This window comes from Streptococcus suis (genome assembly GCF_002960445.1).
Lineage (GTDB): Bacteria > Bacillota > Bacilli > Lactobacillales > Streptococcaceae > Streptococcus > Streptococcus hyiners.
In genome coordinates this window covers 1-48,569 of record NZ_POJD01000133.1, presented here as the reverse complement: position 1 = coordinate 48,569, position 48,569 = coordinate 1, and the positions used below count along the sequence as shown (strand labels likewise).

57 protein-coding genes are annotated in these 48,569 nt (G+C 42.9%); 15 read left to right on the top strand and 42 right to left on the bottom strand.

Annotation, left to right across the window (positions count from 1 at the left end; all coding sequences use genetic code 11):
• The 5 genes from C1G53_RS03740 to C1G53_RS13520 form a co-directional block, all read right to left on the bottom strand.
• The coding region (locus C1G53_RS03740; RefSeq protein WP_153046655.1) for a capsid assembly scaffolding protein Gp46 family protein at positions 1–284 on the bottom strand (284 nt) is incomplete at its 3' end.
• 358 nt (positions 285–642) lie between these two features.
• Positions 643–888, bottom strand: coding sequence for a hypothetical protein (locus tag C1G53_RS03730; protein ID WP_105117735.1), 246 nt, complete (start codon positions 886–888; stop codon positions 643–645).
• A 55-nt stretch (positions 889–943) separates the two neighbouring features.
• Positions 944–1,129: a hypothetical protein gene (locus C1G53_RS03725; RefSeq protein ID WP_105117734.1), complete on the bottom strand. Its 186-nt coding sequence runs from the start codon at positions 1,127–1,129 to the stop codon at positions 944–946.
• Positions 1,122–1,712: a hypothetical protein gene (locus C1G53_RS03720; protein ID WP_153046654.1), complete on the bottom strand. Its 591-nt coding sequence runs from the start codon at positions 1,710–1,712 to the stop codon at positions 1,122–1,124. Before C1G53_RS03720 ends, C1G53_RS03725 begins: the two co-directional genes overlap by 8 nt.
• Positions 1,713–2,111: 399 nt before the next feature.
• Positions 2,112–2,246, bottom strand: coding sequence for a hypothetical protein (locus tag C1G53_RS13520; protein ID WP_261309194.1), 135 nt, complete (start codon positions 2,244–2,246; stop codon positions 2,112–2,114).
• A gap of 254 nt (positions 2,247–2,500) precedes the next feature.
• On the opposite strand from C1G53_RS13520, the gene C1G53_RS03710 reads away from it, so the two are divergent.
• Positions 2,501–2,743: a site-specific integrase gene (locus tag C1G53_RS03710; protein WP_269087985.1), complete on the top strand. Its 243-nt coding sequence runs from the start codon at positions 2,501–2,503 to the stop codon at positions 2,741–2,743.
• Between the two features lie 228 nt (positions 2,744–2,971).
• Positions 2,972–3,898 carry a cysteine synthase A gene (gene cysK / locus C1G53_RS03705; protein WP_105117731.1) on the top strand — a complete coding sequence of 309 codons (927 nt, stop codon included), beginning with the start codon at positions 2,972–2,974 and terminating at the stop codon, positions 3,896–3,898.
• 31 nt (positions 3,899–3,929) lie between these two features.
• Here cysK and C1G53_RS03700 read toward each other — a convergent pair whose 3' ends face one another.
• The 28 genes from C1G53_RS03700 to rsmH form a co-directional block, all read right to left on the bottom strand.
• Positions 3,930–4,301, bottom strand: a complete 372-nt coding sequence (locus C1G53_RS03700) for a S1 RNA-binding domain-containing protein (RefSeq protein WP_105117730.1) — start codon at positions 4,299–4,301, stop codon at positions 3,930–3,932.
• 1 nt (position 4,302) lies between these two features.
• Positions 4,303–5,703 (bottom strand): bifunctional Cof-type HAD-IIB family hydrolase/peptidylprolyl isomerase, encoded by a 1,401-nt coding sequence (locus C1G53_RS03695; protein WP_105117729.1) that lies wholly within the window; start codon positions 5,701–5,703, stop codon positions 4,303–4,305.
• Between the two features lie 45 nt (positions 5,704–5,748).
• Positions 5,749–6,390 (bottom strand): response regulator transcription factor, encoded by a 642-nt coding sequence (locus C1G53_RS03690; RefSeq protein ID WP_105108451.1) that lies wholly within the window; start codon positions 6,388–6,390, stop codon positions 5,749–5,751.
• Positions 6,362–7,378: a sensor histidine kinase gene (locus C1G53_RS03685; protein WP_105117728.1), complete on the bottom strand. Its 1,017-nt coding sequence runs from the start codon at positions 7,376–7,378 to the stop codon at positions 6,362–6,364. The genes C1G53_RS03690 and C1G53_RS03685 overlap by 29 nt, the downstream gene beginning before the upstream one ends.
• On the bottom strand, positions 7,375–8,070 hold the full coding sequence (gene liaF, locus C1G53_RS03680; protein ID WP_105117727.1) for a cell wall-active antibiotics response protein LiaF: 696 nt from the start codon (positions 8,068–8,070) through the stop codon (positions 7,375–7,377). The genes C1G53_RS03685 and liaF overlap by 4 nt, the downstream gene beginning before the upstream one ends.
• Positions 8,071–8,166: 96 nt before the next feature.
• Positions 8,167–10,155: a Stk1 family PASTA domain-containing Ser/Thr kinase gene (gene pknB / locus C1G53_RS03675; protein WP_105117726.1), complete on the bottom strand. Its 1,989-nt coding sequence runs from the start codon at positions 10,153–10,155 to the stop codon at positions 8,167–8,169.
• Complete coding sequence (locus C1G53_RS03670) at positions 10,155–10,892, bottom strand: Stp1/IreP family PP2C-type Ser/Thr phosphatase (protein ID WP_105117725.1); 738 nt, start codon at positions 10,890–10,892, stop codon at positions 10,155–10,157. The genes pknB and C1G53_RS03670 overlap by 1 nt, the downstream gene beginning before the upstream one ends.
• Positions 10,893–10,930: 38 nt before the next feature.
• Positions 10,931–12,244, bottom strand: a complete 1,314-nt coding sequence (gene rsmB / locus C1G53_RS03665) for a 16S rRNA (cytosine(967)-C(5))-methyltransferase RsmB (RefSeq protein WP_105117724.1) — start codon at positions 12,242–12,244, stop codon at positions 10,931–10,933.
• Entirely contained in the window at positions 12,234–13,169 is a 936-nt protein-coding gene (gene fmt, locus C1G53_RS03660) for a methionyl-tRNA formyltransferase (RefSeq protein WP_105117723.1), read from the bottom strand. Before fmt ends, rsmB begins: the two co-directional genes overlap by 11 nt.
• Positions 13,170–13,361: 192 nt before the next feature.
• Positions 13,362–16,454, bottom strand: coding sequence for an SNF2-related protein (locus C1G53_RS03655; protein ID WP_105117722.1), 3,093 nt, complete (start codon positions 16,452–16,454; stop codon positions 13,362–13,364).
• Between the two features lie 102 nt (positions 16,455–16,556).
• On the bottom strand, positions 16,557–16,880 hold the full coding sequence (locus C1G53_RS03650) for a hypothetical protein (protein WP_105117721.1): 324 nt from the start codon (positions 16,878–16,880) through the stop codon (positions 16,557–16,559).
• A gap of 1 nt (position 16,881) precedes the next feature.
• A complete protein-coding gene (locus C1G53_RS03645; protein WP_105117720.1) occupies positions 16,882–17,220 on the bottom strand; it encodes an MFS transporter in 339 nt (112 codons plus the stop codon).
• A gap of 75 nt (positions 17,221–17,295) precedes the next feature.
• Positions 17,296–18,606: a ribosome biogenesis GTPase Der gene (gene der, locus C1G53_RS03640; RefSeq protein ID WP_105114050.1), complete on the bottom strand. Its 1,311-nt coding sequence runs from the start codon at positions 18,604–18,606 to the stop codon at positions 17,296–17,298.
• Between the two features lie 126 nt (positions 18,607–18,732).
• Positions 18,733–19,446: a nitroreductase family protein gene (locus C1G53_RS03635; protein ID WP_105117719.1), complete on the bottom strand. Its 714-nt coding sequence runs from the start codon at positions 19,444–19,446 to the stop codon at positions 18,733–18,735.
• Positions 19,443–20,342, bottom strand: a complete 900-nt coding sequence (gene dnaI / locus C1G53_RS03630; RefSeq protein ID WP_105117718.1) for a primosomal protein DnaI — start codon at positions 20,340–20,342, stop codon at positions 19,443–19,445. Before dnaI ends, C1G53_RS03635 begins: the two co-directional genes overlap by 4 nt.
• Complete coding sequence (locus C1G53_RS03625; RefSeq protein WP_105117717.1) at positions 20,342–21,493, bottom strand: replication initiation/membrane attachment protein; 1,152 nt, start codon at positions 21,491–21,493, stop codon at positions 20,342–20,344. The genes dnaI and C1G53_RS03625 overlap by 1 nt, the downstream gene beginning before the upstream one ends.
• Positions 21,480–21,971, bottom strand: a complete 492-nt coding sequence (nrdR, locus tag C1G53_RS03620; RefSeq protein ID WP_105117716.1) for a transcriptional regulator NrdR — start codon at positions 21,969–21,971, stop codon at positions 21,480–21,482. Before nrdR ends, C1G53_RS03625 begins: the two co-directional genes overlap by 14 nt.
• Before the next feature lie 96 nt (positions 21,972–22,067).
• Positions 22,068–23,192 carry an AI-2E family transporter gene (locus C1G53_RS03615; RefSeq protein WP_105117715.1) on the bottom strand — a complete coding sequence of 375 codons (1,125 nt, stop codon included), beginning with the start codon at positions 23,190–23,192 and terminating at the stop codon, positions 22,068–22,070.
• Positions 23,193–23,265: 73 nt separating this feature from the next.
• Entirely contained in the window at positions 23,266–23,955 is a 690-nt protein-coding gene (locus C1G53_RS03610) for a response regulator transcription factor (protein ID WP_105117737.1), read from the bottom strand.
• A 234-nt stretch (positions 23,956–24,189) separates the two neighbouring features.
• Entirely contained in the window at positions 24,190–25,617 is a 1,428-nt protein-coding gene (gene gndA / locus C1G53_RS03600; protein WP_044682074.1) for an NADP-dependent phosphogluconate dehydrogenase, read from the bottom strand.
• A gap of 87 nt (positions 25,618–25,704) precedes the next feature.
• Positions 25,705–26,244 (bottom strand): YceD family protein, encoded by a 540-nt coding sequence (locus C1G53_RS03595; RefSeq protein ID WP_105117714.1) that lies wholly within the window; start codon positions 26,242–26,244, stop codon positions 25,705–25,707.
• Positions 26,245–26,253: 9 nt separating this feature from the next.
• On the bottom strand, positions 26,254–27,171 hold the full coding sequence (gene trxB, locus C1G53_RS03590; protein WP_105117713.1) for a thioredoxin-disulfide reductase: 918 nt from the start codon (positions 27,169–27,171) through the stop codon (positions 26,254–26,256).
• 11 nt (positions 27,172–27,182) lie between these two features.
• Positions 27,183–27,407: a DUF4059 family protein gene (locus C1G53_RS03585; RefSeq protein WP_105117712.1), complete on the bottom strand. Its 225-nt coding sequence runs from the start codon at positions 27,405–27,407 to the stop codon at positions 27,183–27,185.
• An 18-nt stretch (positions 27,408–27,425) separates the two neighbouring features.
• Positions 27,426–28,769, bottom strand: a complete 1,344-nt coding sequence (locus C1G53_RS03580; RefSeq protein WP_105117711.1) for a DEAD/DEAH box helicase — start codon at positions 28,767–28,769, stop codon at positions 27,426–27,428.
• Between the two features lie 199 nt (positions 28,770–28,968).
• A complete protein-coding gene (gene mraY / locus C1G53_RS03575) occupies positions 28,969–29,967 on the bottom strand; it encodes a phospho-N-acetylmuramoyl-pentapeptide-transferase (RefSeq protein WP_105117710.1) in 999 nt (332 codons plus the stop codon).
• Position 29,968: 1 nt separating this feature from the next.
• On the bottom strand, positions 29,969–32,218 hold the full coding sequence (pbp2X, locus tag C1G53_RS03570) for a penicillin-binding protein PBP2X (protein ID WP_105117709.1): 2,250 nt from the start codon (positions 32,216–32,218) through the stop codon (positions 29,969–29,971).
• Positions 32,218–32,541 carry a cell division protein FtsL gene (ftsL, locus tag C1G53_RS03565; protein WP_105117708.1) on the bottom strand — a complete coding sequence of 108 codons (324 nt, stop codon included), beginning with the start codon at positions 32,539–32,541 and terminating at the stop codon, positions 32,218–32,220. The genes pbp2X and ftsL overlap by 1 nt, the downstream gene beginning before the upstream one ends.
• An 11-nt stretch (positions 32,542–32,552) precedes the next feature.
• A complete protein-coding gene (rsmH, locus tag C1G53_RS03560) occupies positions 32,553–33,503 on the bottom strand; it encodes a 16S rRNA (cytosine(1402)-N(4))-methyltransferase RsmH (protein WP_105117707.1) in 951 nt (316 codons plus the stop codon).
• 271 nt (positions 33,504–33,774) lie between these two features.
• Here rsmH and C1G53_RS03555 point away from each other — a divergent pair, with 271 nt between their 5' ends.
• The 10 genes from C1G53_RS03555 to C1G53_RS03510 all read left to right on the top strand — a co-directional run bounded on the left by C1G53_RS03555 (position 33,775) and on the right by C1G53_RS03510 (position 40,075).
• A complete protein-coding gene (locus C1G53_RS03555; RefSeq protein WP_024412196.1) occupies positions 33,775–33,963 on the top strand; it encodes a helix-turn-helix transcriptional regulator in 189 nt (62 codons plus the stop codon).
• A 15-nt stretch (positions 33,964–33,978) separates the two neighbouring features.
• Entirely contained in the window at positions 33,979–34,179 is a 201-nt protein-coding gene (locus tag C1G53_RS03550; protein WP_105117706.1) for a hypothetical protein, read from the top strand.
• A 49-nt stretch (positions 34,180–34,228) separates the two neighbouring features.
• Positions 34,229–34,429 carry a hypothetical protein gene (locus C1G53_RS03545; RefSeq protein WP_105114035.1) on the top strand — a complete coding sequence of 67 codons (201 nt, stop codon included), beginning with the start codon at positions 34,229–34,231 and terminating at the stop codon, positions 34,427–34,429.
• A gap of 49 nt (positions 34,430–34,478) precedes the next feature.
• Positions 34,479–34,679, top strand: a complete 201-nt coding sequence (locus C1G53_RS03540) for a hypothetical protein (protein WP_105117705.1) — start codon at positions 34,479–34,481, stop codon at positions 34,677–34,679.
• A gap of 13 nt (positions 34,680–34,692) precedes the next feature.
• Positions 34,693–35,781, top strand: coding sequence for a DUF3278 domain-containing protein (locus C1G53_RS03535; RefSeq protein WP_238139098.1), 1,089 nt, complete (start codon positions 34,693–34,695; stop codon positions 35,779–35,781).
• Between the two features lie 3 nt (positions 35,782–35,784).
• A complete protein-coding gene (locus C1G53_RS03530) occupies positions 35,785–36,129 on the top strand; it encodes an MFS transporter (RefSeq protein WP_105117704.1) in 345 nt (114 codons plus the stop codon).
• Positions 36,119–36,340, top strand: a complete 222-nt coding sequence (locus C1G53_RS13300) for a hypothetical protein (RefSeq protein WP_238139097.1) — start codon at positions 36,119–36,121, stop codon at positions 36,338–36,340. Before C1G53_RS03530 ends, C1G53_RS13300 begins: the two co-directional genes overlap by 11 nt.
• A gap of 302 nt (positions 36,341–36,642) precedes the next feature.
• Positions 36,643–37,992 carry a TrkH family potassium uptake protein gene (locus C1G53_RS03520; protein WP_105117703.1) on the top strand — a complete coding sequence of 450 codons (1,350 nt, stop codon included), beginning with the start codon at positions 36,643–36,645 and terminating at the stop codon, positions 37,990–37,992.
• Between the two features lie 10 nt (positions 37,993–38,002).
• Complete coding sequence (locus C1G53_RS03515; RefSeq protein WP_105117702.1) at positions 38,003–38,668, top strand: potassium channel family protein; 666 nt, start codon at positions 38,003–38,005, stop codon at positions 38,666–38,668.
• 69 nt (positions 38,669–38,737) lie between these two features.
• Entirely contained in the window at positions 38,738–40,075 is a 1,338-nt protein-coding gene (locus C1G53_RS03510) for an MATE family efflux transporter (protein WP_105117701.1), read from the top strand.
• Between the two features lie 23 nt (positions 40,076–40,098).
• Here C1G53_RS03510 and C1G53_RS03505 read toward each other — a convergent pair whose 3' ends face one another.
• The 5 genes from C1G53_RS03505 to hprK all read right to left on the bottom strand — a co-directional run bounded on the left by C1G53_RS03505 (position 40,099) and on the right by hprK (position 43,270).
• The gene (locus C1G53_RS03505; protein WP_105117700.1) at positions 40,099–40,470 is read right to left on the bottom strand and encodes a hypothetical protein; all 372 of its coding nucleotides are present in this window, start codon (positions 40,468–40,470) and stop codon (positions 40,099–40,101) included.
• Between the two features lie 160 nt (positions 40,471–40,630).
• Complete coding sequence (locus tag C1G53_RS03500; protein WP_105117699.1) at positions 40,631–41,152, bottom strand: YtxH domain-containing protein; 522 nt, start codon at positions 41,150–41,152, stop codon at positions 40,631–40,633.
• Positions 41,136–41,546, bottom strand: a complete 411-nt coding sequence (locus C1G53_RS03495) for a DUF948 domain-containing protein (protein WP_192873102.1) — start codon at positions 41,544–41,546, stop codon at positions 41,136–41,138. The genes C1G53_RS03500 and C1G53_RS03495 overlap by 17 nt, the downstream gene beginning before the upstream one ends.
• Positions 41,547–41,559: 13 nt before the next feature.
• Entirely contained in the window at positions 41,560–42,336 is a 777-nt protein-coding gene (gene lgt, locus C1G53_RS03490; RefSeq protein WP_105117697.1) for a prolipoprotein diacylglyceryl transferase, read from the bottom strand.
• A gap of 1 nt (position 42,337) precedes the next feature.
• Positions 42,338–43,270 carry an HPr(Ser) kinase/phosphatase gene (gene hprK, locus C1G53_RS03485; protein ID WP_105117696.1) on the bottom strand — a complete coding sequence of 311 codons (933 nt, stop codon included), beginning with the start codon at positions 43,268–43,270 and terminating at the stop codon, positions 42,338–42,340.
• 199 nt (positions 43,271–43,469) lie between these two features.
• On the opposite strand from hprK, the gene manA reads away from it, so the two are divergent.
• Positions 43,470–44,423 carry a mannose-6-phosphate isomerase, class I gene (manA, locus tag C1G53_RS03480; RefSeq protein WP_161941364.1) on the top strand — a complete coding sequence of 318 codons (954 nt, stop codon included), beginning with the start codon at positions 43,470–43,472 and terminating at the stop codon, positions 44,421–44,423.
• A 54-nt stretch (positions 44,424–44,477) separates the two neighbouring features.
• On the opposite strand, the gene C1G53_RS03475 is transcribed toward manA, so the two are convergent.
• Genes C1G53_RS03475 through C1G53_RS03465 form a run of 3 tightly spaced genes read right to left on the bottom strand, consistent with a single transcriptional unit; the run spans position 44,478 to position 46,470 of the window.
• Complete coding sequence (locus C1G53_RS03475) at positions 44,478–45,179, bottom strand: Bax inhibitor-1/YccA family protein (RefSeq protein WP_105117694.1); 702 nt, start codon at positions 45,177–45,179, stop codon at positions 44,478–44,480.
• Positions 45,180–45,198: 19 nt separating this feature from the next.
• The gene (locus tag C1G53_RS03470) at positions 45,199–45,681 is read right to left on the bottom strand and encodes an HD domain-containing protein (protein ID WP_105117693.1); all 483 of its coding nucleotides are present in this window, start codon (positions 45,679–45,681) and stop codon (positions 45,199–45,201) included.
• A 48-nt stretch (positions 45,682–45,729) separates the two neighbouring features.
• A complete protein-coding gene (locus C1G53_RS03465) occupies positions 45,730–46,470 on the bottom strand; it encodes a TrmH family RNA methyltransferase (protein ID WP_105117692.1) in 741 nt (246 codons plus the stop codon).
• A 70-nt stretch (positions 46,471–46,540) separates the two neighbouring features.
• Between C1G53_RS03465 and C1G53_RS03460 the strand changes: the two genes are divergently transcribed.
• Positions 46,541–46,822: an acylphosphatase gene (locus tag C1G53_RS03460; protein WP_105117691.1), complete on the top strand. Its 282-nt coding sequence runs from the start codon at positions 46,541–46,543 to the stop codon at positions 46,820–46,822.
• Positions 46,823–46,886: 64 nt separating this feature from the next.
• Complete coding sequence (yidC, locus tag C1G53_RS03455) at positions 46,887–47,804, top strand: membrane protein insertase YidC (protein ID WP_105117690.1); 918 nt, start codon at positions 46,887–46,889, stop codon at positions 47,802–47,804.
• Positions 47,805–47,936: 132 nt separating this feature from the next.
• Here the strand turns inward: yidC and C1G53_RS03450 are convergent.
• Positions 47,937–48,569, bottom strand: a 633-nt coding sequence (locus tag C1G53_RS03450) for an LPXTG cell wall anchor domain-containing protein (protein WP_153046653.1), incomplete at its 5' end; no start/stop codon positions are given.

Genomic DNA, 48,569 nt, shown 5'->3' with positions numbered 1-48,569 from the left:
TCTCGGCGTGTGATTTCTGCTTCACGGTCAGCCAGGTCCTGTTCACGCTTGTCAAGCTGGTACTTCTGCTTGTCTTCGGCGTTCATCTTGGCTAATTTCTTAGCTTCTGATTCAGCTTTTTCCTGTTCTGCCTTCCATTTAGCGAATTTCTTGTCAATGATGGCATCAACATCGGCATCAGTGTACTTCTTTTCGTCTTTTGGGTCTGTTGTGACTTGTTCAGGTTCAGCTGCTACCTGTTTGTCATCTTCGACCGCTTCGACTGTTTGTGTTTCTTCGTTCATTGCGAACCTCCTATTTTTTTACAGACTATCCCTAGTCTTTATTCCATAGCTTTTCATGTCATCAATGCTTGGACCAAAAGAAAACCGCATCGAATTCGACACGGTTAAGTTATATAATTATTGCAGTCTTTCCTGCTGTCAAGATGAGTGGCCATCTCCTATTGTAAAAGTCCAGTTGATGCAGACCAACCTGCAATATTGTCAAAGTAGAAAGCACCACTTTTTCTTGATTTGTACTCTTTCCAAAGTAATCGAAAGCAACATATTCATCTGTCACATCCACATTACTTACATCTTGAAACAATAATGTTTCACCATTTTTCAAAAAGATAATAACTTGTTTTTTCCATTTTTTCTCCTACTTTCTACTAAACCAAGATTTCTTGGCATTACTATTAGCCACTTGCTTCTCGATTTTGTCAAACCTTGAATTGGTAGCCTGGGCATTGCGTTCTATAATGGAACGTAGTTCAGTGATTTCTTTTGCCTGCTCAACAATCTTGTCATTCTGCTCAGTCACAGCTGACATAAGCAAATGCTCACGAGCTAAACACTCAGCTAACTTAATTTCAAGCCAACGTTTCTTCTTAATACGCTTGTTCATAGTTTCCTCCTATTTTTTTGCAACAAAAAAACACCCGATTTCTCGAATGCTTATTTTACATAGTTAAAAATTTTTTAGCTTCCTTTTCAGTCAACGGCCGTCCAAGTCGCTCCGCTTCTATCATAACAGCTCTGATATTATATTTAGGCATATTTTCTGAAGGAGTTGTATAACGACCATCCGCAATTCTATCAACAGCTTCATCTAACCTTGCAAAAGATTTCATTTCTTCTCTAGTCATTTTTATCCTCCTCAATAAGTTCATATTTACTTAATAAATTAAATGCAGCTTGTTCATCAATAGCCATAACCCGACCTGCTACGACTTTAGCCCCCAATTCTTTTTGATAATGCTTAACCAAATCTGTTTTAGCAGTGAAATAGGTAAACCCTTCAAAACTCTCTGTATAGCTGACCTTTGTAGCAATAGCAAATAAGTGACCGCCTACCCCATAATATTCTTTATCAGCGCCTCTATTTTTAGGAGAATTTTCAACAATATCAATATGGACAGCACTGTTGCTATGGTCAACTTTTAAAGCAATCATCCCTTCAATTCTCTTAGAATTTTGACGATATAACTTATAAACGTCATAACCATTCGTTTGGGGAATCGACCAATCAAACAACCAACCTTGTTTTTGTAATTCCATCGATTCTGACTTGGTAATCAATTGACTCTTTAAATAATTTGTCTTAATAATTTTACCGGTCTTAACTTCTTCTAAACAAGGGGTAAATTTATCAATCTCAATATGATTTTCCATACCTTGATTATACAACTTTTGTGCGCTGTTTTCAACCAAATCGGTAGTTTTATCCACATACTTCTCATACCAGTCCTTATAGGTCATGCTAGCAGGGACTTGAATAGTCTTTTACTTTTGAAACTGAATAAGTTTTTTACTCAAAAGTATAGATACTAAACCATCTTTAGAATTTAGAACTTGCTTCATAGCAGGTACTTTATTCTTTCCTTGATAGGGATACCGTTTTGGTCTCATCCCTTTCTCCTTTCTAGTTTGGTTGGTCCTCCTCCTGTGCTACAATAAAACTGAAAGGAGGTGACTTTATGAATTCTAAGCAAATTCAAATAAACTTTGATGGCGACTTTAGACAGGTTGTATTGAAATTAGCAAATACATACCAACCTAAAGAAGTTCCGGAAGATTTTAAAGCAAATAACTTGTCTGAGTTTATCCAAGTTATGTCTATAGCAATGGCTAACGATTTTTCTTCTCAACTTCAACCGTTGCTTGCTCAGAAAATTCATGAGGTAATTCAGAAACAGTTGCCTTAATAACCTTTCCAGCTAGCCTTGTAACAATTTCAAGGTTAGCTTTTTTATCTTCTTCCATCCCCTTCTCCTTTCTAGTTTGGTTGGTTTTGTGCGGTTAAACCGCAATGCTGTCTAAAAAAATAATGTCATCTATAGTTTAAGTGAGTATAAAATCTTATTAAGTCAATCCGACAGTCGTTTCCAAACTATGACTAACTTTGATATGCTCATAGAAATTGGAGCATTTAAGCGAGATAGGACTATTACCGATAAGGTGGTTTATAAACTCACAATAGGCGGATTGCTATTTTTGGGAAAGTATATAAATACTATTTGGAAAGACCTGCTTTTTTAAACAAAATTTTTAAACGAGTAAGTGAGGAATGTGGTATCTATATCACTCCACACATTATGCGTCACTTCTTTACCACTCAATCGCTCATTGCTGGAGCTAGACCAGAAGATGTCATGCACTTCCTGGGACATGCAAGCCTTCAAACAACCAAACAATATACTCACATCAAAGAAGAACGAGCACATAATGTTACCGATCTATTTGACAAGAAAGTTCTATAATTTTCCCCGACTTCTTCCCGACAATTCCCCGACAACTACACCGAGTTATGACAATATCAACAACAAACATTTTTTCGAAAAGCTAGTAGTATCAACGTTTTCAAATTGTTACATAAATACCATGATTGGTTGGGTATAGCTTTTTCTTAACGCTAAGATAGTTTTTTTATATTATACTTTTTAGCTTTTCTACTATATACTAGTGGTAACATAATTTGGAGGTGCCTTATGGCTATTTATCAAAATATTACGCAATTAGTTGGAAAAACACCAATTATCAAGCTCAATCATATTGTTCCTGAGGGAGCAGCAGATGTCTATGTTAAGTTAGAAGCCTTTAACCCAGGTTCTTCTGTCAAAGACCGTATCGCCTTGGCGATGATTGAAGATGCTGAAAAGGCTGGTACGATCAAGCCTGGCGACACTATCGTTGAGCCAACCAGTGGTAATACTGGTATCGGACTTGCATGGGTTGGTGCAGCTAAGGGCTACAAGGTGATTATCGTTATGCCTGAAACCATGAGTATTGAGCGTCGCAAAATCATCCAGGCTTATGGAGCTGAACTTGTCTTGACACCTGGTAGCGAGGGTATGAAAGGTGCTATTGCCAAGGCAAAAGAAATTGCCGAAGAGAAAAAAGGCTGGGTACCATTCCAGTTTGCCAATCCATCCAATCCAAAAGTTCATGAAGATACAACAGGACAGGAAATTTTGGAAGACTTTGGTGCAACTGGTCTGGATGCCTTTGTATCAGGTGTCGGTACAGGTGGTACCGTATCAGGTGTTTCACATGTATTGAAAGCGGCTAACCCAAACATTGCCATCTATGCCGTAGAAGCTGACGAGTCCGCTGTGCTGTCTGGTGAAGCTCCTGGACCTCACAAAATCCAAGGAATTTCAGCTGGTTTCATCCCTGATACACTCGATACGGCAGCCTACGACGGTATTATCCGTGTTAAATCCGATGACGCTTTGGCTACTGGTCGTGCAATCGGTGGACAGGAAGGGTTCCTTGTTGGCATATCATCTGGTGCAGCTATCCACGCAGCTATCCAAGTTGCGAAAGAATTGGGTGCTGGTAAAAAAGTATTGGCTATCTTGGCAGATAACGGGGAACGTTACTTGTCTACTGCCCTCTATGAATTCGATAATTAATACAAAGCAAAAGAAGGTCGGGAGTTTCTCCCTAAACCTTCTTTTCTTTTTGTTCTTTGAGGTATTCTTTAGCTTCCTGGATCCATCTCGGAAGACTTTTAGCCAACGGACTAAAGCCGATTTTATTTCGTTCATTGGTAAATCTGTGGTGTCGAGGAATTTTTTGCTGTTCTTCTTCAAGCGTTCGGATAGATAGGCTGGCTTTTTCTGTGTATTCATCAAAATCAACCACCTGTACCAAGACCTCTTGACCAATCTTGACATGGTCGTAGATGTTATCCACAAAACCTGTCTTAATTTCGGAAATATGGATCAAACCTGTCGTGCCATTTTCTAAATCTACAAAGGCTCCGTAGGGTTGGATTCCCGATACCGTTCCTTTGATCTTATCTCCAATCCTCATCTTAATCCTCTATTTCGATGGTTTCAATCACCACATCTTCAAGTGGACGGTCTGCTGAATCCGTATCAACCTCAGCTATTGCATCAAGTACTGCAAATGATGCTTCATTAGCTAGGTGACCGAATACGGTATGGCGTTGGTCTAAATGTGGTGTTCCCCCATTTTCAACATAGGCAGCTGCAATTTTTTTTGGCCAGCCACCGCGCTCTAATTCTTTGGCATTGTAAGGGAAGTTTTGATTTTGAACGATAAAGAACTGGCTTCCATTGGTGTTCGGTCCTGCATTGGCCATAGACAAGGCCCCACGAAGATTGAAGGCTTCCATTGAAAACTCGTCTTCAAATGAAGAACCATAAATGGACTCACCACCCATGCCTGTACCAGTTGGGTCACCACCTTGAATCATGAAATCCTTGATAATACGGTGGAAAATAATGCCGTCATAATAACCATCCTTAGACAGAGCGATAAAGTTAGCTACTGTCTTAGGAGCAATTTCTGGGAACAATTTTAGGGTTAGCTCACCATGATTGGTTTTAATATGCGCTACTGGTCCTTCAAATTTCTCCAGATCTAGTTGTGGGAAGTATTTTTCTTTTTCTACCATACCTAATTTCTCCAAGGCATCAAAAATGCCATCTTCTTCTACTTTTTTTGTAATATAATCTGCACGCTTTTGCAGTTCTGGATGGGAATGCCCCATAGCAATGCTAATACCTGCATAGTCAAACAATTCAATGTCATTTAGTCCATCACCAAAAACAAGGACATTTTCCGGTTTCAAACCAAGTTTTTCAACTACTTTAGCCACACCAGCAGCCTTGGAAGAATCATTTAAAACAATATCCGATGAGATAGCATCCCAACGAACCGTACGTAAATCATTTTGCAAGTCTTCTGGTAATTCAACTTCCTGTCCATCCTTCTCAAAGGTCAACATCTGATAAATAGCATTGTCTTTATAAAAGTCTGGGTCTGTTTCCAAGCCTTCATAAATTAAATCAATTACCTGACTAATTCGTTCTGTACGAGCAGACAAGGTTCCTTTTTTGCTACCCAGTAAACCATATTCAATACCAACTTCCTTGGTCCAGGCAATCACTTTTTCTACTAGGTCCTGAGAAAGCGGTTGGTGATGAACAAGTTTTCCTTTGGCATCTTCAACATAGGAACCGTTGATCATAGCAAAGAAATCTGGCTGGAGGGCCTTAATTTCTGGCACCAAACCATAGGGTGTCCGACCAGATGCTATTCCGGTTAAAATTCCTTTTTCTTTCAAGGATTTAAAAACCTGCTGAATAGAATTAGGAATATAGCCCGTATTTTTGACACGCAAGGTATCGTCAATATCAAAAAAGACAATCTTTATTTTTTTTGCTTTGTATTTTAATTTTGCATCCACTATTTAGGCATCCTTTCTGGAAACTAACTAGTTCTCATTATACCATTATTCTTCCTCCTGTGCTACCAGCCCATGTTGAAAGGCATAGACAACCGCTTGGGTCCTATCGCTGACAGCAAGTTTAGAGAGAATATTGGAAACGTGGGTTTTAACGGTTTTCAAGGAAATGAAGGACTCATCCGCAATCCGTTGGTTGTCATAACCCTTAGCTAATAGGGTTAATATTTCGCGTTCACGGGCTGTCAAATCATCATGCAAATCAGGGTGGCGTTTATGGTGCTCCACCTTTTTCTCCACTTCGGTTTCAATAGCAAATTCCCCACGCGCCACCTTGCGAATAGCAGTCAAAATCTCATCCGCACTAGAGGTTTTTAACATATATCCTTTAGCACCTGCTTCTAGAACTGGATAAATTTTCTCATTGTCAAGGTAGGAAGTCAAAATGACAATCTGTGCTTGAGGCCATTCCTTAAGAAGAGCTAAGGTAGCTTCTACACCTGTCATCTTTGGCATAACCAAGTCCATGACCACCACATCTGGCTTAACCTCTAAGGCCTTACTCAAACCCTCTTCACCATCGCTAGCTTCTGCTACAACTTCCACATCTGCCTGTAAATTTAAATAGCTTTTCAAACCTAGACGAACCATTTCATGATCGTCAACTAACATCACTCGAATCGTATTCATCTTCTTTTCCTTTCAATAATGGGATACGAATATCAATGGCAACACCCTTATTCAAGGCTGAACGGATCTGAATGGTCCCTGCCATATCTTCCACCCGTTCCCGAATATTTTGCAAGCCATAACTAAGGTCGCCACCCTCCTCTTGCTTGAAACCAACACCATCATCCGTCATTTTTAGCTGTAACTCAGTTTCTTTTTGGATAAGATAAACATCTAGATGCTTGGCCTTGGCATGACGCAGGGTATTGCTGATAATTTCCTGAGCAATTCGAAAGAGGTGTTCCTCGATCAGCTTTGGTAACTCTTCTACTTCGTGTTGAAAATGGACGATGATATTACTCTTATCACTGACCTCTCGTAAAATGAGTTCGAAGCCTTCTACCAAGGTCTTGCTCTCTAGCTCACTTGGTCGGAGATGAAGTAGTAAAATCCGCAAATCCCTCTGTGCAGCCTCAATCATATCCTTGACCAAAACCAACTGCTCTTGCAAGGTTTCCTGGGGCAGATTAGGTAAACTGGAGGACAGACCAGATAAAATCATACTGGTCGCAAACAATTCTTGGCTGACCGTATCATGCAAATCTCTGGCAATCCGTTTTCGTTCGCCCTCCACAATTTCCTCTCTCTTAACCAAGTCTTGATTGTCCACCAACTGGACTTGACGGGTCAACGTCCTCACTTTATCAGACAACTGAAGTAAGAGTTGATCATTTTCACTGTCTGTTCGGATACTTTTATTTTTCAAAATAGCCTGTAACTTTGCTCGCATAACCTGAGTGGAAGCCAGACTAACCGTTTGAACCATAACCGCTAAAAAGAGAGTCAGTACGATAACTAAAAGAATAAGAGTAAAAACAAGTTGTTCTGTAGACGTCCATAGATTAACATCTAAGAGCGAATGGTTGAGGAGGGGCAGGGTGGAGGAAATGACCACAAATACAATCAGACTGGCAAACCAGGCCAGGAGGAAATAGGTACGTTTTCTCATACGCGAACCACCTCCACATCTCCAAAAATATTATTCGTCACTACCTTTACGCGTTTATGAGATTCTTGATAGTCTGGACTATTGATAGCGATACTCTCATTTCGTAAATCCCAAGTCGAATGTTCAAGGAAGGTTACTTTTCCATAAACAGTGGTAGCCGTCAAAGAAACCTCCACATCGATTGGAACGATGATTTTTGTCCTGCCAAAAGTTTTTCGAATGACGACAATATTATCTCGCCCCACCAAGACTGTCTTATCCAAATCAACTACATCATTGCCAAACAAACGGACAATATTGATATCCTCAAAACCAAAACGGTCTTGTGAATGGTCATGATTGCCAAACCACCTATTTTTTTCTTTTTGCACTTGCAGAGCATAGTCGCTAAATACAATCTGAGTGTACTGATTGCGTTTCTCATAACGTGAGAAGAAATTGACAAACATATAAACAACCAGGAGCATAACCCCTATGATGAAATAGGGATTTAAGACAAACACCAGAAATAACAATGACAGCGAGCTGACTAATAAGACACTATTTAAACGCCGTCCTAGAAAATACCAGGCCAGTAAGAGTAAGGCTGAGAAGAGCAACAAGGTCCGACTGGCCTCATTGGCAACGACATCAAAAGCTGCCATAGTAAAAAGCATACTTTCTATCAGCAGGAAAAATTGAACTTTTCTCATAATCGCATCCTTTCTTTACTATTGTAACAAATTTTAGATAAAAGAACTCCGACCAGGGTAGGAAAAAAGGGTAGGATAAACCTGCCCTAGTTTCTATTATTGTCCACTAGTAGAAGTTGAAGTGGTAGTACTTGTACTAGAAGAGCTTGTCGAATTTGCAGTACTAGTACCCGATGCTACTGATACATAGAGGGTTACAGTACCCTCAATCGTGGCACCTGCTGCTGGATATTGGCCTATGACAATATCGCTTGTCGTTGAATAATAGCTCCTATCCTCTTGTTTTTCAATATTTGCAACAGTGACTCCTAAATCTTGCAACTGACTACTTGCCTGAGAATAAGTGAGATGACCAGAAGTCAAGTCAGGCATAATAAGCTCCTTACCTTTCGATACTTCAATATTGATAACCGAGCCTTTCTCAAGCTCTGTATCAGCAATTGGATCAGTACTAATCACCTGACCTGCTTCAACAGTTGAACTATAAACCTGAGTAACAGTTCCTATATAGAAACCTGCATCTTGTAAAATTTGACTAGCCGCTTCCTGGGTTTTACCAATAACATTAGGTACAACAATACCTTTAGAAACATAGAGAGTGATGCTGCTACCTTTTTCTGCAGAAGCATTTACCTCTGGACTGGTCTTGATAACCATCCCTTTTGCAACCGTAGTATTGTACTCCTCTGTAATCGTCACTTGGAGTCCCAGTGTTTCTAGTTCTTTCCGAGCAGTTTCAACATCTTTACCACTCACTTCTGGGATAACAACCATAGCAACTGTAGCAATTACCAGATCTACCTTACTTCCTTGACGTTTTGAAGTCTTAGCTCCTGGCGAAGTACGAATCACTAAGCCTTCTTCAACTTCATTGGTTGCCTCTTTTGTGACATTCCCTACTTCTAATCCAGCAACTTCTATCATCTCCTGTGCTTTTTCAATCGTTTGACCAGTCACATCAGGCACAATTACTGTTTTTGGTGAATTGAAAAACATAAGACCGACCGCCATAAGGGTCAAAAGAAGGGCTCCAAACAAGACTTTAAATCGAGTCCTAATACCTTTCCTCGGTTTAGCTGCAGATTTTCCAGCCACCTTTTGTGTCATAGCCTTTCCAGCTGGACGATTTTCTACATTTGTTTTGGGTGCTCCTGTACTGGCTAGTGGCTTAGCTTCAACATTTGCCTGAGAGAGTTTTGGTAAAGTTTTTGTATCAACCTTATTGCCCTCTAATGATACCTTTCCTTCATTTCTACGATCGAAAGATAAAGCTGAAGCCAAATCTGTGTACATTTCTGCTACAGATTTATAGCGATCATTTAATTTTTTAGCAGTCGCCTTCAACACTACATTTTCAAGTGCTTGAGGGACATTTGCGTTTTCTTCTCTGACAGACGGCAGTGGTTTTTGGAAATGCTGGAGAGCAATGGTCACCGCACTATCACCATCATAAGGAATCCGTCCTGTCAACATCTCAAAGAGAATAATCCCCATTGCATAGATATCGCTTTGAATAGTCGCTTTAGAACCACGCGCCTGCTCCGGAGAAAGATAGTGGACAGAGCCCAGCATGGAGTTGGTTTGGGTCAAACTGGTTTCCGCAAAGGCAACTGCAATACCAAAGTCCGTTACCTTAGCGACACCACTAGATGTCAAGATAACATTCTGAGGTTTCAAGTCCCTATGGACAATACCACGAGTATGGGCCATTCGCATAGCTAGGAGAATTTGTCCCATGATACGAACTGCCACATCATTTGAAAGAGGAGCATTCTCCTTGATATAGCGTTTCAAGTCAAGGCCATTTATGTATTCCATGGCTAGATACTGTTGACCATCTTCCTCACCAATGTCCGAAATACGAACAATATTTGGGTGATCCAGGTCCGCCATAGCACGCGCTTCCCGTTGGAAACGCTGGATGGCAATTTGGTCAGTCTGATAGTTGGTGCGGAGGACCTTAACAGCCACTTCTTCCCCATCCAATATCAAATCCCTAGCCAGATAGACATCCGCCATCCCGCCTCGACCAATTTGCCGGACAATCCGATAGCGTCCAGCAAAGATCTTACCGATTTGAATCATTACCTAGCCTCCTCCGTAATATGAAGCAAGCCTACTGTAATATTATCTAAACCTCCTGCATTATTAGCGAAACGTACCAAGGTTTCTGCCTTACTTTCCAGTGATACACCGCTCACTATAATATCGCGTATATCTTCTGCAGATACCATATTGGTCAGTCCATCACTGTTAATTAGAACGTAATCACCAACTTCCAGAGTTTTCAAGGCAATATCTGGCTCAATTGGTTCTGCCTGTCCAATGGACTGGGTCACAATATTTTTCTGCGGATGACGAAGGGCTTCTTCTTCTGTCAATTGACCTGCACGAACCAAGGCACCTACTAATGAATGATCATTGGTTAATCGAGTATATTCCCCATCACGAACTAGACCAATTCGAGAATCGCCAACGTGGGCATAAATCATCTGATTGTCAATCACCACAACTGCTTCTAGCGTCGTTCCCATTCCACGGTATTCTTCCGTTTGCCCAAGTTCATGGATTTTTTGATTTTCTGCATCGATAATAGCAATCAACCATTCACGGACATCATTCAAGGTTACCAATTGTGTATCGACCCAAGCAGCGCCCAAATCAGTTGCAGCCATCTCACTGGCAATATGACCTGCACGGTGTCCGCCCATGCCATCTGCCAAGACCACCAAGTCGATACCTGCACGGTTCTTATAACAGTTGATATAATCTTGGTTGTTCGAACGTTTTTGTCCAACATCAGTAAGTAATGCAATTTCCATAATTTTCTCTCGTTGCTAAGCAACTTCCTCCTCTTATTCTAGGATTTTCTTCTAAATTGACCAATGAAAAATCCATCCGTCTGGTATTGTTCAGGGGTAATCAACAGGCAGCCATCCACCATAATATCTGCTCGCGGATGTTCTAACAGAACCTGCTCAAAATTGGGATGGGTTTGTAAAAACTCGTCAATAACCTCTTGATTTTCCTTAGCAATAATCGTACAGGTGCTATAGGTAATTATACCACCGATTTTCAGGCTTTGGCAAACGCTGTCCAAAATCTGCAATTGGATGGTTTTTAAATTCTCAAAATCCATAGCCGCCTTGTTGTAACGAATATCAGGCTTACGTCGAATGAGCCCAATACCTGAACAAGGGGCATCCACTAGGATTTTATCAAAGGTATCTGGACCAAATTCCTCATGAACGCGACTGGCATCCAGACGTTTGGTTTCAATCTTATCTGCTAGCCCTAATCGTTTGGCATTTTCTTCAATCAAGGTCAGTTTATGCTCATACAAATCAAGGGCCATGATTTTACCACTTGTCAGGTAGCTAGCCATATGGCAAGTTTTGCCACCAGGGGCCGCACAGGCATCTAAGATTTGTTCTTCACCCTGTATCTTTAATGTCGGTGCCACCAATTGACTGGTTTCATCTTGAATGGCAATCAACCCTTGCTTAAAGTAATCCGTAGCCGCAAAATGTCCATGGGACTTAACCAAACCGACAGGGGATAACGGAGAATGTTGGGCATCTAGTTCCTCTGCCAGTCTATCTATTTGCTGACTATCTGTCACACGGATGCTGGCCTTGTTCCGAATATGTAAGCTTTGAAAAATTTTCTCAGCACGTTCATCCCCATATTCTGCAATCAAGGTTTGAACTAACCAAACAGGTACAGAGTACTGGATAGATAATCGTTTATTCTTTCGTTTGATATCAGCAGGATTGGGCAAGTTCGATTGGCTTATTTTTCGCAAAATGGCGTTGACAAACTTGTCTGCTCCACGACCTCTTTTGGCAAGAGTAACAGCCTCATTGACAACTGCATGAGTTGGAAGTTTATCCAAATAAAGCATCTGGTAGAGGCTCAACATAAGAAGATAGTAGACCCAAGTGTCCAACTTTTCTCTATCTTCGATAAAATGTGCCAAGTACCACTCCAGCGTGATTTTACGAGAAACCGTCCCATAGACCAGCTCCGTCGCCAATCCCCTGTCCTGCATCGACAAGGCAGAAGCTTCCAAAGCTTTATTGAGTGCAATGTTAGAATAGGCTCCTTGTTCAAAGACATCTTCCAGTACAGATAAGGCTAGACTTCTGGCTGTTTCATGTTTATTAACCACCAAATTGATCTCCTACTGCAATCTCTCGACCTGCACCATTTAAAAAGTCTGCAATGGTCATTTTGGGCTTACCAGCTGGCTGAACAGTTTTCAGAGAAAGAGCTCCCTGTCCTGTCGCAATGACTAATTCTTTCTTGCTTCGAGCAAGCACTTGACCGACTGGACCTGAACCTTCTACTTCGACAGCTTCTTGAATTTTAAACCGTTCGCCTTGCCAATAGGTGTGGGCAACTGGCCATGGGTACATACCGCGAATCTGATTGAAGAGTTGACGAGCTGACTTGTTCCAATCAAGCACTTCTTCTTCCGGTCGAATATTTGGCGAGAAGGTTACCTGATCTGGATCTTGAGCTACTGGCTTCATATCCCCAGCAATATAGGCTGGCAAGGTTTGCAATAGCAAATCCCGTCCAACAACAGCCAACTTTTCAAACAAGGTCCCAACATTATCCGTTTCTTCAATGGCAATGCTATCACTGGAAATCATGTCACCTGCATCCATTTCCTTGACCATTTCCATGATGGTCACACCCGCTCGCTCATCACCGTTGATTAGAGCATAGTGGATAGGTGCCCCACCCCGGTATTTAGGAAGAAGAGAGGCATGGACATTGACCGCAAAGTCAACAGAGTTCAATAATTTGGTTGGTAGGAATTGCCCGAAAGCTGCCGTCACAATCCCGTCTGCACCCAAGTCCATCAGGTCAGCCATTTCTTGACTTCCTGATAACTTTTCCGGTTGATAGACTGGTAAATGGTGTTCCAAAGCCACTTCCTTAACAGGTGTCATTTGGATGACTTTTTTACGACCAACAGCTCGGTCAGGCTGGGTAACAACCGCTAGGATTTCATACTGGTCATCGGCCAAAAGACCTTTTAAAACTGTCGCAGAAAACGCTGGCGTTCCCATAAAAATCAACTTTGTCATGTTTGCTTTCTCATCTCCTTTTCCTTTAATCATTGCTACTAATTCTATTATCCCTTAATTATACCATTTTTGCTTATTTTTTCCTTAACTAAAGGTTCTTTTAACACTGCAATGTTTGGACTTTGGAAACTTCTAACCACCTAGCCGTTGCTAACAGGCCATAAGACTCAAGTAACTAGTATCAAATTGGTCTCATTCTATCCCCAAAATAGCACGAATATCTTCAACAGTCAAGTTTGCACGGCTTTCACTACCGTCAAGAACCGTTTTAACCAGATTTTTCTTATTTTCCTGAAGGGCTTGGATTTTTTCTTCAATGGTTCCTCTGGTAATCAGGCGGTAGCATTCTACTTTTTCAGTCTGCCCCATTCGGTGGGCACGACTAATGGCCTGGGCTTCCACAGCTGGATTCCACCAGAGGTCAACCAGAATAACCGTGTCTGCACCTGTCAAATTCAGACCAACCCCACCTGCTTTCAAGGAAATGAGAAAGGCATCCCGGCTACCCGCATTGAAGGCCTGGGTCATTTCCTGGCGTTGATTGGCAGGGGTGGAGCCTGTCAGGGTATAAGAAGTTAAACCAATTTCTTTTAATTGTTCTTCAATCTGCTCCAGCATCTGTCTGAATTGGGAGAAAATCAGGACCCTATGCTCTCCTTCTTTGAGTTGCAGGAGCAGTTCTTTCAGACTATTGAGCTTGCCACTCTCTCCCCTAAAATCATCCATGAACAAACTAGGTGTGTCACATATTTGGCGTAATCGCGTAATCCCTGATAGAATTTCAATCTTGCTTCGGTTGATTTGGGCATCATCAGCGCCGGCAATTTTAGACTGCATTTGTTGGAGCTGGGCCAGATAGAGAGTTTTCTGCTCATCAGTCAATTCATTAAGAACATTGACCTCTGTCAAATCAGGCAACTCCTGCAGAACATCTTCCTTATGCCGTCTGAGGACAAAGGGTTGGATGGTTCGAGCAATCTCTTTGGCACTTAACTTGCTAAAGGCCTGTTTACTGGGCAATAAACCTGGAAGTACAATTTGGAAAATAGACCACAATTCCGTCAAATGATTTTCAATCGGTGTACCTGAAAGAGCAAAACAATTCCCAACCTCAAATTCTCTCAGTAGCTGAGCGATTTTAGATTGGGCATTTTTCATGACCTGAGCCTCATCTAAAATCAGGTAGTCAAACTTTTCTTGTTTGTAGAGATCAATATCCTGCCTAAAGGATGGGTAGGATGTTACCAAGATTTGATGCCCCTGCCCAATCAAGTCTACACGCTGCTCCTTACTTCCGTGAACAACCCCTACGTCTAGATCCGGAGCAAAGCGCTGACATTCATCTAACCAGTTGTAAATCAAACTTGAGGGAGCCAAAATCAAAACCCGGCTATCCTCGGTCATCCGACTGGATAGAAAGGCGATGGTTTGCAGGGTCTTGCCAAGTCCCATATCATCTGCCAAAATACCACCAAAACCATAATGGTCTAACATAGACAGCCATTTGATACCAGTCTGCTGGTAATCTCTCAATTCAGTTTTTACATCCACATCAGGCAAGGGAAAGCGGTCAGGCTTGGCAAGATAGCCAGCCATTTCTTGAAAATCCTTTGAAAAACGAACTTGATCAAAACCAGACAGAGATTGGGCTAATTGAAAACCTGCCAAGGCATGAACCTGCACCTGCCCACCCTTGCCATGCTTAGCTCTTAGTTGAAGCAAGGTCTGACTGATTTTCCGGGTTTCTTCATCAAAAACAAGGACTTTCCCGGTCGGGCTGGTGTAATGGTCCTCTTGATTGAGCAAGGCTTCAAGTGCCTGATCAATTTCAGACTGATCAATTCCAGATAAATCGAATGAAATATCCAAAAGCGAGCCATTTCGCACAATTTCCAGCTGTGGTTTGACTTCAACCAAGAGGGACCGAAGATTTTCTGTTAGATGAACTGGTCCCATTTTTTCTAGCAAGGGCAGCTGTTGACGGAAGAAGGAATAAACTTCCTGTTGACTGAGGGCAGGTCTTTGAGCCAGGTATTTGCCCCGAAAACCAGCCAAACTGATTGCCTGAAAGACAGCTTCTAGGTGCTGAAAATGACTGGCAAATGGAAGGAGACTCAATTCTTCCTCACTTCTGACCAAGCGACCATCAAAATCTAAAACCAACTGCAAGGACAGACTTCCATTTGCCTCCATCTCCATATGGAAATGAGGGATAAAATCGTGAATTTTAAAGCGTTTGGGTGCCTTGACCCTTCCAATGGTCTGCAAATCAAGTAAACTCAAAGCCAAGCGGTCCTGGTCTTGAAAATCGACCTGGACTTTTCTCAAACCAGACTCAGTAGGCACTAGATTAGAAATATGTCCAATCAGCTGTTCCTGCATCCGATTGACACTATAAACGACCCCATCGAGCAAGAGATAACGACCCTGAAGGAGGGGACGAACAACTTTTTCATGAATAACCATCTCAATCATGTGCGTATGGACTGTCACATCAAAGTGATAAAGTCCAGTTTCCTCTGTCAAAGGAAGTACCATCAAGGACGAATAGGAGCGCTGTTCATAGGTAAAGACAAAATCATCCAGCTGATTCAACAAGTCAAGCCCTTCTTCAAAATAGGCTTGGGGCAAACGGAAATGCCTCCCAAAATGGATGAGAATATCCGAGTCTAAACCTACCTTCTCCGGAATTAAGGTCCAAAGAAAATCCAATAGAGCCTGACTGGCTTCATCAAAGTTTTCATAGGCTAGCTGCTCATAGTAATTTTTCCCGATTTGATAATGCCCATTGGTCTTGAGTAAGCGCAAAAAAGCACCAATGTCCCTTACAATATAGGCGCGCGTGTCTGGTAAACGGCTAATTTTCAAGGTCCAGTCTATCTGCCGATCATAAGGCAACAAGCTCCCCTCAACAGAGAGGCGATACTTGATGCCCATTTCTGGTTTGGGATGCAAAATCTCATCTAAAAAGAGGCCACCAAAATAGGTCCGACGGACCGTTTCCTTGTGTTGATTTCCCTCTTCTTTCCGCTCCTGCTCCAGATTTTTACCAGCCCCATCATTTTTTAAATAATACTCCGTGGCTGCCAAATGCTGACAGTAGCCCTTGCTTTGAAACAAGTGACAACTACACTGCAAATCACTATCCTCATCACTGTAAACAAAACGTTCCCCAGCAATATCCAGCTCCAACTTCCCATTCTCGCTCTGAAGAACAGTCAGTTTCCCAGCCTCATACAAATCAATTCCTTCTTGGCGAACCCGCCCCGGCATCATGCGCCCCATAGCAATACCTCTTTTGACCTAGCACAATCTCTAAAATATTATCTTTTCATTATAGCATATTTCAAGAGATAATTCCTTGCCTAGGCATCAAAAAAACACCAGTCAGTCACTGATGTTCCTTGAAATCATTTTATAATATGTTGTCACTTGCCACATTTTCTTCACAAAACCAAGTGTTTTTAAGAGCCAAAATAGGAGAATTGGTATGAAAAGGATTGCTAAAATGAGGTTAACCCAGCCCTTTCCATCCAGAAACATTAGGAGAAATACTGTTGGTACACAAGTAAGCAGACCAAGCATCAAGAGGTTGATTAGAAGCCCCAACCAGCCCAGCCAGTAGCGAAGTCCAAAAGGAGCATACTTTCTTTCATCGAAATCTGCCAAACCCGCCAAAAATTCAAATACTAGTTCGCCTAAAAATTCCATACTAGACTCCCTTTCTCAGCTGTCGGTAATACTTGGTTCGTCGGACAAGGGTTTTCATCGCATGTAGGGATAGGAAGCTTAGGCCAATTGCACATAACAAAAAGAAGATGAAAAGCAAAACCGTAGGCTGTTCAAATCGATGATAGACCATGGTTGAACCACCTGTAAAAGCGATAAAATAGGATGCCAAAGTCACCAAATTGAGCCAGATGCAAGCCACCAGCCCCAGCCAATACCGAAAGCCGAAAGGCTTATACTGACTGTCTTCATAAAATACAAGAAAAAATGATGAAAAAGAAAGCAATATCAAAAAAGAACGCCAAATCGGAATCGCTACCATAAGAACCACCTCCTAGTCCCATTCTAGCATATTTACGAATAATTGCAAAGAAAAAAGAGGTTTGACCTCTCTTTCTTATTTCCGTTTTCGTGCAATCAGATGAATCGGTGTTCCTTCGAAGACAAAGGCCTTGCGGATTTGATTTTCCAAGAAACGCATATAGGAGAAGTGCATGAGCTCTTCTTCGTTGACAAAGACCACAAATGTTGGTGGCTTGGTCGCAACCTGGGTCGCGTAGAAAATTTTCAAGCGTTTACCCTTGTCAGTTGGTGTCGGGTTAATAGCAATGGCATCCATGATAACATCGTTGAGAACAGCCGACGGAATACGGGTATTCTGGCTTTCACTAATGGCCTTAATCATCTCAGGCAACTTATGCAAGCGTTGCTTGGTCAAGGCTGATACAAAGATAATAGGTGCGTAAGACAAGTATTGGAATTGGTCGCGGATATCATCTTCCCATTTCTTCATGGTGTGGTTATCTTTTTCAAGCGTGTCCCACTTGTTGACGACGATAATCATTCCCTTACCAGCTTCATGGGCAAAGCCTGCGATGCGTTTGTCGTACTCGCGGATGCCTTCTTCTGCATTGATGACCATGAGTATAACATCTGAACGCTCAATGGCACGCATGGCACGCATAACGGAGTATTTCTCCGTATTTTCATAGACCTTACCAGACTTGCGCATCCCTGCGGTGTCAATCATGGTAAATTCTTGACCTTCTGAGTCTGTAAAGTGCGTATCAATGGCATCTCGAGTCGTTCCAGCAACAGGCGACGCAATCACGCGCTCTTCACCCAAAATAGCGTTAATCAAACTTGATTTTCCAACGTTTGGACGACCAATCAAGCTGAACTTGATAATATCTGGATTTTCTTCTGCTTCTTGGACTGGCAGATTTTCAATGATCGCATCCAAGACATCCCCTGTACCGATACCATGCACAGATGATACTGGATAGGGATCCCCAAGACCAAGCGAATAGAAATCGTAAATGTCATTACGCATTTCAGGGTTATCGACTTTATTGACAACCAAAATGACTGGTTTGTTGGTCTTATAAAGGATACGCGATACATACTCATCCGCATCTGTCACACCTTCTTTACCTGAAACAACAAAGACGATAACATCTGCTTCATCCATAGCAATCTCAGCCTGGTGCTTGATTTGTTCCATGAAAGGTGCATCCACATCGTCGATACCACCTGTATCAATCAAGGAAAACTTGCGGTTGAGCCACTCACCAGTAGCATAAATACGGTCACGGGTCACACCTTCCACGTCTTCGACAATGGAAATCCGCTCCCCCGCAATACGGTTAAATAAGGTTGATTTACCAACGTTGGGACGGCCAACGATGGCGATAGTTGGTTGAGCCATGGCTCCTCCTCTTCTAATATAGTCGTTTTCGTTTATCTTTTATTACGTCGTTAACTCGCTTTGCCGTACTCCAGTACTGTCTGCAGCTCGTTGCCTAGTACTAAAAGCAAACAAAAAGACTATAACTTACAATAGTTTATTTTTTTCTAATACAGCCCTCGTTTCAGGCTGCTCTGGCTGACCAAACTGGGCAACCATACGCTCCGACCAGGTTTCTGTCTGACGAGCACCTGCATAGTCTGTCTGAACTTGGTCGTAGGCTTCAATCACATCTACACCTTGCTCCACATATTCTTCCTGAAAGACAATGGCTTCGCTTGCCAAACGTGGTTTGACAGGATGGTTTTGGGCTGGTCTACCAAGTGCAATGCAGAAAATTGGATAGGTATAATCAGGCAAGTTGAACAGCTCTGCTATTGCCAAGGCCTTATGGCGAATCATACCGATAAAGACACCACCGTAACCCAAGCTTTCAGCTGCTAAAAGGGCATTTTGCCCTGCTAGGCTCGCATCAACAGAAGAAATCAGGAGATTCTCTGTTCCCTTGGCATCAAAGTCTGAACCATGGAGTTGAGCCGCCTTGCTGGCACGATTATGATCGCCCACAAAAACCAGAATGGCCTGAGCCTGTAAAATAGCTGGCTGGGGCACCAAATCATAGAGAGCCTGTTTTTTGCCCTCTGATTGAACCACAATAATGGGATAGGACTGGAAATTCTTCCAGCTAGACGCAGCTCGCCCAGCTGAAATAATAGCTTGCAAATGTTCCGACTCAATGGGCTCTTCCGTAAAACGACGGACAGAAGTATGATTCAGCATCAAATCAATGGTTTCATTCATCGGCGGTTCTTTCCTTTCAAATGCAAATCGCGAGCCAGATAGCGAATCCGCTCCATTACCCGTTTGGCCTGCCAGGTTTCATCACCAGACTTACCAGAGGCGAAATGACGCTCCAAATCATCAAAGGAGAAATTGGAGGTAAAGAAGGTCGGCAGATTTTCCTGCATGCGGTATTGAAGAATGACCTGTAAAACATCGTCGCGCACCCACGGACTATGTTGCTCCGCTCCGATGTCATCTAGCACCAAGACCTGAGCCATCTTGATTTCATCAATCCGCTCCTTGACAGAGCCATCTTTGATGGCATTTTTTATGTCTACCACAAAGGTTGGATAATGGAGCATGGTGGTTGAGAGGTGGCGATTGGTTGATAAGCGATGGGCCATATAAGCCATCAAAAAACTCTTCCCAATTCCAAAATCACCGTATAAATACAAGCCTTTGCAGTATTCGCCCACCTGTTCTACAAATGCATCAATAGCCTCATAAACCTCAACACGATTGCTGTCTGTGAAATCCAAATCTGCAATAGTAACTTTTTTGAGTGCTTGGGGCATATTGATAAGCTGGATACGGTTCTTGATAGCTTCCAGACGACGGTATTCGACCAATTCTTCTGTTTCTAGATAGGAAACATCCGCATAGCCCTCATTCATGACCAAAACAGGTTGATAGCCCTTAGCAATATAGGCTTCATCCTGCTTGACAAAGAGGTCACGCTGACTGATATATTCCAAAAACTTAGAAATGGAGAGGGTGATTTCCTGTTGGGTCAAGCCTTCTTTTTTGATAAAAGCAGCAACTTCAGTATCGCTGACAATCTCTTGAAAGAGTTGCTGATAAGATTTAGGGCTTGGGTTGGTTGCCTGCGACAACCTGTCTTGAACTGATTTCATCAACTACCTCTCTTGCTTTCATTTTCTAACATTCGTTTTCTGAGCGCTTCCATTCTAGCCTGAGCTTCTGGGCTTGTGTCCATAACCACTTCTTCCTTACTCCACTCAGGTACGTTGGTCTTCTGTGGCTGGCTCGGCTTGGTGACAGCTTGACCTGTCTTCAAATCTCTTAGGTAAAGAACAGCCGCCTCAGCACTACCAATTCCCTTGTAGGAAAAATCATTACCCAGCTTCATGGCATATTTTTCATTTAGATTGGCCGAATCCACCTTGTTAAAAGTGTAGAGGACCAAGACATTGATAACTTCGTCAAGTAGGCCCAAGTTTGCCAAATCTTTCAAGCACTTCTTCTCTGCCGCAGTGACAACCGCCTTGAGGCGATCCTTGATAAACTGCAAATAATCATTGCTGGATTTTGACTTGGCTTCACGAACAATTGCCTCTTCCTGAGGAGTTAAATGTCCTGAAGCTAATGGTCTTGCCTGGCGTGACTGCTGCAAGCGTTTGGTTGAAATTGTCTGTCCAATGGCTGTTGCTTTAGCCTGACGATAGGTTTCCAACCAGGTCCAACCTGCCTGCTCTGCTATGTGACTAAGGGCAATAATATCCTCAGCTTCATCTTGAAAAAGAAGCTTGTCCTTAGCCATCAAGGCTTTAAAGGCCGACCAATCAAAATCATGCTTGGGTTCAAAAGCTACTGGAACTTGACCATCAATGGTAAAGACTTGGGAGAAGGTTTTGGATACCTTCTTCTCCTTATTTGGTCCAGATACTTGTAAACTTTCTACGCTGGCTTCGCCAATCCTTTGGGCCAATAAATTCTTATAAAGCGGTTTGCCCAAAAATTGTTTGACCGTCAGTGGTGGCAACAAGACCAAGCCTGTCAACTCATCTGCCCGATAGACTTGTAGCAATTCCATGGCAGATAAGAGATCCAAGGCCTGCTCCAAGCGCTTCATACCGAAATCCATATGATTGAGGATTGTCGCCCACTTGTAACGCCCCTGCCCCTGATCCGAGAAACTATAGAGGTAATAGTAAAGGGCTAGGGCATCAAAACTAATGATAGGTTGATAACACTGGCTTAAACTGATAATGTCTGGTGTAAAAGGATTGGTCTTGATGTAGGTAAATAAATCACTTGGTTTCATTGGCAGCACCTGACTTTACTTTACTACCCTTAGAAATCATCTGCTTGAGCAGATTTTCCAACTCTTCCACATCCTTAAAGGAACGATAGACAGAGGCAAAACGCACATAGGTGATTTCATCCAACTCCACCAATTCATCCATGACAAAGTTACCAATGACATCACTTTCGACCTCGCCATCACTCTGAGAACGAACCTTCTGCTCAATCCGGTTGACAACTTCGTCTATATCACTAGTTGAAACTGGACGTTTTTGTGCTGAACGAATAATGCCATTGAAAATCTTTTCACGGGAAAATTGCTCCCTAGTCCCGTCCTTCTTCACAACGACAAGGGTTTTTTCTTCAACACGTTCATAGGTGGTAAAACGTTGACCACATTGATCGCAAGAACGACGGCGACGGATGGTGTTGCCATCTTCAGCCTGACGACTATCAATAACACTTGATTTCAAACTTTGACATTTTGGACAACGCATACTCTCACTCCTACAACTTCTTTATCACTTCAGTATAGCATAAAAACAGCAAAAATAAAAGAAAGCGAGAAAACCCACTTTCTATTTTTACCATTGTTAACCGACTGTTGCATCCTCTTGCTTCTTCAAGCGACTGTCCACCCATTCACGAACCAGACGGTAAATAAGCGCAAAGATAGGTGTAAAGAAGACCATACCAAGCAAGCCAAACAAATTTCCACCAATCAAGGCTGCAGCAAGGGTAAAGAGAGTCGGAAGACCAACCGATTGTCCAACCACGCGTGGATAGATAACATTCCCCTCAATCAACTGAATAATCTGGAAGAGAGCAATAGACCAAAGTGCCAAGAGGGGATTCTGCACCGCCACAAATAAGGCACTAATCAGACAGGCGGTAAAGGGACCAATGTAAGGCACAAAGGATAAAACACCTGCCAAAATTCCTGCCATGCTGGCATAAGGAATTCCTGAGAGAGAATAACTCACAAATACGAGAGTACCGATAATGCAAGCTTCTACGATTTGGCTCATTAGGAATTTATCATAAGTATCAACAATGACTTCTCCGATATAACTGATCACTCGAACAGTTTTTGTCGGCAGTATCGCTTGTAGGAATTTACCTGTCATAGCTTGCAGGTGTTCCTTGCTTCCAAGTATTGCCAAGGTAAAGAAGAAGGCCATCACAAGCGTCATGGTATTGGAAAAAATACCAGTGACATTTGATACTAAACCTGATAAGACTGGCGTTACCAAATTGGAAATAAAGGTTAGATTTTTCAATTGATCCAGCATACCTGCAATTTGCTCACCCAACTGACCAGCCAAAAGTCCATTTTTTTCCAGGAAGCTTGTGAGGGCATTGACCGATTTAGGAATGGCTGTGCTACTCACTGTCACTAATTGCGACACCGTTGACATCAAGGTAGGAAGTACAATCAACACCAACCCAGTAACAATTAAAGCAAAACCAATCAACACTCCAACAATAGCCAAGGAACGTTTGGATTTATTCAAAAAAGAAATCTTCTCTATCTGATCCTCTATCTTTTTCATAGGCACATTTAAAATAAAGGCAATGATACTCCCTATAAAGAGAGAATTCATGCTTCCCAACAAAATCTGAACTGCCTTGTATATCGTATCCCAATTCAATACAGCTAAGAGGGTAGCTCCAGCCAACAAAATCAATAAAGCTTTTTCTTTAAACGACGAATTCATAATATCTCCAATTTTGTATGATTAGCATTCAGTTTATCATAGGAAGCAAAAAAAAGAAAGAGTTTCCCCTTTCTTAATCTCGCATGGCATAGCCAACGCCACGAACTGTCTTGATGTAAGATGGTTTACCGGTAACATCTAATTTTCCACGTAAATAACGAATGTAGACATCTACTACATTAGTTTCCGATGTCGTTTCATATTTCCAAACCCGCTCCAGTAATTGTTCTCGGCTGACAGGTTCGGGGCTGTTCATCAGAGTTGCAAGCAAATCATATTCGCGTCTGGTCAGGTTAATCAACTCATCCCCACGAGTAACTGTTCGATTTTGAAAATCGACCTTCAAATCACGATAGGCTGCTTGCAAAGGAACGTGCTTACAATTCTTATCAATAAAATCACGCCCTCGGAAAATGGATACAATCTGTTCGACCAATTCACTGATGACAAAGGGTTTGACGACATAGGAAACTGCGTAAGAAAGGACCTCTTCCCCATGCTGGGCAACATCCGCAGAATCAATGGCAACAATCATGACACTAGCAGGCTTGATGGCCAACAATTCCCTTGACAATTCCTTACTAGACATATCAGAAAGCTGAAAGCTCATCAAAATCAAGTCAAAATCTGTTTCATGAGCTAAAGATAGGGCTTCTTTCCCTGTTGAAGCGTAGTCTACCAAATACTCTTTCTTCTGTAATTCCATGGAAACAAAGTGCGATAGATTGCGCTCTCTTCCTGCAATTAAAATTTTCTTAGCCATTATCTCTTTCATTGTTCTCTCTATCAATCAAATCAGCTAGCGATAAATTAGAAAGAAGAGGCTGGGCATAAAGTCCAAAGACACTTCTCAGAGTTCGTGTCAACATCTCAGCGCAGTGGTTGATTGGCAGATTTGTTCGTGTTTCACCCTCCAAATCTGACCTAATCAACTGTGCGGGGGTGGGAAGACGAACTCTTTTTTGACTAGTCGAGTTCTTTCCCACTCCCATTCTTTTTATTTTGTTTCGCTATACCAATCGTAGTGGAAGACACCTTCTTTGTCTTTACGGTTGTAAGTGTGAGCACCGAAGTAGTCACGTTGGGCTTGGATCAAGTTAGCTGGCAAGTTTTCTGCACGGTAGCTGTCAAAGTAAGTAATGGCAGCTGAGAAGGTTGGCACAGGCACTCCTGCTTGAACAGCCAAGGTTACCACATCGCGAACAGCCTGTTGGTATTTAGCTGTTACATCAAGGAAGTACTCATCCAAGAGCAAGTTTGCCAAATCTTCGTCACGTCCGTATGCATCTGTAATCTTTTGCAAGAAACGAGCACGGATGATACAACCTGCACGCCAGATTTTTGCAATTTCCCCAAATGGCAGGTTCCAGTTGTTTTCTTTAGATGCTACGCGTAATTGTGCAAAGCCTTGTGCATAAGACATAATTTTTGAGAAGTAGAGGGCTTGACGGATTTTTTCAACCAATTCAGCCTTGTCACCTTCGTATGCAAATGGAGCTGGTTTTGGAAGGACCTTGCTTGCTGCCACGCGCTCATCCTTGTAAGTTGAAATATAACGAGCAAATACGGATTCTGTAATCAATGACAATGGCACACCCAAGTCAAGTGATGATTGGCTAGTCCATTTACCAGTACCCTTGTTACCAGCAGCGTCCATGATATAGTCAACGATTGGACCATCTTGACCTTGGTCATCCTTGCGTTTCAAAATGTCAGCCGTGATTTCAATCAAGTAGCTGTCTAGTTCACCCTTGTTCCACTCAGTAAAGATATCAGCCATTTCATCTACTGACAAACCAAGCAAGTGTTGCATGAGGTCATAAGATTCTGCAATCAATTGCATGTCACCATACTCGATACCGTTGTGGACCATTTTTACATAGTGACCAGCACCATCTGGACCGATGTAAGTCACACATGGAGCGCCGTCTTCTGGAGCTTTTGCTGAAATTTCTTCCAAGACATCTGCCACCAATTCGTAAGCTTCTTTTTGACCACCAGGCATGATAGATGGACCTTCAAGGGCTCCTTTTTCACCACCAGATACACCTGTACCGATGAAGTTGATACCTGAGTTAGCCAATTCTTTGGAACGACGGATAGTGTCTTCATAGAAGGTATTACCACCGTCAATCAAGATGTCGCCTTCATCCAAGTGTGGTAAGAGAGCTTGAATAGTTGCATCTGTACCAGGACCAGCTTGAACCATAAGCATGATACGGCGTGGTTTTTCGATAGATGCTACAAAGCTTTCCACATCGTAACTTGGTACCAAGTTTTTCCCTGGGTTACTTGCTACTACATCTTCTGTCTTGTCAGCAGAACGGTTGTAAATGGCTACTGAATAACCACGTGATTCAACGTTAAGTGCCAGGTTGCGGCCCATAACGGCCATTCCTACAACACCAAAATTTGCTTTTGTCATTTGTTTACTCCTCTAATTTCTATCTCTTTTATTATACACTGAAAGCCTAAAATTGACAAGAATTTTCAGATAATTTAACCATCCAAACTATTCTTCGTTATCAAACAAGCCCTGCAATTGAGCAAAAGGACTATTGGCTTCTTTTTTCTCCTGGACATCTTGCTGAAAGGCTTCTTCTGTCATCAGGGTCCAAGCTTGACCAGATGGTAAGTCTGTTCCCGCCTCTTCCTCAGGTGTCAAAACCTTGATAGGAATAGCTAGGAGAATGTTATCCGCCACACTTTCTTCTAAGATGATGTGGTCATCTTCCACCACCAATACCATATCCTCATCAATCAAATCCTGCTCCTTAAGAACAGCCTCATTGACAACAAAGAGTTCATTGACTTCTTGCACTTCATGTAAAAGGACAGGTTGTAGGGAACGGCTGGAAGCCAAGGTAATGTCGTAAGTCATCTGATAGTCCAAGAAAAAGAAACCTGATTCAAAGCGAACATTTCCACTTACTTGTACAGGCGACAAACCTAAAACTTCACTATTTCGAGCCTGCAATTCTTCCTGCAAGTCCAAGGTCTTCTCAAAGGAAATTCCATCTGGATTTTTCTGAATATCGTAAATATGAAACATAATTTTCCCCTATTCAGCTAGTTCTGTGATGTAATTATAGACTTCCTGACCGGCAACCGCACCATTTCCAACGGCAGTCGCAATCTGGCGCAGTTGGTTTTGGCGAATGTCACCGATGGCGTAAATACCAGATTTGCTGGTTGCCATCTTTTCATCCGTGATAATCCAACCAGCCTCGTCCGTAATACCCAAATCGGCAACCGAATCCGTCATCGGATCCAAACCGACATAGATAAAGACACCGCCGAAGTCCAGTTCGCTAACTTCTTCCGTTTTCACATTTTTGATACGGACGCTTTGAACCCGTAGGTCATCACCCTTGATTTCTTCTACCACACTATCCCAGATGAAGTTGATTTTTTCATTGGCAAAAGCGCGGTCTTGAATGACTTTTTGAGCACGAAGTTGGTCACGGCGGTGAACAATGGTCACAGATTCTGCGAATTGTGTCAAGAAGAGGGCTTCTTCGACCGCAGAATCACCACCACCGACTACCAAGAGTTTTTGACCTCGGAAGAAGGCCCCGTCGCAGACTGCACAGTAGGAAACTCCGCGGCTATTGTAGGTATCTTCACCTGGAACATCTAGCAAGCGGTGCTTAGCCCCCATGGCTAGAATGACAGTTTTGGTTTCCAATACACCATCTTCTGTAATGACTTTCTTGATTGGTCCATCTTCTTCGATGCGTACCAAGGTGCCAAAAATATGGTCTACTCCGAATTTTTCCAAAGGTTCAAACATTTTCTCTGCCAAGGCTGGACCAGAAATATGGTCATAGCCTGGATAGTTTTCGATTTCAGCAGTATTGTTCATCTGGCCGCCGTAAATACCGCGTTCCAGAAGAGCTACTTTTAGATTGCTTCGTCCTGCGTAGAGGGCAGCAGTCATCCCAGCAGGACCAGCTCCAACAACAATTGTATCGTACATATCTTTTCCTTCTATGCTTTAAACATTAACAAAATCCCCATGACCCCAAAGGCAAGAATGGGGATGGTCATGACGTTGATCATCAACAAATCAAATATAAAATCCTGGCGCTCTTGCAGTGTTCGATTGACTTTTTTACCCGCCCTTAAAACAAAGTAAATCAAGCTAGATAGAATAACCAGCAAGGCCGCGACCAAAAGCCCCTGCAAATAAAAACTAAGTATATTTTGTAACATAGTTTTCCTCCAACCCTCCTAGAAGGTTTGGCGTTTGGCCTTACGCTCTGCACGCCCCTTGGCACGCGCTTCCACACGTTTGGTCTTGCGACGTTTCTCATCAACAGCCCATTGGATTTTCTTCTTATAGCCTGGCTTGACTTTTTTCTTTTTCTTCTTAACCAAGCCAATCATTTCCAAGTCCAGTTTTTCACGAGATTTTTCTCGGTTGACACGGCGATCACGGTCGTAGGTATCGACAAACTCCCCACTCTTCATTTCTTTTGGCAAGAATTTGATATTGAGTTTTTCTAACTCGCGAATGTCCGCATCATCACTCGGCTGATAGAGGGTAATGGCAATACCCGACAAGCCATTTCGACCTGTACGACCCACACGGTGGACAAAGAAGGAAAGGTCCTGAGGAATGGCATCGTTGATGACATGGCTGACACCTTCGATATCAATCCCACGCGCCGCCAAATCTGTCGCTACAATGTACTGGTAGTCCAAGTTTTTCACCTGGTTCATGATCCGCTTACGTTCACGTGGAGGAATGTCCCCGTGAATTTTTGCGACCCGCAAACCATTTGCAGTTAAGTAACTGTGTAATTCATCTGCACGGGTCTTTGTATTGACAAAAATCATAGCCAAATAAGGCTGCATGAGCTTGGTCGCTTCCAAAATCTGCGCATTGCGGTCTCGACCCTTGGTTGAAATCAGCCAGTTTTCAATGGTATCTGAAATCACCGTATGGGTCTTGATTTGTTCCATGACTGGATTGGACAAGTATTTTTTCAAAAACGGTTGGAGTTTCTGTGGAATTGTCGCTGAAAAGACCATAAATTGCAAGTCTTTTGGCAGGCTACCAGCAATCTTGTCAACTGTTTCTAAAAAGCCCATGTCCAAGGTCATATCTGCCTCATCCACCACAAATGTTTTGGCTTTATGGATAGCAAGGTCACCTGATTTAACCAGGTCATAAATACGGCCCGGTGTCCCAACAACAATATGTGGCTGACCTGTTTGAAGCTTGTCAATTTGACGGTTCTTGTCCGTACCACCCACATAGTTAGTCACACGAACTTCGATGTCCGAATGACTAGCCAACTGACGAGCCGCTTGATAAATCTGGGTCGCCAATTCACGTGATGGAGCTGTTATAACCGCTTGAACCTGGTCCAATTCCTCATTTAATTTTTGGAAAATCGGAATCAAGAAGGTATGGGTCTTGCCCGAACCTGTTTTTGATTCCCCAATCAAGTCACGACCTGACAAGACAACAGGAATCAATTTTTCCTGAACTTCTGTCGGCTGGACAAAGTTAATTTCTTTCAAAGCCTCCTGAATGTAAGGCTTGAGTTTCATATCTGTAAATTTCATAGTTTCCTCTTTAGAATCCGTATACACAAGGCAAGTATAGTCTTTTAGTACTAGTCAACGAACCGCAGGCATAACTGGAGTTAGGCAAGGCGAGTTAAAAAGAAAAACTAAATGACGATACCAACAATGGATACTGGTTCTTCATTATACTGCCTTCTATTATAGCACAAAAACAGCATTTCTGCTGTTTCTGAAATTCTTATAAATAAAGAATAGCTAGGGTAATCAGGCTCATGACAAGTCCGACTGACCAGAGGAAGAAGTCAACCTGCCACTCGCTCCATTTTTCAGACTTACCTGTCAAACCACCTAATTCCAAATGATGATGGAAAGGGGTCATACGGAAGATACGACGACCTTCTCCAAAGCGTTTTTTAGTATATTTGAAATATGAAACCTGTAACATAACAGATGACGTTTCGATAACATAGACCAAACCGATTAGGAGGAGGGTCCATTCTTGACGGAGGGCAATGGAAATGGTTGCCAACATCCCACCGAGTGCCAGACTTCCCACATCTCCCATGAAGATCTTAGCCGGTTTGCGATTATAGACAAAGAAACCAAGCAAACCACCAATCATGGTTACACAAACCAAAAGAATGTCAAACTTCTGTTCCTTGTAGGCAATGACAGAATAGGCCAGCAAACTAATAACAACCGAAATAGAGGCCAAGCCATCAATACCATCAGTCAGGTTGACCGCATTTGAAAAACCAACCAACCAGAATAGAACAAAAGGTAGATAGAGCATGCCGAGATTGATGATGTGCCCAAATACATTGAGCTCTCCTCCGCCAGCACCATTCACATGGACAAAGTAGAATACCAGTCCACCCAAAATCTGCAAGGCTAATTTTTGTTTCGGATTTAGTCCTTCATTGATTTTGCGGAAGATTTTCAAGAAATCATCCAAAAATCCGACCAAGCCATAGAGAGCCAAAATGAAAAGAATAGCCAAGACACCACCTGTCAGCATTTTCAGGCTAGCTGCAAAAATAAAACTAACAAGGACAGCAACAACTAGGAAGACTGTACCCCCCATGGTAGGAGTTCCGGCCTTGAACTGGTGTTGCTTGACATCTTCGTGCATCTGTTGCCCTTCGATGCGCTTGGCTTGATAAAAGGTAATAAATCGTGGTATCAGGATTACCGTTGCTAAAAATGCAACCAATCCCGACATAAGTGCAAACTGCATATTATTCTCCTAACGTAACTGTTAATTTCTTGGTTTTATTCAACTTGGTCCCCACTTCTACGCTCTGCTTCACAACCTTGGAACCAGACCCCTCATAGGTCACTTCAATACCTGTCCATTCAGCTAGTAGATCCATATTCTCCTTGGTCACCGCATACAAGTCTGGCATTTCTTCCAATTTATTCGTCAATAAGAGAACCTGTTGATTAGGGGCTACTAAGCTACCTTTTTCCAAAGAAACCTTCTTAATCTCAGCACCTTTGCCTAAAATAACTGGTTGAACCAGATAGCGACGAAGCTCCTCAGCCGACTCACCAGGTGCCTTACCAATTAGATCTGGCAATGTGTAGTCCGTTTCTTTTCCAACAGAAGCTAGGGACGGAGCTGGAGCATCTATGTTCAAGCTATCCTTCAATAACATTGCTTCTTTCAAAGTCGGGCTTACAATAGTATCCCAAGAGAGAACACTCAAGACTTCTGGCTGACGAATGGTCACATACATAATGAACTCTGGATCCTCAGCAGGAATCATGGCGACAACCGAGTTGGTATAAGCGCCCTTGATATAACCCTGACCGTCTTCACTGGCAATCTCGGCAGAACCAGACTTCATCGCAATATCATAGCCTTCAACCTGAATAGCTGGCCCTTGTAAATCTGAAGAATAAAGAGTCCCAAACACAGGGTCCGTACCAACATTTATCATATATTTCAATGTCTCATCTGCCGCCTGTTCAGAAACTGGATTCCCGACTTCTTCTTTAGATGAAAGCCTTGCAGTATCAGTATTCGGATTATACAGGGCTGAAATAAATTTTGGCTCTAACATGATACCATTATTTGCAATCGCAGAGAAACTTCGAAGCATTTGCACTTGGTTAGCTGAAATACCCTGACCAAATGTAGACATGGCAATCGTTACAATATTATCCTCAGGAACAAGACCTGGTGCCTCATCCCCCATACCAAATCGTGTTGGGTAACCATAGCGAAATTTAGCAAGATAATTTAGCCATTTTTCATCCCCCATTTCTTGTTGTAACAAAGTCATTCCGACGTTACTTGAGAGTGAAAAACCCTGAGCAAAATTTAACGTAACAGCTGATTGGCCAGCGTTTAAAGTCCAGTCATTGATTTTTGCGTCTGCAATCACATACTCGTTATTGGTATAGTAGGCATTTGGGTCAAAGGTTCCATTGTCAATAGCTGATGCGACAGTCAAAACCTTCATGGTAGAACCTGGTTCAAAGGCCTCTTGGTAGAGGAGGGAACGCTCTAGAACCCCCTCTTGTCCCAAGCCTTCCTTGGTATCTGAGTCATAACTTGGACGTTGTGTCGTTGCTAAAATCTCCCCAGTCCTAGCTGAGATCAGAGTAGCATTGGCGTAGCGCCCCTTGGCAGTATTAAAGAAGGTATCCATGTTGGTTTCTAAGGACCGCTGCAGGTCTGCAGAAATCGTCGTATAGACATCCTGACCATTGATAGTTTCTTCTTTAACTGTTTCTGTTCCTGGCAGCACACGTCCCTGACTGTCCTTTTCATAGACAACCTTACCATCTTGACCAGCGAGGATGCTGTTCAAATAATACTCCATCCCACTTACACCCTGTAAACTATAACTGCCATCTTTGTTTTCAACCGGGTTCGCTAACCCGACAAAAATTGAGGCAAAATTTCCATTAGGGTACATCCGACCTGGACTGGCATTAAAGGCAATCCCTTCAATCCCTGCCGCCTTCATCTCCTCCTGGATAGCAGTCATGGTATTGTAGGAAATATTTTTTCCATTGGTTCCAAAGTAAACCTGCTTCAGTTCCGGCTGTCGCAATTGCTGGAGAACATAGTCTGTTTCCATTCCAAGATGTTTCTTGAAAACATCCGCCACCTTGCTAAACTGACTGTCCTGAACATAGAGAATTTTCTTCAGTTCTGACACATACTCTTTGTCAATAATAGCATAAACAGTATAGGTGGTTGAGTCTTCTGCGATAGGAATCCCTGTCCGATCATAGATGGTTCCACGTTTAGCCTGAACAGTTACTTCTTGTTGGTGGACTGCATCTGCCCTCTCTGATAGTTTCACACCTGCCTTGCTATCTGTTCCAATAATATAGGCAAAAGTAAATAGAAAGATAAAAAAGACTAAAACCGTCAAAAACAGCAGACCTTGGCCCACTTTTCGACGATTTTGGGACGGAATATATCGTTTTTTCAAAACATATTGTAAGAGTTTATTGTTTCTTCTGGGCATTATTCAGCTACTCCAATATTGTCGTTATTAAATGTTAATCCAGCCTTTTCAGCAATCTCCATCAGACGAGCAGAACGCGTTAGTTCATTGACAGCCTGTTTGGCATCATTGATTTCAACCTGCTTTTGATTGATATTTTGATTGACCTTGGCCATTTCAGACTGGACTTGAATCAAACGAGTCTGCAAGAAAATAACCCCTATGGCTAGGGCCAGGCCTGATAGAATAATACTGCTATAAAAGGCTTTTTCTACACGGGTGAAGGTCTTGAACTTGTCACCAATCACACGCATGGTAGCTTCTCTACGTTTTTCTTGTAACATAGATTCTTCTCCTACTTATGTACTCTCTTAGCTACACGCAATTTGGCTGAATGTGCTCGGTTATTGGCCTCCAATTCTTCCTGACTTGGCAAAATTGGCTTGCGATTGACCAATTCAAGTGGCGCCTTCAAGTCTTCTGGAATAAAGGGCAAGCCTTTGGGCACATCAATGGTGCTAGCTTCCTTAAAGAGTTGCTTGGTCAGACGATCTTCCAAGGAATGGAAGGTAATGACAGAAATCCGTCCATCCATCGCCAGCAAGTCAATAGCCTGCTGGATAGACTCATCCGCCGCGCCCAATTCATCATTGACTTCAATCCGAATGGCCTGAAAAATCTGCTTGGCAGGATGGCCTTTCTTCTTGAGTTCCTTGGCTGGCTTGGCAGACTTGATCAGCTCCGCCAACTCCGTCGTGGTTTCAATAGGTTTGATGGCACGCGCCTGTTCGATTTTACGAGCAATCTGTTTGGAAAATTTGTCCTCACCGTACTTGAAGAAAATCCGTACCAAGTCGTGATAGTCATAGGTATTGACCACATCATAGGCCGTCAACTGACCATCACGGTTCATGCGCATATCAAGCGGGGCATCCTGTTTGTAAGAAAAGCCACGCTCCCGCTCATCCAACTGCGGACTGGACACACCCAAATCGTAACAAATCCCATCAATCTCTGTCACACCCAGCTCTGCCAAGCGGGCCTTGAGATTACGGAAATTATCCTTGATAAAGGTCACCTGCCCCTTTTCAATGTAGGCTGCCAAACGGATCTGGGCATGATCAATAGCCGTCTGATCCTGGTCAAAGGCATAGAGATGCCCCCCATCCGTCAGCTGACTAAGCAGGTACTCACTATGACCTGCCCCACCCAGCGTTGCATCTACATAAATTCCATTTGGTTTGATGTCTAACATGTCTACTGTTTCATGTAAAAGAACAGTAGTGTGATTAAATTCCTTGCTCATATCTTATCTATTGTACCACAAAATAAATCAAAAAGATGTTGCAAACTTTTTACAAAAAAATGTGTCAAATATAGTTGACAAGTTTTCTTGATGGGTATATAATAACATTACAGAAAGGTGTCGGATATAATTGACAGATACAGGGAGGGTTCCCACATTTTTTTACACTAGTATGTCAGATATAATTGACAGCAGTTTAAAAGGATAGCCAACCTATCCTCTCATTTTTAATCAAATATGTCAGATATAATTGACATAGAAAGGAGGGCACATGAACCGTGTCAAAGACTACCGCCTACTGCTCGGTATTTCCCAACTAGATTTGGCCAAGGCCATCGGCGTATCCAGGCAGACCATCAACATGATTGAAAACAACAAATACAACCCCTCACTAGACCTCTGTATTAACCTAGCCAAGGCTCTAGAAACCGACCTCAATAGCCTCTTTTGGAATGAGTAGAAAGGAAGAAAGACCATGAAAAAGAACACGCGCAAAGCTCTTATATCTACCCTTATTTTTATCCCACTCTTTGTCCTCTTTCAGCTTTGGAGCAATAGCGGAGCGGACATTTTGCACATCATCAGCCAAGCGAAATTCTGGGTGCAACTGCTGATTACTGGGACAATCTATTTCCTTGGACTAGCCTACCTACCTCTCATTTTTCGTCGTAAGTAAGATTGTCTTAAACAGCACCATTTGAAATGAATAGAAAGGAAAAATTACCATGAAAAAGAACACACGCAAAGCCCTTATCTCCACTCTCATTTTTATCCCTCTCTTTGTCCTCTTTCAGCTTTGGGGCAATAGCGGAGCTGACATCTTGCATATCATCAGCCAAGCCAAATTCTGGATACAATTGCTGATTACTGGGGCAATCTACTTCTTAGGACTAGCCTACCTACCACTCATTTTTCGTCGTAAGTAAGATTGTCTTAAACAGCACCATTTGAAATGAATAGAAAGGAAAAATTACCATGAAAAAGAATACACGCAAAGCCCTTATCTCTACCCTCATTTTTATCCCGCTCTTTGTCCTCTTTCAGCTTTGGGGCAATAGCGGAGCAGACATCTTGCATACTATCAGCCAAGCAAAATTTTGGCTACAATTGCTGATTGCTGGGACCATCTACTTCTTAGGACTAGCCTACCTACCACTCATTTTTCGTCGTAAGTAAATAGGAGTATCGTATGAAAAAAGAAACCTTTCAAGATAAATTGATCAAACGATTTTACGGTATCGCAGGTCCCCTGGATGAATATCGCAAACAAGAAGCCTTCCGACTAGGCAATACCTGCTTTATCCTGCTCTTTTGGGGCACCATGGTTCTTACCCTGCTGGCACTTGCCCTATCCAAACGCTACCCAGAAGTCGTTGCCTATGGCTACCCAACTGCTCTACTCCTATCCACTCTTTCCGCCAGTATGTATATGGCATCCAAGATGCGCCACAGCCAAGTGGACAGTTTAGATGTAGAAGAATTGACTAGCAAGGAACAGAAGCAGCTCAAGGGAGCAAGTTTCAAATTCACCCTCTATTTCACTGCCCTTATGTACATTTGGACTGTTGTTTTTGGTGCCTGGATGGAGGGACTCAATCCTCTCGACCACCTATTTGACCTCCGAAAATTCCTTGCAGCCTGTCTAGGTGGTATTTTCACAGGCATTGCTATCGAAATCATGTTACGCAAGCGCATGAAAAAAGCAGAACAACTGACTGCCAGCTCTGCTATTTCCAAAAAAGAACCTAAGTGGATCCAAAACATGATACGGCACGTTTATGGTATTCGCGGGCCTTTAGACGAGTACCGACGGACTAAGGCAGATGAGATTGGGGGAATAGCCTTTATCTACCACTTCTACTTCCTAGCTCTCGGAAATGCCATCGCCTACTTCCTAGCCTACCGCTATCCTCTGGAGGTGGCTACCTACTATCCAATGATCATTGCCTTCTTCAGTATTATCCTAATTGGTATCGTTAATATGCGCACCCTCCATGCTGACCTGCCTCAATATGACGTGGACGAACTAAGCCCTGAGGAAAGACAAGGACAGACCCTCAAGCCACTCGTTTGGGGACTGGGAGTTGCCCTGCTATCTAGCCTCTTTGCTGGGCTGGCAGACCTCTTTAGCCTCCAGCTTCCCCTACTGGATTCCATCTTCCACGTAAAATCCCTCCTCTTCGGTGGCATGATGGGCCTCTTTGCCAGTCTAGCCTGGTTGCCCTTGCTTATCTGCAAAAATTGGAAGCAGATTCTGCTAAGAAAAAATAAGGAGTAACCCATGAACACCCCCTTTTCCCATAAACAATCCTTTCAATTCTTTGTGCTATTTTATAGTCTGTTCTCTGCCTTTCTTATCTATTCCTACATAGTCAAGGAGCCCATTCACGATAGCTTCCTATTCGTTTTTCCCATCGTCCAGATGCTCAAACCTCTTAAATCTGCAAAAGAAAGGCATTACTTTATTCTCTCAAGTGTCTTTACAATTATTGCCATGACCTTGACCTATTCCGTGGGCATTTGGCTAGGACATGTCAAACCACTTATCCTCATCCTTCCTGCTGGATTTGCTGTCGCTATCCTCTATCGGCTGTATGTCAAAAAGGAGAAAACAGATGAACGTTAACAACCCGAAACTCATACTCACTTTGATTGTTCTCTCCTATACAGCAATTTGTAGCCTGTATATACATAGCTACCTGACTGGAGACAATCCACCACTCTTTATCTTACTGTTCACTATACTTCCAATCTTGAATAGTGACTGGCAAACTACCCGTCCAGAATCAAATGCTGTCCAAGAAGCTATCCATCTTTATCGTAAACCACTGCTCTAGTTTCTCATTGCAGGTTTTGCCCTAACTTTCTCCATTGGATTTTTCGCTGGACAAATCAAACCACTCTTAGCTGGATTTTGGGGAATATTTGCTCTCCTGCTCTTTATTGGACAAGTAAAAAAGTAAGACTATATCAATTCTCTACGAATAGGTAACTTCCTAAAAAAAATGAAAAATCTGGATAATATAGGGTTGGCTCAAATCCAGCCCTTTTTGGCTAGCAAATAATCTGCTTTCTAGCTTACTTTTTTTCCTATTTATGCTACAATATGCTCATCTTTATTTTTTGAAAAGGTAGCTTTATGAAAGCATTTAAGATACACCTTACTCCCAGCCAACGAATTATTCTCAGCTTTCTGCTGGTCATTCTCCTTGGCTCCCTCTTACTTAGTCTGCCCATTTCGCAAGTTCCTACATCTAATGCCCGTTACTGGGACCATCTCTTCACCTCTGTGTCCATGGTCTGCGTGACTGGATTGTTTACAAAGGCTGTTGCCGATACCTATTCTACAGTTGGTCAAATCATCTGTATGCTACTTATTCAGATTGGTGGACTGAGCCTGGTTGGTTTTATTGGCCTCTTTGCCCTACGAGGTGGTCGGAAAATCAATTTTATGAGTATGGCAACTCTCCAAGAAGCCCTCAATCGCTCTGACACAAAACATTTTAGAAATTTTCTCAAGTCTGTTTTCGGCTTCACCCTAGCCATTGAAACACTGGGAGCTATTCTCTTATCCCTGCACTTCGTACCAGAATTTGGTTGGGCTAGGGGGATATTTACTTCCATGTTCCTAGCCGTTTCAGCCTTCTGTAATGCTGGTTTTGATAATTTCGGCGCCACCAGTATTGTCCGCTATGTTGACAATCCATTGATTAACCTGACCTTAGCCAGCCTAATCATCATGGGAGGACTGGGCTTCTCTGTCTGGTTTGATTTGCAAACCCAGCTTGGGCAAAAATTCCATCTTCGTAAACTAGGCTTTCATACCAAGGTGGTTCTAGGTTTAACTGCCACGATTTTGAGCTGTGGGACCCTATTAACCCTACTTACAGAGTGGAACAATCCTGCTACCATCGGTCACCTATCCTTTGGTCACAAACTACTAGCAAGCTTTTTCCAGACTGTGACCATGCGAACGGCGGGATTTGCTAGTATTGACTATACCACAGCGGCTCCTATCACCCTGCTGATCTATATCTTTCAGATGATGCTGGGGGGAGCACCAGGAGGAACGGCGGGAGGAATTAAAATTACTGCCTTTCTCACTCTGGTCCTCTATGCCCGTAGCGAAATCTTGGGACTGCCCCATACCAACTTCCTTGGTCGTACCATTGATAGCCTGACCATCCGCAAGGCTTTTGCGACCTTTTCTGTCTTTCTTTTGGTCTTTTTGACAGGCTTGTTTGCTTTAGTTCTCACAGATAGGCAGCAACCCCTGCTCTTCTTAGTCTTTGAGGTCATGTCAGCCCTAGCAACCGTTGGCGTGACTGCCAACCTGACCCCATCACTCACCATGGCAGGACAGGCAGTTATCATGGCTCTCATGTTTTTCGGCCGCATAGGGCCTCTATCTATCCTAGCTAGCCTTTCCCTCCGTAAAGCTTCTAAACAGGAAAGCCTACAATACGCCAAATCATCCATGCTTGTATAAAGGAGAAATCATGCCAAACTATACTATCGGAATCCTAGGCTTAGGAGTATTCGGTACAACCATTGCCAAGACCCTACATAATTATGATTGCAACATCATTGCCATTGATAACCACGAACAACAAATTAACCATCTTGAACCCATTCTTACTAGAGGGATTGTCGGTGATATAACCGACCGTTCTCTCCTAAGAGCTGCAGGCATTGAAAACTGTGATGCGGTCGTCGTTGCTACTGGTGAGAATTTAGAATCTAGCGTTCTCGCTGTCATGCATAGCAAGGTTCTCGGCGTTCCCATGGTTGTTGCCAAAGTAAAAGGAACAACCGCCAAAGAAATTCTCCTTCGTGTCGGTGCAGATAAGGTCATCTCTCCAGAACGAGAAACAGGTATTTCACTGGCCAAGCAACTTCTTCACAAAGACACAACCAGCCTATTTGAACTAGAAGGTAATGTTTCCATCGTGGAATTTCATCCGCCTGCAAAATGGATTGGTAAAACCCTGGGCGAGCTCAAGCTCCGTCAACGCTATAAGATGAATATCATCGGCTACCGTAGTGGGGAAAATCAGGAATTGAATATCCAATTAACCCCAGACTATGTTTTCAAAACTGAAGAACTCATCATGGCCATTACAGATCATAATACCGTTGACCACTTTGAAGACCTAGCTAACTAAAATATTGAAAAAGCCTACTAGAGGATAAAACTCCTAGTAGGCTTCTCGTCTGTTAACAAAGGAGAATGCATGAACGATTTAACAAAAGGGAAACCAATTATTGTCATCTTACAATTTGCCATCCCCTTACTGATTGGTTCTTTTTTCCAATTGGCCTATAACTTTGCCGATTCTATGATTGTGGGTCATACCCTGGGAAAAGAAGCCTTTGCCAGTGTCGGCTCAACTGCCAGCTTGATTTTTCTCATCATCGGTTTTGCACAAGGAGTGACCAATGGTCTGACCATCATTTCCGCCCAACGCTTTGGGGCAGGTGACTTTGATGAGTTGAAAAAATCCTTTGTCCATGGACTTTTCTACTCCTTCCTCATCAGTCTAGTATTGACACTCCTTGCCTTAGTCTTTTTGAAACCGATTTTAGTTTTGATGAGGACACCTACCAGCATTCTTCCACATTCCCATGCCTTTCTGACAGCCATGTTCGGAGGATTGACCTTTACTATTTTCTATAATTTTCTCTCTTCTGCTCTCCGAAGTCTTGGAAATTCTAGAACGCCACTCATAGCCCTGATCATCGCTTGTTTTATCAATATCGGTCTAGACTTTTTCTTCATCCTAGTCATGAAATGGGGTGTTTTCGGAGCTGGTTTTGCTACCATTACAGCCCAAGCCTGTTCTGTTCTCTTTTTGATTTTTTACATTGCCCGTAAGGTTCCCCAATACCATATCGGCTTATCTGATATAAAATTAGACAAAGACAATCTCAAGAAACACGCACAACTAGCTTTTCCTATGGGCTTTCAAGCCAGTATTATCGCTATCGGAGCCATGACCCTACAATTCATGGTCAACCAACTGGGCACGGATGCCATTGCTGCCCAAGCTATCGCCCTCCGTACTGACCAGCTAGCTATGCTGCCCATGGTCAATCTTGGTCTAGCCATCGCAACCTTCACAGCCCAGAACTATGGGGCCAAGCTCTACGAACGGATCCGAGAAGGTGTCCGTCAGGCCTTGGTTCTAAACATCGCTTGGGCACTAGTATTTGCCCTCCTGCTCATCCTGGGCAACCGCTTCTTCTCCGGCCTCTTTCTGCCCAATGCCAGTCAAACCGTATTGGATTTGGCCCTTATCTACTACATCATCAACGGGATTTGTTACTGGATTGTAGCCAGCCTCTTTATTCTTCGTAGCTTTATCCAGGGACTGGGCAAGGGTTTTATTCCAACTCTTGCAGGCTTTGGGGAATTGATTTTCCGAGCGGCTGTCGCCATCATCGGTATGCAGTATTGGGGCTTTTATGGAACAGCAGCTGCCAATCCCGCAGCCTGGATCGGTAGCATCATTGTTCTCATTCCAAGCTCCATCGTCTTAATGAAAAAGTTGAAAGCCGGACAAACAATATAGACAAAGAAAAACGCATGAAACTCTCATGCGTTTTTAAAATAATACTTTCTAAGAAATTGGATATGTAAGATATTCCAAAACGCACCATAGCTAATCCCGACCAAGAAAGCTAAGCCGACTTGCACATTGGACACTGGTAGCAGATGAACAAAAAGAATGAGACCCAAAATAACCACTAATAAAATAACTGTCGTTGTCTTATCCCACTTAAAATAGGCTGAAAAGGGTTTCTCAGGACAAGCTTTCACTTCCTTGAACTGTTTGAAACTAGCACCAAGACTTGCTCCTGCCGCTCCTAAAATTGCACCAAAATAATCGTGCGGAAGGACATAGACCGACAAATAAGCGACCATAACATAGGCAAGCACCAAGAAGGCATATACAAATTTTTTCATGACCAACCTCCTAAAAAATTCAAATAATTCCTATTTATTTTTTAACAAGCTATTTTATCAAACGAAAATATTTCTAAAACAATAAACTGATTTCCATTACAATTTCTCTAACCCCAAAATAAAGAAAACTAGCCTAGAATAGCCTAAGCTAGTCCTCCTTTTATGCTTCTGTCGTTTCTGACGGAATTTCCGCTTCCTCTTCTAAAACCGGTTCCGTCACAACATCATCAATGGAAATTTCAATATCCTCTGATACAATGACAGCGTCCTCGACTTCTTCTTCCGTCACATCTACCGTTGGAGCCTTGACTGTTTTAGCCTTGATAGCTTCCAATATATCCGCAGTAGTCAGATTTTGTTCTGCAATTTTTTCCTTGATTTGCTCAAAGGTTTCGACAGATTTTTCCTTGCCTGACTTGACCAAATCTTCCACAGTCAATTCACCAGTTTCCAACTGAGTTTTGACTTCTGTGAAGCGGTCTGTAGCTTGTTTACCCAAGTCCTGGGCCTTGTTGACCAAATCAGCATTGATTTCCTCATGATTTTCCTTGTAGTCATTGGCAAAGTTGACTACTTTTTCTTTGACCGCTTGACCGGTTTTACTTGCCAGAAAGGCTGCCGCAGCTGCACCACCAGCCACTCCCAATAAGATACTGGTCAAAACACTAGATTTTTTTACCATTTTTTTCTCCTTTCTTACCTAAGAGAGATGAGATAGTTGACAAGGCAGAGAGGGCTCCGCCAGCTTTAACCGTATTGGCACCTGCCGACTTGGCCTTGACAGTCAAATCACGCGCCGAAGCATTCAAGTCAGACACAGAAGTGGACAAATCTGCCACCGCAACAAAAAGTGGATCCAAGGTGGAAACCTTCCCATTGACATCTTCAACCAAAACATTGGTCTTGGCCAAGAGTTCATTGGTCTGATAGAGGGTCACATTAACATCGCTGGTCAAGACCTTGAGGGTCTGTTGAGCCTCTTCCGTCACCGTCCCCAACTTTTTCAATAACAAGATAACATAGATTGCAACCGCCGCGATGGACAGAGCAATAATCAAGACAGAAATTTCAATAATCATACCTTCTCCTTTATGATTGATAAAATGGAATAGAAGTTTTTCTTCTCCGCACCACAACCATGCTAATTCCAATGAGGATAAGAAGTCCAGACAGCCATTGGGAAACACGAATTCCCAAGAACATGAGGCTATCTGTCCGCAGGCCTTCTATCAAGAGGCGACCAAAACCATACCAAATCAGGTAAAAGGCCGTGATCTCACCTTGCTTGAGCAAGTTTGGCCGTCTACGCAAGACACAAATCAAACCAAAACCAAGTAGGTTCCACAGACTTTCAAACAAGAAGGTCGGCTGACGATAGGCACCTTCAATATACATCTGGTCACGGATAAAGGCTGGTAAGTAGTCCAAACTCTCCACTGCCTTACCATAGGCCTCCTGGTTAAAGAAATTCCCCCAGCGACCAATGGCTTGAGCAATCATGACTGAAGGAGCCACCACATCTAGAAAATCAAGCGTATTGATAAAGCGGTAGCGAGTGAAGAAATAAAGTACAATTGCCCCTGTAATCAAACCACCATAGATAGCAATGCCACCATTCCAAACGGCAAATACAGAGAGCAGATTATCCTTGTATTCGCTCCAAGAAAAAGCTACATAGTAAATCCTTGCTCCGATGATGGAAAGTGGAAAGGCCAGTAAGATAAAGTCTAATATATCATCCTGCAAAATCTTCTTGCGTGGTGCCTCCTTGGTCGCCAGGTAGACACCCAAGACCAAACCCAGCAAGATAGAAATGGCGTACCAGCGAATTTCTAAAGGTCCTAATCGAATGGCAATCGGATCCATATTAGGCCTCTTCCTTGTTCTGCTGGATGAGTCTACCTAGACGCTCTTCAAAGATTTTTGTCGCATCATAACCCATCTGCTTGGCACGGTAGTTCATGGCTGCAGCCTCGATAACCACAGAAATGTTTCGACCAGTTTTTACTGGAATACGAATCTGTGGAATGGAAATACCAGCAATCTCAATAGTATCGCCAGAATTCCCAAGACGATCAAAGACCTTGCCCGTTTCATAATTTTCCAAATAGACAGCCAACTGCACTTCTGAAGAATCCTTAACAGCACTGGCACCATACAAACTCATGATATCGATAATTCCAGCTCCACGGATTTCTAGTAGGTGGCGCAGAATTTCCGCAGGCTCACCCCAAAGAGTCACATCATCCTTGGCATAGACATCCACACGGTCATCCGCAACCAAGCGGTGACCACGCTTGACCAACTCCAGACCCGTTTCACTTTTACCGATACCAGAATCCCCTTGGATGAGGACACCCATCCCGTAAATATCCATCAAGACACCATGAACGCTGGTCCGTTGTGCCAGTCGGCTGTCTAGATAGGAAGACAATTCCCCTGATAGACGGCTGGTCGCAGTCTTACTGCGACAGATAGCAATCTTCTTCTCCTTGGCCGCTCGATACATCTCCTCTGGGATTTCCAAACCACGCGCCACAATAATTACAGGCGTTTCTGGCTGGAACATCTGCGAGAGCACTTGGTAGCGGTTATGGGCTGTCATGGCCATCAAATAGGACCACTCTTTCATCCCCATAAGCTGAATACGCTCTGGAGAATAGTAATCAAAGTAGCCTGTCATCTCCAATCCAGGACGTGTAATATCAGAAGTCGTAATCTCTTTTTTGAGTAATTCCTCAGTGCTATAGGCACACTCAATCCGCAGATTGTCAAGCAAATCTTTCACAAAAACGGTCATATCTTCCCTCTCTTTCGGTTTTAGTATATTATACCACAAGCATGGGGTGGGAGGGCAAAACAAGTAGAACTTTTCCTCAGAATATAGGTGCTTCTGACATCATAGTAGTTGTTAATCAGATAAGGAATTACCACACTACTACAAAATTCTTTGGTAATCTGTTATACTATTGATAGAAAAACAACAATAAGGAGAAGAGATTATGGAGCCATTATTCCTGACACCTGTTATGCATGAGAAAATTTGGGGTGGTAATCGCCTGAAAACCAATTACCACTACGACATTCCAAGTGAAAAGACTGGTGAATGTTGGGCTATTTCTGCCCATCCAAATGGTGTCACTACCGTTTCAAACGGTCGCTATGAGGGTCGTGGACTAGATGACCTCTACACAAACGAAAAACAGCTATTTGGCAACCCAAAAGATAAGGTTTTTCCACTCTTAACCAAAATCCTCGATGCTGAAGATTGGCTCAGCGTCCAGGTCCATCCTGATGATAGCTACGGCCTAGCTCATGAAGGCGAACTTGGAAAAACAGAATGTTGGTACATTTTGGAAGCCGAGGAAGGCGCTGAAATCATTTACGGTCACAATGCCCAATCCAAAGAAGAACTCCGCCAGCAAATCCAAGCTGGAGATTGGGACAAGCTCTTGACCCATGTACCCGTTAAAAAAGGCGACTTCTTCTTCGTTCCAAGCGGGACTATGCACGCCATCGGTAAGGGTATCATGATTTTAGAAACCCAGCAGTCTAGTGATACAACCTACCGGGTCTATGATTTTGACCGCCGCGATGACGCTGGAAATCTTCGTGAACTCCACATTGAAAAGTCTATCGACGTATTGACAATCGGTCCCGTAGCCAATTCCACACCGGCCCAACTCAAAGTAGACAAGCTTGACACCACCCTCCTGGTTTCTAATCCCTTCTTCACTGTCTATAAATGGCAGACCAAAGGAGAAATCCAGATGGAGCAAACCGTTCCCTACCTACTTGTCAGTGTTATTGACGGTCAAGGAACCATCAAGGTCGGTGAAACCAGCTACCCACTTGAAAAAGGAACCCACTTCATCCTGCCAGCCGATGTGACTGAATGGACCTTTACAGGCCAGATGGAAATCATCGCTAGCCATGCTAATGACACAAAGTAAGCAAAAAAACTCAGAAGTCCAAAAACTTCTGAGTTTTTAAGCATTGCTATCCTACTAATCTCTATTCATCATTCCAAAAATGCGAAGCAAGTTGAGGAAGAGGTTAACAAAGTCAAGGTAGAGTTGAAGAGCCATAGACACTACCCAACCATTCTGGACATTGCCACCTGTTTGCTCGAAAACGTCGCGGATACGTTGGTTGTCATAGGCAATCAAACCTGAGAACACAAGGACAGAAACGATAGACATGGCAAAGCTGATGCCTGAACTGCGAAGGAAGATGTTGATGACACTGGCAATCATAATTCCCCAGAGGGCAGCTCGCAAGGCTTGAGCCATACCTGAAAGGTTTTTCTTAGTCGTCATACCAATCACTGCCATAATGGCAAACATCAGAGCAGCAGATAGGAAGGCCAAGGCAACCGTTTCGGTCGTATAGAACATCAAGACCATGCTGATGGTCAAGCCGTTTGTTACCGAGTAGGCCAAGAACATTGGTAGAGCCATTGGACTATTTTTAGCAGCCATGGTAGAAGCAGCAACCACCAAGGCAATTTGTCCCAACATGACCAACATCATGATAATAGAACCTGCACTAAGCAAGGCATAAAGCAACTGCTGGAAAACAGTAACTGCTAGGAAGGAAACAAGGGCTGACAAGCCAATTCCCATCGCGACTACAGCATAAATCTTCCCAAAGAAACGGTTAAGAGCGGTGTTATCCACCTGATTGATGATAAATGAATCCTTGTTCATATAGTTCTCCTTTTATATCCTACTCAAAGCGCAGGACCTTTCGATTTTTCCATTTATATTGCAAGGGCAGGGTAAACTCACGAACTGCCCAATATTTATCTACACAGGTCACAATCCATGATTCCTTATAACGGGGCGGAGCCAAGGTTGCACCAAACATATGCTTGACAATAATATCTTCTTCCACCTTGTTGAGCTTGGTCAACTTCTGGGCATTGCGCTTGGCAATCCGTGGATGGACCCAGGCATGACTCCTGTTAAATTTAGTGTCACGCCAGTCATAGAAGAAGAGATCATGCAGAAGACCACCTCGTGCAGTCGACTTGGCATCCCAGCCAAATTTCTTAGCGATTTTGTAACTGGTATAGGAAACATTGATAGAATGTTCCAAGCGGGTCGAATGGTAGTGGTGGGGAATATCTGCTAACTTTTGCACCTTTTTAGTGTCAATCAAGTGACCGACATAGGCCATATATTCTTTATCTTTTTTATAAGCACCCATAGATGTAAACCTCGTTTTGTTATTATAACACAGTTTAGACTTCTTGGCTTAAATAAAGCTAAAGACTAAAATACCAGCTGCAATAGCCACATTCAAACTCTCTGCCTGACCAGGCATGGTGATATGAACCAATTGATCTGCCTCTGCGGATACAAAATCAGAAATGCCCTGACCTTCATTGCCCATAACAAGCGCAAAGCAAGCTCCTGGCGAAACCTCCCTATAGTCCACAGACTTACTAGATAGAGTTGTTGCCAAAACTTCTACACCATTGGTTTTTAAAGTAGAGAAAACATCCTCAATTGGCAAGCGATAAATAGGTAGATGAAAATGGCTCCCCTGCATAGAACGAAGGACCTTCATATTGTAAATATCAGCCGACTTATCTGTCAAAAAGACGCCATCAAAACCAGCCGCATCAGCCGTACGTATGATGGTGCCAACATTCCCTGGGTCTTGAACATCTTCCAAGACTAGAAACCTACCATCCAGCCGCTCAGGTAAATCCTGACTAGGTAGAGCAAGTTGGGCAAGAACCCCTTGCGGTGACTTAGAATCAGTCAAATCTTGCATGATTTCTGGGCTGACCACTGTCACTTGCTCCATATGAGCAACCCTGTCCACATGCTCTTCCACCACCAAAATATGTTGAATAGTCGCTCCAGCCTTGACTGCTTCTTCTAACAAATGCCAGCCCTCAATCAAGTAAGATGAAGTACGGTATTTTTTCTGCTGTAATTTCTTAATTTGTTTGACCAGATTATTGGATTTCGAACGGATAATTTCCATAGTTTCCTCATTTTCTTTCTTACCCAACAATGATATAATAAAGTAAAGTTCTTGTCAAAAGGAGAAGCTTATGAGAAAGGTTAAAATGATTGCATCTGGTCGAGTGCAAGGAGTTGGTTTTCGTTGGGCTGTCCAATTTTTAGCAGTAGAAATTGGTGATATTTACGGCAGGGTCTGGAACAATGATGATGGAACAGTGACCATCTTGGCTCAGTCCGAGCATGCTGATAAGCTCAGCCATTTTATCCATGAAATCCGAAAAGGCCCCTCTCGCATGGCAAAGGTTAGCTATCTTGACGTGACACTTGCTAACTTTGACGACTACCATGATTTTCAGGTCAGTCATAGATAAAACTTGAAAATTGACCGTAAAAACAGTAAAATAGAATGTATCATGTAAAAAGGAATGTAGCAATTTGAAAAAGAATAAACGTCTACTCTTAGCCAGCATGGCTCTTGCCAGTCTTGTATTTTTGGCTGGATGTGTCAAAACTGATAAAAAAGGTGTTCCAACCGGTGAAGGCTGGGTTTATAACTATCTGGTAGAACCAATGGGAAACCTGATTACCTTCTTTGCTGAAAACCAAGGACTTGGTTTTGGTCTTGCCATTATCGTGGTAACCCTCATCGTTCGCTTCGTGATTATGCCGCTCGGTATCTATCAGTCTTGGAAAGCAACCTACCAATCGGAAAAGATGAACTACCTCAAGCCAATCTTGGGTCCTATCCAAGAACGGATGAAAAATGCAAGCTCTCAAGAGGAACAATTAGCTGCCCAGCAAGAATTCTTTGCGGCTCAAAAGCAGTATGGAGTAAGTGTATTTGGCGGTATGGGCTGTCTTCCACTCCTTATCCAAATGCCTTTCTTCACGGCTCTCTTCTATGCAGCCCGTCACACACCAGGTATCTCTGAAGCCTCATTCTTAGGCATTCCTCTTGGTCAGCCAAGTATGATTCTGACTGCTGTAGCAGGTATTCTCTACTATGCCCAATCACTATTGATGCAGGTCGGCATGGATGAAGAACAGAAAAAGCAAATGCAAACCGTGACCTATATGAACCCCATCATGATTGTCATTTTCTCTTGGACTTCACCAGCTGGTGTCACCCTCTACTGGGTAGTCGGCGGTATTGTCGGGCTCATTCAACAAGCCTTAACCAACTTCATCCTCAAACCAAAAGTTCGCGCCAAGGTAGAGGAAGAATTTAAAAACAATCCACCAAAACCCTACAAATCTACCGTCAAAGATGTCACTCCCAAAGCATCTGCTATCATCGAAGAAAAGACTTCTAAAAAATCAAATCGCAACGCTGGTAAACAACGGTCTAGATAAAACATAACAACCATCTCCTAGGATGGTTGTTTTTTATATTTAAAACCACGGAAAAAAGCAAGGGCCTGAGACCCTTGCTTTTTCCATTCATATTCTTTTCATCAGGAAAGATTCCTCTTGAAAAAGTCTGAATTAGTCTTCGTTACGACGACGTTTACCTGCCAAAGCAAGTGCTGCAACCAGCATACCCACACCAAGGGCAGAAGCTGCTGCTGTGCTTGACTCACCTGTATTTGGCAACTGTGCCGCACCTGAATTAGCAGATGTAGCTGGTGCCGCTGGTTTAGCAGGTACTGCAGGTGCAACTGGTGTTGCAGGCGCTACTGGCTCACCTGGTACAACTGGTGTTGCAGGTGCTACTGGCTCACCTGGTACAACTGGTGTCACAGGCGGTGTTACTGGCTCACCTGGTACAACTGGTGTTACAGGTGGTGTTACTGGCTCACCTGGTACAACTGGTGTTACTGGCGTCGTTGGTTTCTTACGGTAGATGTGAGTTGTATTACCATCTGCATCTACAACTGTACGTACATACTCATAACCTGGGATTGACTTGTTAGGGGTTGTTCCTTCTTCTTGCGGTGCAATTGGAAGACCTGTTTCTTCGTCAACATGGTTTGTTACAACCTTCTTAGCAGGTGTTTCTACTTTGCGGTAGATGTGAGTTGTGTTACCGTCTGGATCTGTTACAGTCTTACCTGTGAACTCGTATCCTGGGATTGACTTGTTAGGGGTTGTTCCTTCTTCTTGCGGTGCAATTGGAAG

Excerpts from the sequence above, each read along its gene's own strand:
- gndA (WP_044682074.1), bottom strand. The coding sequence starts at position 25,617 with ATGACAAAAGCAAATTTTGGTGTTGTAGGAATGGCCGTTATGGGCCGC.
- C1G53_RS03610 (WP_105117737.1), bottom strand. The coding sequence starts at position 23,955 with ATGGCTAAGAAAATTTTAATTGCAGGAAGAGAGCGCAATCTATCGCAC.
- C1G53_RS03530 (WP_105117704.1), top strand. The coding sequence starts at position 35,785 with ATGAACACCCCCTTTTCCCATAAACAATCCTTTCAATTCTTTGTGCTA.
- fmt (WP_105117723.1), bottom strand. The coding sequence starts at position 13,169 with ATGACAAAGTTGATTTTTATGGGAACGCCAGCGTTTTCTGCGACAGTT.
- C1G53_RS03510 (WP_105117701.1), top strand. The coding sequence starts at position 38,738 with ATGAACGATTTAACAAAAGGGAAACCAATTATTGTCATCTTACAATTT.
- ftsL (WP_105117708.1), bottom strand. The coding sequence starts at position 32,541 with ATGTTACAAGAAAAACGTAGAGAAGCTACCATGCGTGTGATTGGTGAC.
- C1G53_RS03625 (WP_105117717.1), bottom strand. The coding sequence starts at position 21,493 with ATGAAACCAAGTGATTTATTTACCTACATCAAGACCAATCCTTTTACA.
- C1G53_RS03475 (WP_105117694.1), bottom strand. The coding sequence starts at position 45,179 with ATGAACAAGGATTCATTTATCATCAATCAGGTGGATAACACCGCTCTT.
- C1G53_RS03545 (WP_105114035.1), top strand. The coding sequence starts at position 34,229 with ATGAAAAAGAACACACGCAAAGCCCTTATCTCCACTCTCATTTTTATC.
- C1G53_RS03550 (WP_105117706.1), top strand. The coding sequence starts at position 33,979 with ATGAAAAAGAACACGCGCAAAGCTCTTATATCTACCCTTATTTTTATC.
- C1G53_RS03500 (WP_105117699.1), bottom strand. The coding sequence starts at position 41,152 with ATGGTAAAAAAATCTAGTGTTTTGACCAGTATCTTATTGGGAGTGGCT.
- C1G53_RS03470 (WP_105117693.1), bottom strand. The coding sequence starts at position 45,681 with ATGGGTGCTTATAAAAAAGATAAAGAATATATGGCCTATGTCGGTCAC.
- C1G53_RS03645 (WP_105117720.1), bottom strand. The coding sequence starts at position 17,220 with ATGGTAGCGATTCCGATTTGGCGTTCTTTTTTGATATTGCTTTCTTTT.
- C1G53_RS03615 (WP_105117715.1), bottom strand. The coding sequence starts at position 23,192 with ATGAATTCGTCGTTTAAAGAAAAAGCTTTATTGATTTTGTTGGCTGGA.
- C1G53_RS03555 (WP_024412196.1), top strand. The coding sequence starts at position 33,775 with ATGAACCGTGTCAAAGACTACCGCCTACTGCTCGGTATTTCCCAACTA.
- C1G53_RS03535 (WP_238139098.1), top strand. The coding sequence starts at position 34,693 with ATGAAAAAAGAAACCTTTCAAGATAAATTGATCAAACGATTTTACGGT.
- dnaI (WP_105117718.1), bottom strand. The coding sequence starts at position 20,342 with ATGAAATCAGTTCAAGACAGGTTGTCGCAGGCAACCAACCCAAGCCCT.
- pknB (WP_105117726.1), bottom strand. The coding sequence starts at position 10,155 with ATGATTCAAATCGGTAAGATCTTTGCTGGACGCTATCGGATTGTCCGG.
- hprK (WP_105117696.1), bottom strand. The coding sequence starts at position 43,270 with ATGACCGTTTTTGTGAAAGATTTGCTTGACAATCTGCGGATTGAGTGT.
- pbp2X (WP_105117709.1), bottom strand. The coding sequence starts at position 32,218 with ATGCCCAGAAGAAACAATAAACTCTTACAATATGTTTTGAAAAAACGA.
- lgt (WP_105117697.1), bottom strand. The coding sequence starts at position 42,336 with ATGGATCCGATTGCCATTCGATTAGGACCTTTAGAAATTCGCTGGTAC.
- mraY (WP_105117710.1), bottom strand. The coding sequence starts at position 29,967 with ATGCAGTTTGCACTTATGTCGGGATTGGTTGCATTTTTAGCAACGGTA.
- C1G53_RS03635 (WP_105117719.1), bottom strand. The coding sequence starts at position 19,446 with ATGAATGAAACCATTGATTTGATGCTGAATCATACTTCTGTCCGTCGT.
- C1G53_RS03690 (WP_105108451.1), bottom strand. The coding sequence starts at position 6,390 with ATGAATACGATTCGAGTGATGTTAGTTGACGATCATGAAATGGTTCGT.
- C1G53_RS03460 (WP_105117691.1), top strand. The coding sequence starts at position 46,541 with ATGAGAAAGGTTAAAATGATTGCATCTGGTCGAGTGCAAGGAGTTGGT.
- C1G53_RS03650 (WP_105117721.1), bottom strand. The coding sequence starts at position 16,880 with ATGGAATTTTTAGGCGAACTAGTATTTGAATTTTTGGCGGGTTTGGCA.
- trxB (WP_105117713.1), bottom strand. The coding sequence starts at position 27,171 with ATGTACGATACAATTGTTGTTGGAGCTGGTCCTGCTGGGATGACTGCT.
- C1G53_RS03505 (WP_105117700.1), bottom strand. The coding sequence starts at position 40,470 with ATGAAAAAATTTGTATATGCCTTCTTGGTGCTTGCCTATGTTATGGTC.
- C1G53_RS13300 (WP_238139097.1), top strand. The coding sequence starts at position 36,119 with ATGAACGTTAACAACCCGAAACTCATACTCACTTTGATTGTTCTCTCC.
- C1G53_RS03515 (WP_105117702.1), top strand. The coding sequence starts at position 38,003 with ATGCCAAACTATACTATCGGAATCCTAGGCTTAGGAGTATTCGGTACA.
- rsmH (WP_105117707.1), bottom strand. The coding sequence starts at position 33,503 with ATGAGCAAGGAATTTAATCACACTACTGTTCTTTTACATGAAACAGTA.
- der (WP_105114050.1), bottom strand. The coding sequence starts at position 18,606 with ATGGCTCAACCAACTATCGCCATCGTTGGCCGTCCCAACGTTGGTAAA.
- C1G53_RS03585 (WP_105117712.1), bottom strand. The coding sequence starts at position 27,407 with ATGTTACAAAATATACTTAGTTTTTATTTGCAGGGGCTTTTGGTCGCG.
- C1G53_RS03595 (WP_105117714.1), bottom strand. The coding sequence starts at position 26,244 with ATGTTTCATATTTACGATATTCAGAAAAATCCAGATGGAATTTCCTTT.
- C1G53_RS03520 (WP_105117703.1), top strand. The coding sequence starts at position 36,643 with ATGAAAGCATTTAAGATACACCTTACTCCCAGCCAACGAATTATTCTC.
- liaF (WP_105117727.1), bottom strand. The coding sequence starts at position 8,070 with ATGAGAAAAGTTCAATTTTTCCTGCTGATAGAAAGTATGCTTTTTACT.
- C1G53_RS03685 (WP_105117728.1), bottom strand. The coding sequence starts at position 7,378 with ATGAGAAAACGTACCTATTTCCTCCTGGCCTGGTTTGCCAGTCTGATT.
- C1G53_RS13520 (WP_261309194.1), bottom strand. The coding sequence starts at position 2,246 with ATGGAAGAAGATAAAAAAGCTAACCTTGAAATTGTTACAAGGCTAGCT.
- C1G53_RS03725 (WP_105117734.1), bottom strand. The coding sequence starts at position 1,129 with ATGACTAGAGAAGAAATGAAATCTTTTGCAAGGTTAGATGAAGCTGTT.
- C1G53_RS03540 (WP_105117705.1), top strand. The coding sequence starts at position 34,479 with ATGAAAAAGAATACACGCAAAGCCCTTATCTCTACCCTCATTTTTATC.
- C1G53_RS03670 (WP_105117725.1), bottom strand. The coding sequence starts at position 10,892 with ATGGAAATTGCATTACTTACTGATGTTGGACAAAAACGTTCGAACAAC.
- nrdR (WP_105117716.1), bottom strand. The coding sequence starts at position 21,971 with ATGCGTTGTCCAAAATGTCAAAGTTTGAAATCAAGTGTTATTGATAGT.
- C1G53_RS03700 (WP_105117730.1), bottom strand. The coding sequence starts at position 4,301 with ATGAGGATTGGAGATAAGATCAAAGGAACGGTATCGGGAATCCAACCC.
- C1G53_RS03465 (WP_105117692.1), bottom strand. The coding sequence starts at position 46,470 with ATGGAAATTATCCGTTCGAAATCCAATAATCTGGTCAAACAAATTAAG.
- C1G53_RS03655 (WP_105117722.1), bottom strand. The coding sequence starts at position 16,454 with ATGGGGCGCATGATGCCGGGGCGGGTTCGCCAAGAAGGAATTGATTTG.
- C1G53_RS03580 (WP_105117711.1), bottom strand. The coding sequence starts at position 28,769 with ATGAAATTTACAGATATGAAACTCAAGCCTTACATTCAGGAGGCTTTG.
- C1G53_RS03730 (WP_105117735.1), bottom strand. The coding sequence starts at position 888 with ATGAACAAGCGTATTAAGAAGAAACGTTGGCTTGAAATTAAGTTAGCT.
- cysK (WP_105117731.1), top strand. The coding sequence starts at position 2,972 with ATGGCTATTTATCAAAATATTACGCAATTAGTTGGAAAAACACCAATT.